The organism is Kitasatospora sp. NPDC057500 (genome assembly GCF_042802195.1).
Classification (GTDB): domain Bacteria; phylum Actinomycetota; class Actinomycetes; order Streptomycetales; family Streptomycetaceae; genus Kitasatospora.
Genome location: NZ_JBHVER010000020.1, coordinates 1 through 57,671, shown reverse-complemented (window position 1 = coordinate 57,671; position 57,671 = coordinate 1). Strand labels below are relative to the sequence as shown.

Here is a 57,671-nt window from a genome sequence, read left to right as displayed (position 1 = left end):
ATCGCGGCGCTGTGGGGCGAGGAGCCGCCGAGTGCGGCGATGACCACCGTGCGGACGTACGCGTGGCGGTGGCGCAAGGTGCTGGACGCGGTGGACTCCGTGGAGCCCGCGGAGAAGGCGCCGGGCAGTGTCCTGGTGTCGATGGGCGACGGCTACCGGCTGGTGCTGCCCAAGCTCGCGGTGGACGCGGCGCAGGCGGAGGCGCTGGCGGCCGAGGCGGAGCGGACCGCCGGGGCGGAGCCGCTGCGCGCCCGCGACCTGCTCAACCAGGCGCTGGAGCTGTGGCAGGGCGAGCCGCTGGCCGGAATACCCGGGCCGTTCGCGGAGCGGCACCGGCAGCGGCTGGAGGAGCTGCGGCTGACGCTGCTGGAGGAGCGGATCGGCCTGGACCTGGCGCTGGGCCGCTACTCGCGGTGCATCCCCGAGCTGACCGCGCTGACCACCGAGCACCCGCTGCACGAGCGGGCGTACGGGCTGCTGATGCGGGCGCTGTACCAGGCCGGTCGGCAGGCGGACGCGCTCGCGGTGTTCCGTGGCGTGCGGCAGCTGTTCCTGGCGGAGCTGGGGGTGGGGCCGGGCGCGGAGCTGGAGCAGTTGCACCGCCGGATCCTGGAGGGCGACCCGGCGCTGGCCGCGCCGCAGGCGCCGGGCGGTGCTGCGCCCGCGCCGGGCCCCGCCCCGGTCGCGGCCGAGGGTGCGGCCGGGGAGCGCGCGCCGGTGGCGGACGGCGCGAGCGGCAGGGACGGCAGGGACGACGCCGACGGGCCCCGGTCCGGACGGGCGGCCCGCCCGTCCGGCGCGCCGCCGCGGCCGGCCCAGCTGCCGCCGGACGCCGCCGACTTCACCGGCCGCACGGCGCCGGTGCGGGTGCTGTGCGAGGCGCTGGCCGCTCCCCCGGAGGACGGCGGGGCGCCGGAGCGCCCGCAGCAGGCGCTGGTGGTGGCGACCGTGGTCGGGATGGGCGGGGTCGGCAAGACGGCGCTGGCGCTGCACGTGGCGCACCGCGTCCGGGAGGCCTATCCGGACGGCCAGTTGTACGCGGACCTGCGCGGCTCGGACCCGGTTCCGGCCGATCCGGAGGCGGTGCTGAGCGGCTTCCTGGTGGCGCTCGGAGTGCCGGCGGACGCGGTGCCGGACGGCCTGGACGCGCGCTCGGCGCTGTTCCGGTCGGTGGTGGACGGCCGGCGGCTGCTGCTGGTGCTCGACAACGCCAAGGACGCGGCGCAGATCCGGCCGCTGCTGCCGGGGGCGGTCGGCTGCGCGGTGCTCACCACCGGCCGGACCAGACCGGCCGGGCTGCCCGCGACCGTGCAGGTCGACCTGGACGTCTTCCAGCCGGACGAGGCGCTGGACCTGCTCGGCCGCACGATCGGCGCGCAGCGGCTGGCCGCCGAGCCGGACGCCGCGCGCGAGCTGGTGGTGGCCTGCGGGCACCTGCCGCTGGCGGTGCGGATCGTGGCCGCCCGGCTGGCGGCGCGGCCGGGCTGGACGGTGGAGACGCTCAGCCGCCGGTTGCAGGTGGAGCGGCGGCGGATCGACGAGCTGCGGATCGGCGACCTCGCGGTGGCGGCGGCCTTCGAACTGAGCTACCGCCAGCTGACGGACGACCAGGCCCGGGCGTTCCGGCTGGTGGCCTCGGTGGACGGGCCGGACATCGGGCTGCCGGCGGCGGCCGCGCTGCTGGACCTCGACGAGTACGACGCCGAGGACCTGTTGGAGGCGCTGGTGGACGTGGCGATGGTGGAGTCGCCGTTCCCGGGGCGCTACCGCTACCACGACCTGCTGCGGGCGTTCGCGCGCCGGCGGCCGGCGCAGGGGTCGGACACCGGCGGGGGAACGGGCGGCGGGGCGGACGGGGGCGGGGAGGCGGTGGCGGCCCGGGACCGGCTGCTGGACCATCTGCTGGCCACCGCCTGCACCGCCTTCCAGCACGCCGTGCCGGGCGACCCGGCGGCGGGCGCGCTCGGCCCGGCGCGCTCCCCCGGTGTCCCGCTGTCCGGCCGGGACGCCGCGCGCGAGTGGGCGGGTGTCGAGGGGACGGGCGCGGTGGCGCTGGCGGCGCAGGTGGCCGCGGACACCGCCGCCGGGCGGGGGCCGGCGCTGCGGGCGGCGATCGACCTGCTGATCGCGCTCACCCCGTTCGTGCTCACCCCGCCGAGCCGTCAGCTCGCCGCGACGGCCGACGCGCTGGCCGAGGCCGCCGCCCGGGACGGCGACGTCCGGGCGGAGGGGCGGGCGCACTTCCTGCGCGGCAACGTCGCGCTGGCCGCGACCCGGCTGGACGCGGCCGAGGCGGCGTCCCGGCGGGCGGTGGAGGCGGCCCGCGCGGCCGGGGACTCGGTGGTGCTGCGGCAGGCGCTCAACGACCTCGGGCTGATCTGCCAGTTCCTGAGCCGCTACGACGAGGCGGTGGACCACTACGACGAGGCGCTGCTGCTGGCCAACCGGCTGGGGCACCGCTCCGGCGCGCTGGTGACGACGGTGAACGCGGCGCTGGCGCGGGTGCGCAGCGGCCGGGCGGACGAGGCGGTGACGATCTGCCACGAGGTGCTGGCCGAGCTGCGGACCCGGCAGGACGACGCGGGCCGGGCGTACACGCTGTACGTACTGGGGCTGGCGCTGCACGCGCTGGGGCGGCACGAGGAGGCGGTGACCTGGTTCGGCGAGTGCCTGGCGGTGTCGGTGGCGGCCGGGCTGCGGGACCGGGCCGCGCATGCGCGCTACCGGCTGGCGGACAGTCTGCGCGAGCTGGGCCGGGCGGACGAGGCGCTGGAGCACGCGGAGCAGGCGCTGGAGCTCTGCGTGGAGCTGGGGGCCGAGCGGGACCAGGCGCAGGCGCTGGTGGTGCTGGGCTGTGCGCTGGCGGACCTCGGGCGCGGGGCCGAGGCGGGGGCTCGGCTGCGGGAGGCGTACGGGATCTTCCGGCGGCTGGGGCTTCCGGAGGCCGCCGAGGTGGCGGGTCTGCTGGCGGAGCCGGCGTTCGCGCTGGTGGATCCGTGAGGTCGGTTCAAGCGGGGGGCAGAAACGGTTCTGCGCGGGGCCGTCGGTGCTGCCGGGGCTCAGGAGCCGGTGCTGTTCCAGTCCGAGTGGCCGCTGCCGTCGGTCGCGGTGGGGGTCGGGGTCGGCGTGGCGGTGGGGGCGGTGGTGCCGGTGCCCGTGCCGGTCGCCGCGCCGTCGGCCATCGCGGTGCCGGCCGCGCCGAGGGCGAGCAGGGCGCCGAGGCCGAGGCCCGCGACGGCCAGGCTGATCCGGGCGGTACCGATCGTCGAACGCTTCGCCATGACTGCTCCTAGGGTCGTCCTCCCCGGTGGGAGGGGGTCCTCCTGTTGACGTGATCAGCATGGCAAGGGGCGTTCAACGGCCGATCGACGCAAGAGCAGCGTGCGTCGATCGGCCGCGTCGATCGGGGCGTCGATCCCCGTCCGTGCAGGTCAGAGGGCCTCGCGGAGCTCCAGGGTGCAGCACTTCACGCTGCCGCCGCCCTTGAGCAGCTCGGACAGGTCCATCCCGATCGGGCGGAAGCCGTGCGCGCGCAGCCTGGCCGCGACCCCGGTGGCCGGCTCCGGGAGCACCACGTTCAGCCCGTCGCTGGCCGCGTTGAGCCCGAACGCCTCGGCGTCCTCCTCCCCCACCAGCACGGCGTCCGGGAACAGCCGGCGCAGCACCGCCCGGCTGCCGGCCGAGAAGGCGCCCGGGTAGTACATGACCAGGTCGCCGTCGAGCACGCTGAGCGCGGTGTCCAGGTGGTAGAAGCGCGGGTCGACGAGGTCGAGCCCGATCACCGGGCGGCCGAGGAACTCCTGCGCCTCGGCGTGCCCGGCGGAGACGCTGCGAAATCCCCGGCCGGCCAGCAGGTACCGGTCGGTGAGCAGCAGGTCGCCCTCGCCCTCGTTGACGTGCACCGGGTCGTGGGTGGTGAAGCCGCGGGCCCGGAACCACTCCAGGTACGCCGGGCCCTCGGCGGCCCGCTCGGCGTTGCGGAACCGGGCGCCGAGCACCCGGCCGTCGACGACGGTGGCGCCGTTCGCCGCGTACACCATGTCGGGCAGGCCGGGCAGCGGGTCGATCAGGTCGACGCGGTGGCCGAGGTCGACGTAGAGCTCGTACAGGCGCTCCCACTGGGCGACCGCGAGAGCGGTGTCGACGGGCTTGGCCGGGTCCATCCACGGGTTGATCGCGTAGCCGACCTCGAAGTGGGTCGGACGGCACATCAGGTAGCGGCGGGGGCGGGCGGTGCGGGTCATGGCGGGCTCCGGGGGTGAGGGTGGGTGGAGCTGGGGATCAGGGGCTGTCGGGGCGCTCGGGGAAGTCGCGCATGGCGCGCAGCGGGCTGCTCAGCAGGACGGCGCCGGCCGAGAGCAGCACGCTCGCCATGATCCAGATGGTGGTGCGGGCGCCGAGCACCTCGCCGAGCCAGCCGCCGAGCAGGGCGCCGACCGGGATGGCGCTGAAGTTGACGGTGGAGGCGCTGGCCCTGATCCGGCCGATCATCGCGGGCGGGCAGTAGGACTGGTAGAAGCTGCCGGCCAGGACGTTCCCGGCGACCACCCCGCAGACCGCGACCGACCAGGCGAGCGCGCTCACCGCGAGCGGCAGCCGGGTGCCGGCCATCGGCAGCAGCAGGATGAACGGGGCGGCGACCAGTTCGCAGAGCAGCAGCCCGCGGGCGGTGCCGAAGCGGCGGGCGATCCGCCCGGCGAGCGCGGCCCCGGCCAGGCCGCCGACCGAGACCACCGCGAAGACGGCGCCGATGCCGCCGGGCGAGACCCCGACGCTGCGGACCAGGAAGACCGTCTGCACGGCCTGGATGCCGTTGAGGCCGAGGTTGCCGACCGCGCCGAACAGGGCCAGGGTGCGCAGGTGGGGGTCGTCGGCCAGGAAGCGCACGCCCTCGCCGATCTCGCGCAGGATGCCGCGCCGTTCGGAGACCGGCGGCGGCGTCTCCTTCACCCTGATGGTGCCCACGCAGAGCGCCGACACCAGGTAGGTGACCGCGTCGGCGAGCAGTCCGCTGGCCGCGCCGAACACCTGGGAGAGCACGCCCGCCAGGCCGGGGCCGGCGATCTCCGCCGCCGAGTCCCCGGAGCGCAGCTTGACGTTGGCCTCCAGCAGGTCGTCCTTGGCGACCAGGGCGGGCAGCACCGCGCCGTACGCGGTGGAGAAGAACACCTTCACCGCGCCGGCCAGCAGGGCGACCGCGATCAGCTGGGCCATGGTCAGCGCGTCGAACCAGCCGGCCACCGGCACGCTGGCGAACAGCAGGAGCAGCAGCAGGTCGCAGACCAGCATGACCTTCAGCCGGGGCCAGCGGTCCACCCAGGCGCCGGCCAGCAGGCCGAGGAACAGCCACGGGACCCACGCGGAGGCGGTCAGCACGCCGACCATGAACGGCGAGGCGTCCAGGGTCACCACCGCCACCAGGGCGAGGGCGACGTTGCCGACGGCGGTGCCGAGGCCGCTGGTCGTCTCACCGACCCAGAGCTTGCGGAAGTTCGCCTGCCCCCACAGGCCCCAGCGTCCGCGGCGGGGGCCGTCGTCCAGCACGGGCGGCTCGACCGGGACGGTAGTGGTGGTCATCGCGGGTCACTCTCCAGCGTGTCGGCCAGCACGGCGGCGATCCGTGCGAGGGGCTCGGGTCGGGTCAGGGCTCCGTGTGCGCAGTCGATCCGGTGGGCGGTGACGGGGCCGGTCAGGTACGGGGCCCAGGCGGCCTCGTACGGCCAGTCGGCGGGCTTGTCGGCGGTGGCGCCGACGAAGACGGCCGGGCCCCGGTAGTGGCCGGGCACGTGCTCGGCCATCAGCTTGCGGTGGTGTTCGAAGACGTCCGGCAGGAGGGCGGCGGCCTCGCCGAGCAGGGCCGTCAGGTCGGCCTGGCCGCGGCCGTCGGCCGGGTCGTAGCCGAGTGAGGCGAGCAGTTCGGCGAGGGTCTCCACCGGGTCGTCGGAGGCCGGGTGCTCCTCGGCGACCGCACCGGCCGGGAGGCCGTCCAGCAGGGCGAGCAGGGCGACCTCCTGGCCCGCGGCCTGGAGCTGGACGGCCATCTCCTGGGCGACCACCGCGCCGAAGGACCAGCCGAGCAGGTGGTAGGGGCCCTGCGGGCGGACGGCGCGGATCTCCCGCACGTAGTCCGCGGCGATCTCGGTGACGGCGGCCGGTGAGCCGCCGCGCAGGCCGCGGGCCTGGAGGCCGTACACCGGGCGCTGCGGATCGAGGTGGCGCAGCAGGCCGGAGTAGACCCAGCTGATGCCGGCGGCCGGGTGGACGCAGAACAGCGGGGCCCCGGTGCCGTCGGCGCGCAGCGGGAGCAGGACCTCCAGGGCGTCCGGGCGCTCCCCTTCGGTGCGGTCGAGGCGGCGGGCGAGCCCGGCCGGGGTCGGGGCCTCGAAGACGTCCCGGATGCCGAGTTCGGCGCCGAGGACGGCACGGACGCGGCCGAGCAGCTTCATGGCGAGCAGCGAGTGGCCGCCGAGGTCGAAGAAGCCGTCGTCGACGGTGACCGCGGGGACGCCGAGGACGTCGGCGAAGAGCCGGCAGAGCACCTCCTCGCGCGGGGTGCGGGGTGCGCGGCCGACGGGCGAGGCGGTGAGGTCGGGCGCGGGCAGGGCGCGCCGGTCGACCTTGCCGCTGCCGGTCAGCGGGAAGGCGTCGAGCGGGACGACCGCCGCCGGGACCATGTAGCCGGGCAGCGACTCGGCCACGAAGGCACGCAGTTCGGCGGGGTCGGGCGCGGTGGTGCCGGCGTTGACCACGTAGGCGACCAGGCGGGGGCCGGCGGGGCCGTCCTCGCGGGCGGTCACGGTGGCGGCCAGGACGGCGGGGTGGCGGGTGAGCACGTGCTCGATCTCGCCGAGTTCGATGCGGAAGCCGCGGACCTTGACCTGGTGGTCGGTGCGGCCGAGGTAGTCGAGGCCGCCGTCGCGGGTGCGCCGGACCAGGTCGCCGGTGCGGTACATCCGGGCGCCCGGCGTGAACGGGTCGGCGACGAAGCGCTCGGCGGTGAGGGCGGCCCGGCCCAGGTAGCCGCGGGCCAGGCCCGCGCCGGACAGGTAGAGCTCGCCGGGGACGCCGGGCGGGACCGGGTTCAGGTACGCGTCGAGCACCTGGGCGCGGGTGCCGAGCACGGTACGGCCGAGGGACGGGCGGGCGGTGGCGGCGAAGGGGTGGGTGAGGGCGTCGACGGTGGACTCGGTGGGGCCGTAGAGGTTGCGCGCCGCGGTGTGCGGGGCGGCCTCGCGCAGCCTGGTCCACAGGGCCTGGCCGACCGCCTCGCCGCCGAGGAGCAGTACCCGCGGGGCGCCCCCGCCGTCCAGCAGGCCCTCGGCGACGAGCTGTTCGGCGTAGCTCGGGGTGATGCCGACGGCGCCGATCCGGGCGGTGCGGACGTAGCGGACCAGGGCGGTGGCATCGCGGCGCAGGTCGTCGCCGATCAGGTGCAGTTCGTGCCCGGCGACCATCCAGAGCAGGCTGTCCCAGGAGGCGTCGAAGCAGAGCGAGGCGGTGAGTGCGACGCGCAGCCGGCCGTGGGCGCGCTCGGCCGCGCCGAAGGTGTCGGCCCGGTGGTGGGCCAGCAGGGCGGCGATCGAACCGTGGGTCACCACCACGCCCTTGGGGCGGCCGGTGGAGCCGGAGGTGTAGATGACGTAGGCGGCGTCGGCCGGGTCGGGAGCGGCGGCCGGGGCCGGGACGGGGGCCGGGTCGACGGGATCGTCCGGGTGCACCGGCAGGGTGGGCAGCCCGGCGAGCAGTTCCGGCAGCGGCCAGCCGTCGCCGGTGACGACCAGGGCGGGCGCGGCGTCGGCGAGCATCGCCGCCGTCCGGTCGGCCGGGTACTCGGCGTCCAGCGGGAGCGAGGCGGCGCCGGCCTTGAGGACGGCGAGCAGGGCCACCACCGTCTCCGCCGAGCGCGGCAGGGCCAGGGCGACCACCGCGTCCGGTCCGGCGCCGGCCGCCCGCAGCCGGGCGGCGAGGTGCTCGGCGCGGGCGTCCAGTTCGGCGAAGCCGAGCCGGGTGTCGCCGAAGACCAGCGCGGTCGCCCCGGGGGTCGCCGCCACCTGCGCGGCGAAGGCGGCCGGGAGCAGCGGGGCCCCGGCGGGCACCTCCGGTGCGGCGGGGAGGAGTTCGGCGCGCTCACGGTCGTCGAGCAGGTCGATCCGGCCGATCGGCCGGTCCGGGTCCGCCACGACGGCGGTCAGCAGCCGGCCGAAGCGGGCGGCGATCGCCTCCACGGTCTCCCGGTCGAACAGGTCGGTGGCGTAGTCGATCGCGCACTCCAGACCGGCCGGGGCGCCGTCGGCGTCGTAGGACTCCCCCATGCCGACGGAGAGGTCGAACTTGGCGACGTGGCCGCCGACCGGTTCGACCGCGGCCGGCAGGCCGGCCAGGTCGAGCGGGGCGTCGCCGCCGGTGGCGCCCTGGCCGGCGCCCTCCAGCAGCAGCATGACCTGGAACAGCGGGTGGCGGGCCAGCGATCGGGCCGGGTTGAGCTCCTCGACCAGCCGCTCGAACGGCACGTCCTGGTTCGCGTGGGCGTCCAGCTGGGTCTCCCGGACCCGGCGCAGCAGTTCGGTGAAGGCCGGGTCGCCGGAACTGTCGGTGCGCAGCACGAGGGTGTTGACGAAGAAGCCGACCAGGTCGTCCAGCGCCTCGTCCGAGCGGCCGGCCACCACCGAGCCGATCGGCACGTCGGTGCCGGCGCCGAGGCGGGTGAGCAGCGCGGCGAGTCCGGCTTGCAGGGCCATGAACATCGTCACCCGGTGCTCGCGCGCCAACCGGACCAGGCCGCCGTGGAGTTCGGCGCCGAGCGGCAGGACGACGCGCTCGCCGCGGTGGGAGCTGTCGGCGCGCCGGGGGCGGTCGGCGGGCAGCGCGATCTCCTCCGGCAGGCCTGCCAGGGCCTCGCGCCAGTAGGCGAGTTGGCGGGCGGCGAGGCTCTGCGGGTCGGCCTCGTCGCCGAGCAGTCGGCGCTGCCACAGCGCGTAGTCGGCGTACTGGACGGGCAGCGGGCGCCGGTCGGGCGCGGTGCCGTCGCGGTGGGCGGCGTAGGCGGCGGCGAGGTCGTGCAGCAGCGGCTCCATCGACCGGCCGTCACCGGCGATGTGGTGCAGGACGAGGAGCAGCAGGTGGTCGCCGCTGCCGTCGCCCGCCGGGAGGAGCTGGGCGCGGATCGGCAGGTCGGCGGCGAGGTCGAAGGGCAGGTCCGCGTACCCGGCCAGCGCGGCGGCGGGGTCGGCGGGCGCGGTGGTGCGGTGCTCGAAGGGGACGCGGGCCTCCTCGGCGGGGACGATCCGCTGGTACGGCTCGCCGTCCTGCTCGGCGATCACCGTGCGCAGGCTCTCGTGCCGGGCGACCAGGTCGGCCAGCGCGGCGGCCAGCGCGGCGGGGTCGAGCGGGCCGCCGATCCGCAGGGCCAGCGGCAGGTTGTAGAGGGAGCTCGGGCCCTCCATCCGGTCGATCAGCCAGAGCCGGCGCTGGGCGAAGGAGAGCGGCAGCCGCTGCGGGCGCCCGCCCGCGGTGAGGGCGGGGCGGGCCTGCGCTCCGCCGTCCAGCCGCTGGGCGAGGCCGGCGACGGTCGGGGCCTCGAAGACGTCCCGGATGCCGAGTTCGGCGCCGAGGGTGGTCCGGACCCGGCCGGCCAGCTTCATGGCCAGCAGCGAGTGGCCGCCGAGGGCGAAGAAGTCGTCGTCGATCGTGACCCGGTCCGCTCCGAGGACTTCGCCGAACAGTCCGCAGAGCAGTTCCTCGCGGGTGGTGCGGGCCGCGCGGCCGCCGGCGGACAGGGTGAGGTCGGGGGCGGGCAGGGCGTTGCGGTCGATCTTGCCGCTGCCGGTCAGCGGGAGGGCGGCGAGCGGGACGACGGCGGCCGGGACCATGTAGGCGGGCAGCCAGTCGGCGGCGAACCGGCGGAGTTCCTGGGCGAGTTCGGGGCCGGACGCGGCGCCGGTGGCGCAGTGGGCGACCAGTCGGCGGTCCCCGTCGGCGCTCTCGTGGACGGTGACGACGGCCTGGCGGACGGTCTCGTGACGGGCCAGGGCCTGCTCGATCTCGCCGAGTTCGATGCGGAAGCCGCGGACCTTGACCTGGTGGTCGGTGCGGCCGAGGCAGTCGAGGCCGCCGTCGCGGGTGCGCCGGACCAGGTCGCCGGTGCGGTACATCCGGGTGCCGGGTGTGAAGGGGTCGGCGACGAAGCGCTCGGCGGTGAGGGCGGCCCGGCCGAGGTAGCCGCGGGCCAGGCTGTGGCCGGCCAGGTAGAGCTCACCGGGCACGCCGGCCGGGACGGGGGTCAGGTGCTCGTCGAGGACGTAGGCGCGGGTGCCGAGCACGGTGTGGCCCAGCGAGGGGCGCTCGGAGTCGGCGTAGGACTGGAGCAGGGTGTCGACGGTGGCCTCGGTGGGGCCGTAGAGGTTGTGGCCGGTGGTGTGCGGGGCGGCCTCGCGCAGCCTGGTCCACAGGGCCTGGCCGACCGCCTCGCCGCCGAGGAGCAGCACCCGCGGGGCGCCCCCGCCGTCCAGCAGGCCCTCGGCGACGAGCTGTTCGGCGTAGCTCGGGGTGACGTTGACGACGCCGATCCGGGCGGTGTGCAGGTGCTGGACGAGCGCGGCGGCGTCGCGGCGCAGGTCGTCGCCGATCAGGTGCAGTTCGTGCCCGGCGACCATCCAGAGCAGGCTGTCCCAGGAGGCGTCGAAGCAGAGCGAGGCGGTGAGTGCGACGCGCAGCCGGCCCTCGGCCCGCCCGTGGAAGGTCTCGGCCCGGTGCTGGGCCAGCAGCGCCGCGATCGAACCGTGCGTGACCAGCACGCCCTTGGGGCGGCCGGTGGAGCCGGAGGTGTAGATGACGTAGGCGGCGTCGGCCGGGTCGGTGCGGACGGCCGGGGCGCCGGCGGGCCGGTCGGCCCAGGCGGCGGCGTCGGCGGGCAGCACGGTCAGGCCGTCCAGTGCCTCGGGCAGCGGCCAGCCCTCGGTGCTGAGCACAACGGCCGGGCGGGCGTCGGCCAGCATGTGGGCGGTGCGCTCCAGCGGGTACTCGGCGTCCAGCGGCAGGAAGGCGGCGCCGGCCTTGAGCACGGCCAGTTGGGCGACCACGGTCTCCGCCGAGCGGGGCAGGGCGAGCGCGACCACGGACTCCGGGCCGATGCCGGCGGCCAGCAGGCCGTGCGCGAGCCGGTTGGCCCGGGCGTCCAACTCGGCGTAGTCGAGCCGGGTTCCGCCGAAGACCAGGGCGGTCGCCTCGGGTGTCGCCGCCGCCTGCGCGGCGAAGGCCTCCGGGACCAGCGGCACGTGCCCGGGCAACGGGCGGTGGCCGCCGAGGAGTTCCGCGCGCTCGCCGTCGGCGAGCAGGTCCGCCCGGCCGATCGGCTGCCCGGGGTCGGCCACGACGGCGGTCAGCAGCCGGCCGAAGCGGGCGGCGATCGCCTCCGCCGTCTCCCGGTCGAACAGGTCGGTCGCGTAGTCGATCGCGCAGTCCATGCCGGCGGGGGTGCCGTCGGGGCCGAAGAACTCCTCCAGGGTGACGTTCAGGTCGAACTTGGCGACGCCGGTGTCCGAGGGCAGCGCCTCGACGCTCAGGCCGGGCAGCTCCAACTCGCCCTCACCGGTGGACTGGAGGACCATCGCGACCTGGAACAGCGGGTGCCGGGCCAGCGAGCGGGCCGGGTTGAGCTCCTCGACCAGGCGCTCGAACGGCACGTCCTGGTGGGCGTAGGCGCCGAGGCCGGTCTCCCTCGCCCGGCCGAGGAGTTCGGTGAAGGAGGGGTCGCCCGAGGTGTCGGTGCGCAGGACCAGGGTGTTGACGAAGAAGCCGACCAGGTCGTCCAGCGCCTCGTCCGAGCGGCCGGCCACCACCGAGCCGATCGGCACGTCGGTGCCGGCGCCCAGGCGGGTGAGCAGCGCGGCCAGCGCGGCCTGGCAGGTCATGAAGAGGGTGACCCGGTGCTCGCGGGACAGCGCGACCAGGGAGCGGTGGAGCGCGGGGCCGATCGGCAGCGCGACCCGGCCGCCGCGGTGGTCGGCCCGGGTGCCGCGCGGGCGGTCGACGGGCAGCGCGATCTCCTCCGGCAGCCCTGCCAGGGTCTCGCGCCAGTAGGCGAGTTGGCGGGCGGCGAGGCTCTGCGGGTCGGCCTCGTCGCCGAGCAGTCGGCGCTGCCACAGCGCGTAGTCGGCGTACTGGACGGCCAGCGGGTCGCGCACCGGCGACTCTCCGCCCAGGCGCAGGGTGTAGGCCTCGGCGAGGTCGCGCAGCAGCGGGCCCATCGACCAGCCGTCGCCGACGATGTGGTGCAGGGCGACGACGAGCACGTGGTCGTGCTCGGCGATGCGCAGCAGGGTGACCCGGACGGGCGGTTCGGCGGCCAGGTCGAACGGGCGGCGGGCGGCGCGCTCGACCTCGGCCTCGACGGACTCCGGTGCGCAGTCGAGGAGTTCGACCGGCACGGCGGCGCCGGGGAGGATCCGCTGGTGGGGCTCGCCGTCGTGCTCGGCGATCACGGTGCGCAGGCTCTCGTGCCGGGCGGTCAGGTCGGCCAGCGCGGCGGTGAGCGCGGCGAGGTCGAGTTCGCCGGTCAGGCGCAGCGCGAGCGGCATGTTGTAGAGGGCGCCGGGGCCCTCCATCCGGTCGATCAGCCAGAGCCGCTGCTGGGCGAAGGAGAGCGGCAGGCGCTCCGGGCGCTCGCCGGCGGTGAGCGCGGGCCGGGCGTCGGCGCCGTCCAGGCGGTCGGCGAGGCCGGCGACGGTCGGGGCCTCGAAGACGTCCCGGATGCCGAGTTCGGCGCCGAGGGTGGCGCGGACGCGGCTGAGCAGCCTGGTGGCGAGCAGCGAGTGGCCGCCGAGGGCGAAGAAGTCGTCGTCGATCGAGACGGCGCCGGGCAGGCCGAGGACGTCGGCGAACAGGCCGCAGAGGATCTCCTCGCGGGCGTCGCGGGCGGCCCGGCCGCCGGCGGTCGCGGTGAAGTCGGGGGCGGGCAGGGCGGCCCGGTCGAGCTTGCCGTTGACGTTGAGCGGCAGCGCGTCCAGCGTCACGAAGGCGGCCGGGACCATGTAGTCGGGCAGGGCGGCGGCCGCGTGGGCGCGCACCTCGGCCGGGTCGGCGCCGGTGACCAGGTAGGCGACCAGCCGGGTGCCGGCCGTGCCGTCCCGGTGCGGGAGCACGGCGGCCTGCCGCACGTCCGGGTGGGCGGCCAGGACGGTCTCGATCTCGCCGGGCTCGATCCGGAAGCCGCGCACCTTCACCTGGTGGTCGGTGCGGCCGAGGAACTCCACCGTGCCGTCGGCGCGGCGGCGGGCGAGGTCGCCGGTGCGGTACATCCGGGCGCCGTCGTCGTACGGGTCGGCGACGAAGCGCTCGGCGGTCAGCGCCGGGCGGCCGAGGTAGCCGCGGGCCAGGCCCACGCCGCTCAGGTACAGCTCGCCGGGCACGCCGACCGGAACCGGACGCAGCCGCTCGTCGAGGAGGTGGGCGCGCAGGTTGGACAGCGCGCGGCCGATCACCGGCCGGGTCACGGTGGCGTCGAGGCGGTGGTGCAGGGCGTCGACGGTGCACTCGGTGGGTCCGTAGATGTTGAGCGCGAGGGTGTCGGGGGCGGCGGACAGGGTGGTCCACAGGTGCTGGCCGCAGGCTTCGCCGCCGAGCATCAGGACGGCCGGCGGGCAGCCGGTGAGCAGGCCTTCCTCGACCAGCCGTTCGGCCTGGCCGGGGGTGACGTCGAGGACGTCGGCGCCGGTGCGGGCGAGGTAGCGGACGATGGCGGCGGCGTCGCGGCGCAGGTCGTCGTCCAGCAGGTGCAGCTCCTGGCCGGCGACCAGCCAGAGCACCCCTTCGAGGAAGGTGTCGAAGGACGTCGAGGCGGTCGAGGCGAAGGTGAACCGCCGCCCGGGGTGGGCCTGTCGGGCGAGCCCGAGGGTTTCGTCGCGGTGGAATCCGTACAGGTTGGCGAGGCCGCCGTGGCGGACCACGACGCCCTTGGGGCGGCCGGTGGAGCCGGAGGTGTAGATGACGTAGGCGGCGTGCTCGGGGCCGACCCGCACGGGCGGGTCGCCGGCGGGCCGGTCCGCCCAGGCGGCGGCGTCGGCGGGCAGCACGGTCAGGCCGTCCAGCACCTCGGGCAGCGGCCAGCCCTCGGTGCTGAGCACGACGGCCGGGCGGGCGTCGGCCAGCATGTGGGCGAGCCGGTCGCGCGGGTAGTCGGAGTCCAGCGGCAGGTAGGCGGCGCCGGCCTTGAGCACGGCGAGCAGGGCGACGATCGACTCGGCCGAGCGGGGCACGGCGAGCGCGACCAGCGACTCGGGGCCGATGCCGGCGGCGGCCAGGCCGTGCGCGAGGCGGTTGGCGCGGTCGTTCAACTCGGCGTAGCTCAGGCTTAGTTCGCCGAAGACCAGGGCGGTCGCGGCCGGGGTGGCGGCGGCCTGGGCGGCGAAGGCGGCCGGGAGCAGCACCTCGCCGCCGGGTCGGGCGGTGTCGTGCCAGCGGGCGAGCGCCGCGTGCCCCGCCGCACCGAGCACGTCCAGGTCGGCGATCGGGCGGTGCGGGTGCTCGGCGGCCTGGGCGAGCAGGTGGACCAGCGCGGCGGCCAGCCGTTCGGCGGTGGCGCGGTCGAACAGGTCGACGGCGAACTCCAGGCCGCCGGCGATCCCGGCCGGGGCGCCGTCGGGGTGGTGGCGCTCCGAGAGGTTGAGGGTGAGGTCGAAGGGCGTGGTGGGCAGGCCGAGCGGCTCGTAGGCGGCGCGGGTGCCGGGGAAGGCGGGGCCGCCGCCGGCGGTGTTGTCGAAGGCGATCATCACCTGGAACAACGGGTGCCGGGCCAGCGTGCGGGCCGGGTTGAGCTCCTCGACCAGCCGCTCGAACGGCACGTCCTGGTGGGCGTAGGCGGCCAGTCCGGCCTCCCGGACCCGGCCCAGCAGCTCGGCGAAGGTGGGCGCGCCGCCGAGGTCGGTGCGCAGCACCAGGGTGTTGGCGAAGAAGCCGACCAGGTCGTCGAGCGCGGTGTCCAGCCGGCCGGCCAGCGGGGTGCCGATCGGCAGGTCGTCGCCGGCGCCGAAGCGGTGCAGCAGGGCGGCGTAGGCGGCCTGGAGAACCATGAACAGGGTGGCGCCGTGCTCGGCGGCCAGGGCGGTGAGCCGGGTGTGCAGGGCGGCGTCGAGTTCCAGTTCGACGACGTCGCCGCGGTGGGTGGGCACCGGCGGGCGCGGGCGGTCCAGCGGCAGCGGCAGCTCGTCGGGCAGGCCGGCCAGGGCCTCGCGCCAGTGGGCGAGCTGACCGCGGAGCAGTGACCCGGGGTCGTTTTCCGCGCCGAGCAGCCGGTACTGCCAGAGGGTGTAGTCGGCGTACTGGACGGGCAGCGGCGCCCACTCGGGCGCGGCACCGGCGCGGCGGGCGGAGTAGGCCTCGGCGAGGTCGCGGAACAGCGGGCGCAGCGACCAGCCGTCGCTGGCGATGTGGTGCATCACCAGGGTGAGGACGTGCTCCTCGGGGCCCTCGGGGCGCAGGTAGGCGTGCAGCGGGACGTCCGCGGCCAGGTCGAAGGTGTGGTGGACGAGGTCCTGCGCGGGGCGGTCGGTGACGGTGAGCAGCGGGGCGGGCGGCGCGGGCAGCACCCGCTGGTGCGGCACGCCGTCGCGTTCGGTGAAGACGGTGCGCAGGCTCTCGTGGCGGTCGGCGACGTCGCCGAGGGCGGCTTCGAGGGCGGCGGTGTCCAGCGGGCCGGTCAGCCGCAGGGCGAGGGTGACGTTGTAGGTGGCGGCGGGGCCCTCGGCCTTGCCGAGGAACCAGAGGCGGCGCTGGGCGAAGGAGACCGGCAGGTGCTCGGGGCGCGGCTCGGGGCGCAGCGCGGGGCGGGCCGGGGCGCCGGCGATGCGGGCGGCGAGGGCGGCGACGGTCGGGGCCCGGAAGAGGTCGCCGATGGCGAGTTCGGCGCCGAGTTCGGCGCGCACCCGGCCGACCAGGCGGGTGGCGAGCAGGGAGTGGCCGCCGAGGGCGAAGAAGTCGTCGTCGATGGTGACGTCGTCGAGGCCGAGGAGTTCGCCGAACAGCGCGCACAGGACCTGCTCGCGCTCGTCGCGCGGGGCGCGGCCGGTGCCGGCGGCGTCGGCGGTGAGGTCGGGGGCGGGCAGGGCGCGCCGGTCGACCTTGCCGTTGGCGTTCAGCGGCAGCGCGGGAAGCACCACGACGGCGGACGGGACCATGTAGCCGGGCAGCGTCTCGGCGGCGAACCGCTTGAGCGCGGCCGCGAGTTCGGCGCTGGCGGTGGCGGCGCTCTCGGTGGCGTCGCTCTCGGTGGCGGTGTCGAGGGCGGCGGCGCAGTAGCCGACCAGCCGGGTGTCGCCGGGGCGGTCCTCGCGGGCGACCACGACGACCTGGCGCACGGCGGGGTGGCGGGAGAGCGCGGCCTCGATCTCGCCGAGCTCGATCCGGAACCCGCGCAGCTTGACCTGGCCGTCGATCCGGCCGAGGAACTCGATGGCGCCGTCGGCCCGGCGGCGCACCAGGTCGCCGGTGCGGTACATCCGGCCGCCCTCGCCGTAGGGGTCGGCGACGAAGCGCTCGGCGGTCAGCGCGGCCCGGTGCCAGTAGCCGCGGGCCAGGCCCGCGCCGGCGATGTACAGCTCGCCGGGCACGCCGGGCGGCACCGGCCGGAGGCGGGCGTCCAGGACGTGGGCGCGCATGTTGTCCAGCGGCAGGCCGATCGGCGCCCGGGGGCCGTCCAGGTCGGCGGGCAGCAGGTGGTGGTGGGTGGCGAAGGTGGTGGCCTCGGTGGGCCCGTAGACGTGGGCGAGCAGCAGGTCCGGGCAGTGGTCGAGGACCCGGCGCATCAGGGTGCCGGACGCGGCCTCGCCGCCGGTGCAGACGGTGCGCAGCGCGCGGAAGGCCTCCGGGGCCTGCTCGGCGACCAGGTCGAACAGCGCCTTGGTGAGGAAGACGGCGGTGACGCCGTGCCGGACGGCGAGGGCGTGCAGGGCGGCGGCGTCCAGGGTGCCGGGCGGGGCGACGACGACCGTGCCGCCGTGCAGCAGCGGCGCCCACAGCTCGTAGGTGGCGGCGTCGAAGGCGTGCGGGGAGTGCAGCAGGATCCGCTCGTGCCGGCCGTCGCGCCAGCGGCGGTCGTCGGCGAGGTCGACGACGTCGCGGTGGCGGACGGCGACGCCCTTGGGGGTGCCGGTGGAGCCGGAGGTGAACATCACGTAGGCCAGCCGGTCCGGGTGGACGGGCAGCGCGAGGTCGTGGTCCGGCGCGTGCGCCTCGTCGCCGGGGCGGACCACGGTGGCGGTGTGCGCGAAGCCGGGCTCGGCACGGTCGGTGAGCAGGACGGGCGCCGCGGTGTCGGCGAGCAGCGCGGTCATCCGCTCGGGCGGCAGGCTCGCGTGCATCGGCACGTAGCAGCCGCCGGCCTTGAGCACGGCGAGGGTGGCGACCACCAGGTCCACCGAGCGCTCCATGAGCAGGGCGACCGGCGACTCCGGGCCGACGCCCGCCGCGACCAGGTGGTGGGCGAGGCGGTTGGCGCGGGCGTTGAGCTCGACGTACGTCACGGCGCCGCCGTCGTGGGCGAGGGCGACCGCGTCCGGGGTACGGGCGGCCCGGGCCTCGAACAGGGCGGGCAGCGAGCCGGTGCGGACGGGCGCGGCGGTGGCGTTCCAATCCTCGGCGAGGCGGGCGTGCTCCTCGGGGGCGAGGACGTCCAGGGTGCCGATCGGCGCCTGCGGGTCGGCAGCGGCGGCGGCGAGCAGCCGGCCGAAGCGCTCGAACAGGGCGGTGACGGTGGCCCGGTCGTACAGGTCGGCCGCGTACTCGACCGAGCCCTCCAGGCCGGCCGGGGCGCCGTCCGGGCCGTGCCGCTCGGTGACGCCGATGTTGAGGTCGAACTTGGCGACCCGCAGGCCGAGCGGCTCGGGCGCCGACTCTAGACCGGGCAGGCCGAGTTCGCCCTCCTCGTGGTTCTGGAGCACCAGCAGGGTCTGGAACAGCGGGTGGCGGCCGAGCGCGCGGGCGGGGTTGGCCTCCTCGACCAGCCGCTCGAACGGCACGTCCTGGTTCGCGAAGGCGTCCAGCTGGGACTCCCGCACGCGGCCGAGGAGTTCGGCGAAGGACGGGTCGCCGGAAGTGTCGGTGCGCAGGACCAGCGTGTTGACGAAGAAGCCGACCAGGTCGCTCAGCGCCTCGTCGGAGCGGCCGGCCACGCCGGTGCCGAGCGGGATGTCGGTACCGGCGCCGAGCCGGGTGAACAGCGCGGCCAGGCCCGCCTGGAGCACCGCGAACAGGGTGGCGCGGTGGCCGCGGGCGAGGTCGGCCAGCGCGGCGTGCAGGGCGGGCGGGAAGGCGAACGGCACGGCGTCGGCGGCGCCGGTCGGCACGGGCGGGCGGGGGCGGTCCGCCGGAAGCTCAAGCTCCTCCGGCAGGCCGGACAGGACTCCTCTCCAGTAGTCGAGTTGACGGCTCATCAGGCTGTGCGGGTCGGACTCCTCGCCGAGCAGCTCGCGCTGCCACAGGGCGTAGTCGGCGTACTGGACCGGCAGCGGCTCCCACTGCGGCTCGGCGGCCGTGAGGCGGGCGGAGTAGGCGGCGGCGAGGTCGCGCAGCAGCGGGCCGAGCGACCAGCCGTCGCCGGCGATGTGGTGCAGCACCACGAGCAGCACGTGCTCGGGGGTTCCCCCGTCGGTCGGGGTGAGCGAGAAGACCGTGACCCGGATGGGGAGTTCGGTTCTCAGGTCGAAGGTGTGGGCGGCTTCCGCGTCCCGCAGGGCCGGGTAGCCGGCCGATGCGCACTCCACCGTCGCGAAGGCGATCGACGCCTCCTCGGACGGCAGGATGTGCTGCACCGGCACGCCTTCGTCGTCCACCGGGAACACCGTGCGCAGGGCCTCGTGCCGGGCGACCACGTCCGCCGTCGCGGCGCGCAGCGCGGCGGTGTCGAGCGGGCCGCGCAGGCGGACCGCGAACGGCAGGTTGTAGAGCGCGGTCGGCCCTTCGATCTGGTCGATCAGCCACAGACGCTGTTGTGCGTACGAAACCGGGATCACGGTGCTTCCTCTGCTCACGTCACGGGCGGGTGGGGGGCGCCGTCACGCGGCGACGGCGGTGGTCGGCAGGACCGAGGGGCGGCAGTCGAGGACGTCGACCGGGCGGCCCATCGCGACGGCGATCTTCCGGTCGCCGCGGTACGGGTCGCGGCCGTGCGCGCAGAGCACGTTGTCGACCAGCATCACGTCGCCGACCTGCCAGGTCTCCCGGACGGTGGCCGCCTCGTAGGCGGCGTTCAGCGCGTCGGCGTCCTCGCGGGTGAGCGGCTCGCCGTCGCCGAAGCCCGTGTTGAACGGCAGGCCGTCCGGGCCGAACTCCTCGACCATGGCCTCCCGGATGTCCGGGTCCAGCGACCACTCGTTCCAGAAGGCCAGGTGGTTGAACCAGGCCTCCTCGCCGGTGTGCGGGTGGTGGATGGTGGCCGGGCGCAGCTGGCTGGTGCGCAGGGTTCCGTCCTCCAGCCACTCCCAGCTGATGCCGTTCTCCCGGCAGTAGCGCTCGACCTCGGCGGGGTCCTCGGTGGCGAAGGCGGTCCGCCAGGGCAGCGAGACGTACTCCGAGTAGCTGCGGCTGAGCGTCCAGCCGGAGGTCCGGCCGCGCTCCGCCAGGTGCGGCGGCAGGGCGGCGAGGACCTTGCGGACGTCCGCCGTCGGGGTGGCGCCGCCCTCCTCCGGGGCGATCAGGCAGGCGAACAGCAGCCGGCCGGGGAAGGTCAGCGTGTAGCTGTTCTCGTTGTGCATCCGGATCGGCAGGGCGGCCGCCAGGTCCGTCGACGAGAAGACGCCGTTGCCGAAGTCGCTGCGCGGGGTGGCCTTCTCCCGGTACGGGGTGGGCTCGGGGATCAGCACGTCGCGGACGGCGGCGACGTCCTCGGTGGCGGCGACCGGCAGGCCGCGCAGGAAGACCGTGCCGTGCTCGTGCAGCGCGGCGGTCAGCTCGTCCTCGTGGGCCCGCAGCCAGGCGCAGCCCTCGGCGAGGTCGGCGACGGCCGGCACGTGGGCGAGGGCCGGGCGGCCGGGGTTCAGCTCCCAGGTGACCATGGCGGCGCTCACCGGCGGTCGAGGCCGGCGACCAGCGAGGCCGGGCGGATGTCGGTCCAGTTGGCCTCGATCCAGTCCAGGCACTCCTGGCGGGGGGCCTCGCCGTGGACGGTGGTCCAGCCGGCCGGCACGTCGATCCAGACCGGCCAGAGCGAGTGCTGGTTCTCGTCGTTGACCAGGACGAGGTAGCCGGCGCTGTCGTCCTCGAACGGGTTGCTCACGGTGGTCTCCTCGGTGAGGTGGTGGTCGCGGGTGGTCGTGGTGCGGTGGTTCGAAGGTAGGGGCGGGCCCGGCCCGGAAGCGGCACGAGGCCCGGCAGGAGAGCGGCAGTTCCATGACTGCCGTCCTCCTGCGCGGGCCTCGGCGCGGGGCGGGTGTGCGCGGGATGGTGCCGTGCTGTGCTGTGCGGGATGGTGCCGTGCGGCGCTCAGCGGGGTGCGAGACGAACCGGGAAGCGGTCCAGGCCGAAGTTGATGATCGAGCGGTTGTACTCCACCGGACCGGCCGGCTCGATCGACGACGCCTTCTCCAGCGCCGCCGTGAACAGCGCGCTCAGCTCGGTCTTCGCCAGCGGCGCGCCGATGCAGTAGTGGGCGCCCAGGCCGAGCGCCAGGTGCTTGTTGGGCGAGCGGTCCAGGCGGATCTCCTCCGGTGCCTCGAAGGCCTCCGGGTCCCGGTTCGCCGACCACACCCAGACCGCCACCCGGTCGCCGCGCCGGATCTGCCGCCCGGCCAGCTCGATGTCCCTGGTGGCGGTGCGCAGCGTGTGCAGCCCGACCGAGGTCCAGCGCAGCAGCTCGTCCACGGCGGAGTCCATGGACACCTCGCCGCGCTGCAGCTTCCGCCACAGGTCGGGGCGGTTGACCAGGGTGTGCAGCCCCATCGCGGCGGTGTGGCGGACCGTCTGGACCCCGCCGACCACGATGTTGTCCAGGTTGAGCACGACGTCCTCGACCGGCAGCAGCCGGCCGTTCACCTTGTAGGTGGCCATCATCGAGATGAGGTCGTCGCGCGGATCGCTGCGCCGCAGCATCACCTGGTGCAGCAGGTAGGGGATCAACTGCTGGTGCCCGGCCCGGCGTTCCTCCGGGGTGGCGCCGAGGAACGCCACGTCGCAGACCCGGACCATCATGTCGCGGTCCTGCTCCGGGACGTCCAGCAGGTCGCACATGACGGCCAGCGGCAGCGCGGAGACCACGTCGACGAGGTCCGCCTCGCCCTGCTCCACGGCCCGGTCGAACAGTTCGGCGGCCCGGTCGGCGATCGAGCGGGAGGCGCCGCGCACCCCGCCCTTGGAGAAGAACGGGTTGGCGGGGGCCCGCAGTTCACGGTGCCGGGGCGGGTCGGTGAGGGCCATCATCCGGCCCGAGCCGACCGGGACGTTGCCGACGCCGGCGCCCAGCAGCGAGCCGGACTCCGAGCTGAACACGGCCGCGTTGCGCAGCACGTCGGCCGACTCCCGGTAGGTCATCACCGACCAGATCGGCCCGTCGTCGACGGTGTCGGTGCGGTGCACGGGCGCCTCGGCCCGGAGTTCGGCGACCAGCTCCGGGGTGTCGGGGCGCGCCCACAGGGCGGGGTCGGTGAGGTCGACGGAGGTGGTGGTCACCATGGCTGCTGCTCCTCGGTGCTGGTCGGGAGGGGGTTCAGGAGGGTGCTCAGGAGGTCGACCGGGCCGGGCCGGTCGACGGTGGCGAGCAGGTGCCCGCCGGGCAGGACGCGGTGGCCGAAGGCGCCCCGGGTGTGGGCGGCCCAGCCGGTGAGGTCGGTGGTGGCGAGCATCGGGTCGTCGGCGCCGGCCAGCGCGTAGAGCGCGGAGCCGATCGGCGCGTGCGGGCGGTGGCGGTAGGTGGCGCTCACGGCGAGGTCGGTGCGGATGCCGCCGAGGGCGAGCTCGACCAGCTCCGGATCGGCCCGGACCAGCTCCTCCAGGCCCGTCAGGCGCAGGAGTTCACCCGCGTCGAGGTCCTTGGACTCGCGCTCGGTCCACTCGGCCGGGCACGGCGCCCCGGCCACCACCACCAGCTCGGGCCGTCGGTCGGCGGGCAGCGCCCGGGCCACCTCGTAGGCGAGCAGGGCGCCGAAGCTCTGCCCGTAGAAGGCGACCCGGCGGCCGGCCCCGAGGTGCGGGGCGAGGGCTTGGGCAGCGGCCTCGACCAGGGCCGCGAAGTCGGCGGGCATCGGGTCCCGGCTGCGGCCGCCCCGGGCCGGCGGCCGCAGCGCCCACACCTCGGCGGCGGGCGCGATGGCCCGGGCGAGCGGCGTGAAGGCGGTGGCGTCGCCCCCGGCGTGCGGGAAGCAGAACAGCCGTACGGGCGCGGCGGGTTGGGGGGCCGGGAGGAGGAACCAGTCCCCCTCGGCCCGGGGGCGCGCGGCGGGCACGGCCCGGACGGGCGGCGGCACCGGCGCCGGTGGCGGAGCTGCTACCGGCCTCGGGCGGACGCCGGTCGGCGGACGGTGCGGGAGGGCGCCTGCGGCGGGGCGCGGCCGGGCGGTGATCGGCGGACGGGAGGAGGCGGAGGGCCGAGCCTCCGCCGCGCCCCCTCTCGCCGGTCCGGGCGCGCCCGGCTCCGAGGCACGCCCCGGGCCCGGGCGGGATGCTGTCGGCGGACCGTCGGAGGAGCCGCCGGCCACGGAGACAGGCGGCCCGGAGGAGACCTCTGCATGCCCCGGGCCCGGGAGGTCCGCGGCGGGGCCGATCGGCAGGCCGCCAGAGGTCCTGCCCGCCGCCGTGGCGGCCGGGAACCGGGTCGGCACCCCGGCCCGTCGCGGGTCGGCGGCGGCAGTCGACGCGACGGCCGAACCGACGGCCGGGGCGCCGCGCACACCGTCGGCCGGAGCGTGCCCCGACCACGGACGGGCCACGGTCGGCGGACGGCCGGCCACCGCAGCGGCCGGGGCGATCGGCCGGCCGTCCGACAGCCCCGCCGCCACGGGCACGGGCGGCCCCGGAAGCACGATCCGCGCCGAGCCCGGGGTGATCACCGGACCGGCCGCGACCGAGACCACCGAACGCCGGGCCGACACACCGGCCGGAGCAGCAGCCAGGTCTGCGGCCGAGGCCACCGGCGGGCCGTCAGCCGAAACCGCGACCGGGACCTGCGGCGCGTCCGCCGCAGCGGGCGGCCCGACCGACGGACCGTTCGACAGGCCGGCCGGCACAGGAGCCGCAACCGAGGGCCCGTCAGCCGAGACCACCGAGCATGCACCGGCCCCGCGCGGATCCACCGTGGGCGACCAACCACCGGCTGCCGCCACGGCGGTCGCCGGGTGGGTGGCAGGAACCACGACCGACACCCTGGCTGAACACCCCCCACCAGACACCACCCCATCGACCGAGCCCGCATCCGCGGGCACCAGCGGGTGGGTGACAGGAACCGCGGGACGGTCGGCAGAAGGTGCGGTCGCGGGGCCGGCGAGCGGAGCAGGGGCCGTGGGGCAGGCGGCGGCCGACGTCGGGGCAGCGCCGGAAGCAGGTGCCGGCGAGTTCGCGGGACGGGCGGCCGGAGCGGAGGCCGTCGGGTCGACGGCGGAGGCCGAGATCAGCGGGCGGGCGGCGAACGCTGTGGGCCCGAAGCGGGTGGCGGTTGTCATCGGACCACCGGCGGGAGGCGATGCCGGCGGGTGCTCGGGGCCAGTCATCGGACGGCCGGGCGGCGGGCGGTGAGGGTGGGGCGGGCGGGGGCCGGGCCGGTGGTGGCGGCGTGTCGGACGGTGGTGGTGAAGGCGGCCAGGTCGGGGGCGTCGAGCAGGTGGCGCAGCTGGAGTTCGACGTTGAGCTTGCGGCGCAGCAGGTGGACGACGCGCAGGGCGGCGAGGGAGTGGCCGCCGAGGGTGAGGAAGTCGTCGGCGGGCAGCACCTCGGGGACGCCGAGCACGGTGCGCCACACCTCGGCGACCTGCTCCGCCACTCCCCCGCCCCCGTCCGACGGCGCCGCCGCCGGGACCGCCGGGGCGGGCAGGGCGCGGTGGTCGACCTTGCCGTTCGGGGTGAGCGGCAGGGCGTCCAGGACGGTCACCGTGGAGGGAACCAGGTGGCCGGGGAGGGTGTGGCGCAGGGCGGCGAGAAGCGCGGCGGGGTCGGCCGAGGGGCCGGTGACGTAGGCGGCGAGCCGGGTGTCCCCGGGCGCCGGCTCGTGGACGGTGACCGCGGCGGCGGTGACCCCGTCCAGGGCGGCCACCGCGTGCTCGACCTCGCCGAGTTCGATCCGGAAGCCGCGCACCTTGACCTGGCGGTCGACCCGCCCGACGTATTCCAGCAGTCCGTCCGCCGAACGCCGGGCCTGGTCGCCGGTGCGGTACATCCGCTCGCCGGGCGCGGTCGGGTCCGCGACGAACCGCCCGGCGGTCAGCCCCGGCCGCCCGGCGTAGCCGTGCGCCAGGCCGGGCCCGCCCAGGTACAGTTCGCCGACCGCGCCGGGCGCGGTGACCGGGGCCAGCCGCTCGTCCAGCAGGTGCACGCGGACGCCGGGCAGCGGCGTGCCCAGGTGCGGGCCGGGGCCGGTGATCCGGGCGGCGATCGCGTCGACGGTGCACTCGGTGGGCCCGTACAGGTTGAACGCCTCGATGCCGCCGTCGGCCAGTTCGCGCCAGGTGCGCTCGGGGACGGGCTCGCCGCCCATGAACAGGCGCGGGACGCTCGCGCCGCCGCCGAGCAGCGGTTCGCGGAGCAGCTGCCAGTGGGACGGGGTCAGGTCGAGGTCGGTGACGGCGTGCTCGGCGAGCAGTGCGACCAGCCGGGCCGGGTCGGCGCGCCGGGCGTCGTCGACGACCACGAGGGTGTCGCCCCGGCAGATCCGGATCCACTGCTGGACGGAGGCGTCGAAGGAGACGCTGGCGTTCCAGGCGACGACGGACGGCCCGGGACGGTAGGCGCCGATGTCCTCCAGGCCCGCGGCGAGGTCGGCGACGGCGCCGTGCGGCACCTCGACGCCCTTGGGGCGGCCGGTGGAGCCGGAGGTGTGGATGACGTAGGCGGGGTCCAGCGGGTGCGGGTCGGCGTCCTGGAGCGGCCCGGGCCCGGCGGCGTCCGGGCGCAGCACCACGACGCCGGCCGGGACGGGCGGCGCCGCCTCCGCGCTCACCACCGCGGTCAGGCCGGCGTCGGCGGCCGTGAAGGCGATCCGCTCGGCGGGGTAGGCCGGGTCGAGCGGCACGTACGCGGCGCCGGCCCGCCAGACGGCGAGCAGGGCGACGGGCAGGTCGAGGGTGCGGGCGAGGTGGACGCCGACCCGGTCGCCGCGCCGGACGCCGGCGGCGCGCAGGGCGGCGGCCAGGGCGGCGGTGCGGCGGTCCAGGGCGGCGAAGTCGAGGCTGCCGTCGGCGGCGTGCACGGCGGGCCGGCCGGGGTGGGCGGCGACGGCGGCGCGCAGCCGGGCCAGCAGGCCGGAGGCCGTGGCGGCGGTGGCAGGGGCGGGGGCGGGGGCGATGACGGCCGGCTCCGCGAAGGTGGTCATGGCGGGGGTACTCCTCCGTGCGAGGTGGGGTGGGAAGGGCGGTGCTCGAAGTCGGGGGCCGTCAGACGCCCGAGGCCAGGCGGGCCAGGGCCGCCGCGTAGGCGTCGATGAACTCCTCCGCCGTGGCGTCGTCGACGAGCGCCCGCTGGTGGTCCACGGCCAGCAGCACCCGCTGGGTGACCGGGTCCTGGATCAGCGAGGCGCCGAAGGTGAAGCTGTTCGGCTCGTGCCGGTAGGTGGGTTCGGTGCCGATCCGGCCGTCCTCGATGCGGGCCGCGCTGAGCCGGCCGAGGGCGTGGAAGCGCAGGTAGCCGAACTGGCTGTCGAGCGCGGTGTCGGCCATCATCCGGGCCAGCCGGGCGAACGGCACCCGGCGGTGCGGCATCATGTCGAGTTCCTCGCGGTGGACGTGGCGCACCAGCGCCGCGAGGTCCTCGCCCGGTTCGGCGACCAGCGGGACGGTGTTGAGGAAGAGCCCGTAGACCTCGGTGCCGCCGAGCCGTTCCAGCCGGCCGTTCATCGCCAGCCCGGTGGTGACCCGGGGCCGCCCGGTGATGCGGGCGAGGGCGTGCAGGTGGGCGGCGAGCGCGACGGACTTGACCGGGACGGCGAGCGCGTCGGCGACGGCGCGCAGCTGGCCGGGGGCCTCCGGCAGCACCCGTTCGACGGTGCGCGGCAGCTCGTGGACGTGCTCGCTGCCCGGCCAGAGCTGGCCGGTGGCACCGTCCAGCCGCCGGTGCCAGTAGGCGAGCGAGTCCGGGTCGGCGGCGGCGGCGCGTTCGACGGCCACGAAGTCGCGGAAGGCGGTGCGCGGCGGCGGGGTGGGCGCGGAGACCGGGTCGGCGGCGAGCGCCGCGTGCCGTTCGAGGATCTCGGTGAGCAGCGAGGTGAAGCTCCAGCCGTCGAGGATCGCGTGGTGCTCGGAGACGGTCAGCTGGAAGGCGTCGGCGGCCAGGCGCTGCACGGTGATCCGGAACAGCGGGGGCGCGGTGAGGTCGAACGGGCGGTCGCGGTGGTGTGCGAAGACGGCCCGGATCGCGGCGTCCTGCTCCTGCTCGCCGCGCCCGCGCAGGTCGGCGAACTCGACGGGGGCGGGCAGCGTGCCGTGCACCAGTTGCAGCGGTTCGCCGTAGCCGGAGAGGTCGAGGCCGGTGCGCAGGACGGCGTGCCGGGCCATCGCCTCGTTGACGGAGCGGCGCAGCGCGGTCTCGTCGAGTTCGCCGGCGAGGCGGTAGGAGTTGACGTTGTGGTAGCTGTCGGTGCCGCCGGCGACCTCCATGTGGAAGACCATCGACAGCTGCATGGAGACCATCGGGTAGGCGTCGACGATGCCCGGCGGCAGTTCGGCGCGGTCGTCCTCGTCGATCAGGGCGAACGGCCGGTCGGCGCCGGGGTCGGCCTGGACGGGCCGGGCCAGCGGCAGCAGGGCGGCGACGGTGGGCGCGTTGAAGACGTCCCGCAGGGAGAGCTGCCAGCCGCGGTCGTGCAGGGCGCCGGCGAGCTGGACGGCGCGGATGGAGTCGCCGCCGAGGTGGAAGAAGTCGTCGTGGACGCCGATCCCGCCCACCCCGAGCACCTCGGTCCAGACGGCGGCGAACAGTTCCTCCTCCGGGGTGCGCGGCTCGACGTGCCGGCCGGCCCGTTCGGGGGCGGCGCGGCCGGGGGCGGGCAGCGCGGCCCGGTCGACCTTGCCGTTGACGGTGAGCGGCAGCGCGTCCAGCACGGTGACGCTCGCCGGGACCATGTAGGCGGGCAGCGAGCGGCCGAGGAAGCCGCGCAGGTCGTCGGGGGCGCGGCCGGTGACGTAGGCGGCGAGCCGGTCGTCGTGCACGGTGACCACGCAGGCGTCGACGTCGGGATGGGCGGCGAGGGCGTTCTCGATCTCGCCGAGCTCGATCCGGAAGCCGCGCAGTTTGACCTGGAAGTCGGCGCGCCCGACGTACTCCAGGCCGCCGTCCGGCAGCCGTTTGGCGACGTCGCCGGTGCGGTAGAGGCGGGCGCCGGGCGGTCCTGCGGGGTCGGCGACGAAGCGTCCGGCGGTGAGGCCGGGGCGGCCCCAGTAGCCGTGGGCGAGGCTGCCGCCGCCGATGTAGAGCTCGCCGGGGACGCCGGGCGGGCAGGGGCGCAGCCAGTCGTCCAGGACGGCGGCGGTGAGGTGCGGCATGGGTTCGCCGATGAGGCTGCGCTCGAAGCCGGCGCCGCCCTCGGCGACGTCGTGGACCGTGACGTGGACGGTGGTCTCGGTGATGCCGTAGAGGTTGCAGAGCCGGGCGGGCGGCAGCGGGTCGAGGTCGTGCCAGCGCTGGACGACGCCGGGGTCCAGGGCCTCGCCGCCGAGCATGATCCAGCGCAGCGCGGGCAGGGCGCGGGGGCGGCGGCGCAGGGCCGGTTCGAGCTGGCGCAGTGCGGACGGGGTGAGGCAGAGGTGGGTGACCCGCTGGTCGTCGAGGAGTTCGGCGAACTCCTCGGGCGAGCGGCTGGTCAGGTAGGGGACGACGAGCAGGCGGGCGCCGTGCAGCAGCGCGCCCCACAGTTCCCAGACGGTCCAGTCGAAGGCGTAGCTGTGGAAGAGCGTCCAGGCGGTGTCGGGGCCGAAGCCGAAGTGGTCGCGGCCGGAGTCGAGCAGCCGGCTGACGTGCTCGTGGGCGACGGCGACGCCCTTGGGGCGGCCGGTGGAGCCGGAGGTGAAGATCAGGTAGGCGAGGTCGCCGGGGCGGCCGGCGGCGGACGGGCGGGTGTCGGGCCGGGCGGCGATCTCGGCGGCCCTGGCGGTGAGGTCGAGGGTCTGCCAGGGGCCGGCGGGGGCGCGGTCGGGGCGGTCGGTGAGGACGGCGGTGACCGCGGTGTCGCCGAAGACCAGGGCGGCCCGGTCGGCGGGGGCGGCGAGGTCGACGGGCACGTAGGCGGCGCCGGTCTTGAGGACGGCGAGGATCGCGACCGGGACGGCGACGGTGCGTTCCAGCAGCAGGCCGACCCGGTCGCCGGGGCGTACTCCGGCGGCGCGCAGGGTGTGCGCCAACCGGTTGGCGCGGCGGTCGAGTTCGGCGTAGTCGAGGCTCTCCCGCCCGTCGGCGACGGCCGGGCGATCGCCGTACGCGTCGACGGCGCGCTCGAAGAGGTGGTGCAGGCAGTGGCCCTCGTCGAGCCGGGCGGGCCGGGGGCGCTGTCCGGCCGCGGGGGCGGCGGTGAGCCGGAGCACGGTGGCGTCCGGGTCGGCGAGGGCGGCGTCCAGCAGGGCCGCGTAGTCGGCGGCGAGGCGCCGGACGGTGGCGGGGTCGAAGAGGTCGGTGCTGTACTCGGCCTCGCCGCGCAGTTCACCGCCGGCGTCCTCGGCGGGTTCGAAGACGGACCAGGTCAGGTCGAACTTGCTGGTGCCGTTGGATCGGACGGTGCGCCGGCCGGTGGCCGCGCCGAGGGCGAGCGGCGTGCGGTCCTCGCCGTGGGCGCCGAACACCACCTGGACCAGCGGCGGGTGCTGCGGGGTGCGGGCGGTGCCGAGGTGGTCGACCAGCTGGTCGAAGGGCAGGTCGAGGTAGCCGAAGGCGTCGAAGGCGCCGTCCTGGATGTCGGCGACCAGGGCGCGGAAGGTCGCGTCCGGGGCGAGCCGGATGCGCAGCGGCAGCAGGTTGACGAAGTAGCCGAGCAGGTCGGCGAGTTCGGGGCGGCCCCGGGTGGTGACCGGGGTGCCGACGAGCAGGTCGTCGGCGCCGGTCCAGCGGTTCAGCAGCAGGGCGAAGGCGGCGAGCTGGACGGTGAACGGGGTGGCGCCCTCCTGTTCGGCGAGGGCCCGGACGCGGGCGGCGCTGCCGGGGGCGAGTGCGAAGTGCTCGGTGGCGCCGTGCTCGCCGCGCTCGGCGGGGCGCGGGCGGTCGCCGGGCAGGTCGAGCAGGGCGGGGGCGCCGTCGAGGCGGTCCTTCCAGTGGGCGAGGTGCTCCTCGTAGGAGGTGTGCCGCTCCTCCTCGGCCCAGTCGGCGTACCGGGTGGTGAGGGCCGGCAGGTCCGGCGTCCGCCGGTCGGCGAGCGCCCGGTAGGACTCGGCGAGTTCGCGTTCGAAGAGCTCGGCCGACCAGCCGTCCCAGATGATGTGGTGGACGACGAACAGCAGGGTGGTGCGCTCGTCGGCGAGCCGGATCGCCTCGGCGCGCAGCAGCGGGCCGGCGGCGAGGTCGAACGGCTCGGCGGCGCGTTCGGCGATCAACTCCTCGGCGCGGCCGTCCCGTTCATCCTCGGGGAGGGTGCGCAGGTCGGTGACGGCGAGCGGGACCGTCAGGCCGGGGTGGACGTGCTGGCGGGGGCCGTCGGGGTGCAGGGCGAACGTGGTGCGCAGGGCCTCCTGCCGGGCGGCGACGGCGTCCAGGGCGCGGGCCAGCAGGCCGAGGTCGAGCGGGCCGGTGACGTCGTACGTCCAGGGGGTGGTGTAGGTGACGCTGCTCGGGTCCAGTCGGTCGAGGAACCAGAGGCCGCGCTGGAGGCCGGAGACGGGTGCGGTGCGGGCGGGTTCGGCTGCCGGGCTCACGGTGTCGTTCCTTCCTGTCCGGCTGGTGTCGGGGCGGGCGGTCGTCACGAGGCCAGCCGTTCGGCGATGGCGCCCACGGTGCGGCCGCGGAACACCACGTGCGGCGGGACGCGCGTGCCGGTCTGCTGCGAGAGCTTCATCGCGACCCGCACGGCCGCCAGCGAGTTGCCGCCGATCCGGAAGAAGTTGGTGTCCGGACCGAGGTCCTCGGGCAGGTCGAGGACGGAGCGCACGGCGTCGGCGACCAGCCGCTGGTGCGGGGTGAGCGCGTCGGCCGGATCGGCGGCGCGGCGCCCGGCGGGGGCGGGCAGGGCCTTGCGGTCGACCTTGCCGTTGGGGTTGAGCGGCAGCGCCTCCAGCACGTCGACGCTCGCGGGCACCATGTGCTCGGGCAGCAGGGCGGCCAGGTGGTCCAGCAGCACCTCCGGGGCGGGGGCGCCCGTGCCCGCGTCGAGGGTGACGTAGGCGGCGAGCCGGTGGTCGCCGGGGGCGGGCGTGTGGACGGTGACGGCGGCCTCGCGGACGGCGGGGTGGCGGGTCAGCGCGTCCTCGATCTCGCCGGGCTCGACCCGGAAGCCGCGGACCTTGACCTGGTCGTCGATCCGGCCGGTGATCTCCAGCAGGCCGTCCGGGCGCCGGTGGCCGAGGTCGCCGGTACGGTAGAGCCGCTCGCCGGGGGCGCCGAAGGGGGCGGCGACGAAGCGTTCGGCGGTCAGCGCGGGCCGGCCGACGTAGCCGTGGGCGAGGCCGCCGCCGGACGCGTACAGCTCGCCGGTGGCACCGTCGGGGACGGGCCGCAGCAGTTCGTCGAGGACGTGGACGGCCTTGCCGTGCAGCGGGCGGCCGATCGGGATGGCGGCGCCGGCGGCGTCCTCGGGGGTGGCGCGGTGGCAGGTGGTGAGGCCGAGGCTCTCCACCGGGCCGTAGCCGTTGGCGACGACCAGGTCCGGGTACTGGCCGAGCGCCTTGCCGACATGGGTGACGGAGGCCCGCTCGCCGGCCGTGAAGGCGACCTTGAGGTCGTCGTAGGTCTCCGGGAACTCCTCCAGCAGGAAGTTGAACAGGCTGGCGGAGAGCTGGAGCTGGGTGACGCCGTGGCGCCGGGTCAGCTCGGCGACGGCCTGCGGGTCGGGCCGCTGGCCGGGCTGGAGCACGCAGACCCCGCCGAAGGCCAGCGCGCCGTACAGCTCCAGGGCGAAGGCGTCCCAGGAGACCGGGGAGCACTGCAGCCAGACCTCGTCGGGGCCGAAGCGGGCGTAGTCCTGGCCGAGGTAGGTGGTGGTGAGCGCGCGGTGCGGGACGGCGACGCCCTTGGGTCGGCCGGTGGAGCCGGAGGTGAACATCACGCAGGCGAGGTCGTCGCCGGTGACCGGCACGCCCGGGTCGTGGCCGGGGCGCGCGGCGATCGCGGCGGCCTGGGCGTCCAGGTCGAGGTGGTCCCCGACGGGGAACGGCGGGCTCGCGTGCCGGTGGGTGACCAGCAGGGCGGCGCCGCTGTCGGCGACCGCGCCGGCCAGCCGCTCGGCCGGGAAGTCCGGGTCCAGCAGGGTGTAGGCGGCGCCGGTCTTGAGTGCGCCGAGCAGGGCGGTGACCAGGTCGGGGCCGCGCTCGACCAGCACGGCGACGGTGTCGCCGCGGCCGATCCCGGCCTCCGCCAGGTGGTGCGCGAGCCGGTTCGCCCGGGTGTTCAACTCGCCGTAGGAGAGCCGCTGTTCGCCGGACACCAGGGCGAGCGCGGCGGGGGCGGCGGCGGCCCGGGCCTCGACCAGGGCGTGCACGGGCGCCTCGACGGCGGTGGCGAGGGTGCCCAGCCAGGCGTCGCACAGCTCGGCCATGGTGGCGGCGTCGAACAGGTCGGAGTCGTACTCGAAGCGGCCGGTGAAGTCGGTGCCCCGGTCGTCGACCGAGATCGACAGGTCGAAGCGGGAGACCGGGTTGGAGTACAGCTCGCGGGTCACCTCGACGCCGCCGACGGTCAGCGGGCGGGTGTCCAGCGGGTGCAGTTCCAGCAGCACCTGGCAGAGCGGGTTGCGGTTGTCGGCGCGCTCGTCGTCCGGGCGGCCCTCCAGGACGCTCGCCGCGATGTCGTCGAACGGCGCCTCCTGGTGGCGGTAGCCGGCGATCGCCACCTCGCGGACGTGCCGGACCAGTTCGCGGAAGTCCGCGGTCTCGCCGATCCGCACCCGCAGCGGCAGCAGGTTGACGAAGTAGCCGACCAGCGCGTCGAGTTCGGCCCGGCCCCGGACGCTCACCGGGGAGCCGAGCACCAGGTCGCGCTGCCCGGTGCGGCGGTGCAGGGTGAGCGCCAGGCCGGCCAGCAGCACCATGAACGGGGTGGCGTCCTCGCTGCGGGCCAGCGCGCGGACCGCCTCGGCGACCGGGCGCGGCATCGCGAAGCGGTGGAAGTCGCCGCGGAAGCGCTGGACGTCGGGCCTGGGGTGGTCGGTGGGCAGCACGGGTTCGGTCGGCGCGTCGGCCAGGTGCTCGCGCCAGTGGGCGAGTTGGCGCTCGGCGTGGTCCGGGTCCCGGTAGCGCCAGGCGCTGTAGTCGGCGTACTGGACGGCGGGCTCGGGCAGCGCGGCCGGGCGGTCGGCGGCCAGTGCCTCGTACAGGGTGGCGAGTTCGCCCTCCAGGACGGGCAGCGAGCCCTCGTCCCAGACGATGTGGTGGCAGAGCAGCAGCAGGGTGGCGGTGTCGCCGGTGCGGTAGAGGTGGGCGCGCAGCAGCGGGCCGGCCTCCAGGTCGAAGGGGACCAGCGCAGCCTCGGCGACCAGTGCGTCCACCCGCCCGGCCTCGGTGTCCGTCACGGCGAACGGCACCTCCGCGGCGGGGTGGACCAGCTGGCGGGGCCCGTCCTCGGTGAACGCGAAGGTGGTGCGCAGCGCCTCGTGCCGGGCCACCACGCCCTCCAGCGCCCGCCGCAGCAGCTCCGGGTCGACCGGGCCGGCGAAGCGGAACACCCACGGCACGATGTAGGTGGGCGCGCCCGGGTTCCACTGGTCGAGGAACCACAGCCCGCGCTGGTACGGGGAGAGCGGTGCCGAGGCGGCCCCGGCCCGGGTCAGCGGCGGGCGCTCGCCCCCGGAGGCGGCGGTGACTGCGGCGGCGAACCCGGCGAGGGTCGGGGCGTCGAAGATGGTGTACGGGGAGATCATGCCGAAGACGTCGAAGACCCGGCCGACCACCCGTACGGCGGTCAGCGAATCGCCGCCCAGGTGGAAGAAGTTGTCCTCGGCGCCGACCTCGGGCACGCCCAGCACGTCCGCCCAGACGGCGGCGATCAGCTGCTCCGCGGGGGTGCGCAGCGGGCGGCCCGCCGGGGCGGCGGCGGGCGCGCTCTGCGGCTCGGGCAGGGCGGCCCGGTCGACCTTGCCGCCGGCGGTCAGCGGGAAGGCGTCCAGCACGGTGACGGTGGCCGGGACCATGTGCTCGGGCAGCCGCTCGGCCAGGTGGGCGCGGAGCGCGGCGGGGTCGGGGGCGTCGCCGGTGACGTAGCCGGCGAGCCGGCCCTCGTGGGCCACGACGACGGCGGCGGCGACGCCGGGGCGCGCGGCGAGCAGCTGCTCGATCTCGCCGGGCTCGACCCGGAAGCCGCGGATCTTCACCTGGTGGTCGGTGCGGCCGACGAACTCCAGCGGGGCGTCCGGGCCCTCACGGCGCACGAGGTCGCCGGTGCGGTACATCCGGGCGCCCGGCTCGGGCGCGAACGGGTCCGCCACGAACCGGCCCGCCGTCAGGCCCGGGCGGCCGTGGTAGCCGGCGGCGAGCAACGGCCCGCCGAGGTACAGCTCCCCGGCCTTGCCGGGTGCGGTGACCGGCCGCAGCCGGTCGTCCAGCAGGTAGGCGCGGCGCTCGCCGAGCGGGGTGCCGATCGGGACCGCGTCCGCCTCGGCGGGGCCGGACAGCTCGTGGACGGTGGCGGTGATCACGGTCTCGGTGGGCCCGTAGGCGTTGAGCAGCGGCACCCCGGTGGCGGCCCACCAGCCGGCGGCGGTGTCCGGGTGGAGCCGGTCGCTTCCGGAGACCATCAGGCGCAGGGTGCGCGGGGCGCGGCCGCGGGCGCGCAGCGCCGTCACCAGCTCCTGGAAGTAGCCGGCGGCGAGGTTGGCCACGGTGACGCCCTCGGCGTCCAGCAGGTCCAGCAGGGCGTCCGGGGCGAGCAGTTGCTGCTCGGGGACGAGCAGGCAGGCGCCGGCGGACAGGGCGGTGAGCGCCTGCTCCACGGCGACGTCGACGGTGGGGCGGGCGAGGTGCAGCACGACGTCGTCGGCGGTGAGGCCGAAGCGGTCGACGGCGGCGGCGAGGTGGCCGGTCAGCGCGGCGAGCGGGACGTGCACGCCCTTGGGACGGCCGGTGGTGCCGGAGGTGTAGATGAGGTAGCCGGGGGCGGCGGCGGCCCCTTCGGACGGCGCGGGCCCGGTGAGGTCGAGGGTGGCGCCGGCGTCCTCGCGGATCCAGCGGTTGCGCTCCTCGGGGGCCTCCCGGTCCAGCGGCAGGTAGACGGCCCCGGCGCGCAGGGCGGCGAGCAGGCCGACCAGGTGGTCCAGCCGGTCGCGGCCGGTGACGGCCACCGTGCGCCCGGGGGCGATCCGGGCGGCGAGGGCGCCGCTCAGCTCGTCCAGCTCCCGGTAGCTGACGACCCGGGCGCCGAGCCGTACGGCCGGCCGGTCCGGGAACCGGCGCGCGACGGACATGAAGGGGAAACCGCTAGATTCCATCATCCAACCCCGATGAATTGACGACGCTGCGGGCAGTGGTCTCGACGATAGGGCGGCTTTCCGGGGCCGATCGGCAGAACTCCCGGAAGACCATCGGCAGTTTCAACTGCCGCTTGAACGAGGGGGGTTGACGGAACGCCGAGAGCCCGCCGGGGCGCACGCTGGCGCCTCGGCGGGCTCGGGGGAATGCTTTTCTAGGGGAATTCCGGGGACCACACGTCGGCCCGCTCCAGGGCGGCCGGCGCGTATTTCCCGAGGGCGCTGATCAGCAGCCTCAGTTCGAGTGCGAGGCAGTCGGTGAACCGGATCAGCCCCGCCTCCGGGTCCTCGGCGGCGGCCAGCAGGGCCGCCCGGCCCAGGCCCACCGCGCGGGCGCCCAGCGCCAGGCTCTTGACCGCCCGGCCGCCCTCCCAGATCCGCCCGGAGACCAGCAGGCAGGGCGGCGGCCCGGCGGCCGCCAGCCGCCGCAGGCACTCCGCCAACGGCAGCCCGACCTGCGCCGGGAAGACGCCCGGCGCCCAGCCGGTGCCGCCCTCGGCGCCGTCCACGGTGACGGCGTCCGCGCCCGCCTCGGCGGCCACCCGGGCGGCCTCGGCGACGTCCCGGCCCGGGTGCAGCTTCACCCAGACCCGGGCGCGCGGGAAGTTGTTGCGCATCAGCCGGATCTGCTGGCGCAGGATCTCCGCCGTGAAGGTGCCGGGCGTACTGGCGCGCAGCACCCGGCCGTCGTCCTCGCCGAAGACCGGGTCGAGGCCGTAGCGGTCGCCGAGCCTGGCGGCGGCCTCGGCGTCCAGCACGGTCATCCCGCCGAGCCCCGGCTTCGCCCCCTGCCCGACCTTCAACTCGAAGGCCAGGCGCCCCGATTCGAGCAGCGGCAGGGCCGCCGGGTCGCTGTAGACCAGGTTCCACACCTCGGCGTCGGCGTCCTCGGTGGACTGCTGGACGGCCACCCCGCCCAGCCCGTCGGGCAGTTGCCCGGTGTAGGCGCGCAGCCGCCCGAGCAGGGCGCGGTCGGCGGCCTCGCCGAGCCGGCCGTAGCCGTTCACCGGGACGACGTTCTCGCCGATCACCATCGGCAGGCCGAGCGCGCCCGCCTGCCGGCCGAGCGCCAGACCGAGGTCCCCGCCGGCCGCCCTGGTGGAGCCGGTCGCGGACACGTACACCGGCAGGGCGGAGGTGAATCCGCCGATGACGGTGGTGAGTTCGACGTCCCGGTGGTCGGGTTCGCGGCCCAGGTCGATCAGCTTGGCCAGCCGCTGCGGCATGAAGACCGGCGGTACGATCCGCAGCGCTTCCAGGGCGTCCGGCGCACCCCCGTGCGCGGGCCCGGCGGCCCCGAACAGCACCTGCCCGTACGCGCCGGGCGGCGGGAAGGCCGCCGCCGCCCCGGCCCGGGCCCGCTGCCGGACCTCCTCCTCCGGGAAGCCGGGTGCGCTGAGATCGCTCACGGCGTCACCACCCCGGCGATCTTCGGGAAGGCGCTGGCCTGCCAGACGGCGTCCAGGCCGGCGACGTAGCGGGTCAGCCGCTCGACGCCGATGCCGAAGCCGGCGCTGCCGGGCACGCCCTCGCGGACCAGGTCCAGGTACCAGCGGTACTTCTGCGGGTTCTCCCCGGTCTCGCGCATCCGGGTGACGATCTCGGCGTAGTCGTTGGTGCGCTGGCTGCCGCTGCACAGCTCGCCGTAGCCCTCGGCCGCGATGAGGTCGAAGTTCCGCAGCAGGCCCGGGTCCTCGGGGTTCTCGCGGTCGTAGAAGCCGCGCGAGCCCTTGGGGTAGTCGGTGACGAAGAACGGCCGGTCCCGCTGCGCGGAGAGCAGCGCCTCGCCGGCCCAGTCGAGTTCGGCGTCCGGGCTCTGCGGGTGGCCCAGGCCCCGGAGTTCGGTGACCGCCTCGGCGTGCCGCATCCGGCCGAAGGAGCCCTTCAGCAGTACGGCGAACGCGTCGGTGTCGCGGCCGAGTTCGGCGAACTCCTTGGGCAGCTCGCGCACCACGCTGCCGACCATGTGCACCACCAGCTCCTCGACCAGCCGCACGGCGTCGTCCCGGCTCGCCCCGGCCACCTCGACGTCGAGCTGGTGGAACTCGGCCAGGTGGCGGCTGGTCCCGGCGGTCTCCAGCGGCTCCAGCCGGACGTTCGGCGCGATGCAGAAGATCTTGTCGAAGGCCAGCAGCGAGGCCTGCTTGTAGAGGATCGCGCTGGTCATCAGCTTGTAGCGGTGGCCGTAGAAGTCGACGTCGACCTGCTTGGAGCCGCGCGAACCGGGGTCGGTGACCGGGCCGATGATCGGCGGGAGCAGCTCGGTGAAGCCCTGGCCGCGCAGGTGCTCGCGGGCGGCGGAGAGCAGGTGGTGCTGGATCCGCAGCGCGGCGCGGGTGGTCGGGGAGGTCAGGTGGCGGCCGGGGTCCGGGAGCGTCGCGGCGGCCGTCGCGGGGGTGGGCCCGTCGGTGGTCATGGCGTGGTGAGTCCCAACTCTCGTGGTGCGGCGGGTGTTCGGTCGAGGTCGAGTGCCGAGGTGTCGAGTTCCGCGGTGTCGAGCTCCGGGGTGTCGAGCTCCGGGGCGGCGTCGGCGGCGCGGCTGTCGTAGCTCCACTGGACGTGGGAGAGCGCGCCGAGCAGGTCGGCGGAGCCGAGGATCGGCGGGCGCGGGCCGCCGGACAGGCCGGCGATCGGCATCGAGCCGACGTCCGACCAGTGCAGCCGCCCGTCCGGCCCGAGCGAGCTGCGGGCCCGGCCGGCGTTGTCGGGGTGCAGGCAGTACGGCACGTCCAGGTAGCCGGCCGCGAAGGCGCGGACCAGGGCGCGGCCGATGTCGGCGTCCAGCTCCAGCACGGCGCCGATCAGCGCCCGCGCCTCCGCCTCGATGCCGGTGTCCGGCACCGCGAGCGGCGGGCGGAGGTGCTCGGCGCCCGCGGCCGCGGCGGCCCTCTCCAGCGCCCGGACGTTCTCGGCGACGGTCGGGATGCGGTGCGCCTCGGCCGTCGTCTTCACGATCAGCCGGGCCGCCCCGGTGCGCACCGCCAGCCGGGCGGCGTCCTCCAGCAGCAGCCGGGCGCCGCCGGGCGTACGCGGGAAGACGCCCATGTAGGCGTAGAGCACGAGGTGGTGGTCGACGTCGGGCAGCAGTTCGCCGGCCAGCCGGCCGAGCACGGTGAGCGCCTCCTCGTCCTGCCGCGGGTCGGGCTGCTGGGCGTAGCTGAGCGAGACGCTGCGCAGCCCGTGCTGCCGGAAGAAGAGCGCCTCCAGCACGCTCACCGCGATCAGCAGGCTCGGCGGGCAGAGCTGGCCCATCAGACAGCCGCCGAACGTCTCCAGGTGCGGCTCGGCGCCGAACTCACGGATGGAGGCCAGCAGTTCGCAGCTTCGCCGCCAGCTCTCCACCGCCTCGCGCAGCGGGGTGCGGCTGTAGGGCAGGCAGTAGGAGACCGGGCCGCCCTCGGTGGCGTCCAGGCCGACCGCGAGCAGCGCGCGGACGATGTGCCCGGGCAGCGCCGAGCCGTGCCGGACCTGCACCGGGAAGCCCTCGCCGGCGACGCCGCGCAGCACCGCCCGGGTGACGTCCACCGGGTGGCCGGCGATCGGGTAGCCGTTCAGCCCCACCCCGTCGGCCAGGGCGCGGCGGGCGGCGGCGAGGTCGCCGGTGCGGGTGTAGCTGTCCAGGGTGATGGTGCCGACGGTGACGGCGTCGGCGTCCCGGGTGGCGAGCAGGCCGTCGCGCATCCGCAGCGGGTCGGCCATGCCCATCCGGGGCTGGACCACCAGGACGCCGGCGGCCCGGGCGCGGGCGACGAAGGCGCCGAAGCCGGCTCTGGCCGGGCGTGACCCGCGCGCCGCGGCGGCGAGGGCGCTCATCGCAGCACCCGGGAGGCGCCGGTCAGCGCCGGCCGGGCGGTCACGGCCGGCAGCGAGCCCACGAAGGCGCGGAAGTCGGCCACCGAGCGGCCCTCCTCGAAGACCCCGTCGAACCCGGCGGCGAGCAGTGAGCGCTGCCGCTCCGGATCACCCGGCCCGGCGATGGTGAGCTTGCCGCCGATCACCGCGGGCGTGCGGGCGAGTTCGGGGCAGGCGCGCAGTCGGCGGATCACCCGCAGGCCGTCGTGGTGGCCGTGCCCGTTGACGCTGCTCAGCACGATCAGGTCCGGCCGGATCCGGCGGCACTCGGAGACCAGCAGCTCGTCCGGCACGCAGGCGCCCAGGTTGACGACCCGGTGGCCGAGCTCCTCCAGCAGCAGTTGCAGGAAGACCAGGTTCCAGGTGTGCGAATCCGAGGCCATGGTCGTCACCACGACCTCCAGTCCGGCCGGTTCGGCCGCTGCGCGCTGCTGCTCCAACTGGTCCACGGCGCAAACCCTCTGTGTCGGTGAGTGATGGACAGAACGCTAGGGAGGATCCGGCGGGCGGACCGGCAGCTCGTCCGGCAAGTGACGGGCAGTATCCGCGGCGGGGCGCGGGGTCGGCTCGCGGTCAGCTCGCGGTCAGCTCGCGGTGGCCAGCACCGGGTACGCCCCGGCGGCGCCGAACAGCCGGCGGCAGAGGTTCAGCACGGTGAACCGGACGCCGTCGCGGGCGGGGACGCTGCGGATCAGCCCGCTCGCCAGCAGTTCGTGCACGGCGGCCAGCGACTCCTGCGGCGGCCGGCCGCTCAGTACGACGGCGTCCTCGCCCGACCAGTCCCCCGGTTCGGCGGCCAGCCGGGCCAGCAGGTCGCGCTGGCCGAGCGTCAGCCGGTCCAGTGCCGCGTCCAGGGCCTCGCCGACCCCGCCGCGCCCGCCGAACCCGGCGGGGGGCGGCGCCAGTTGGAACGGCCCCTCGGCCAGCCGGGCCGCCAGCTGACGCGGCGAGAGCACCGTCGACCAGCCCGCGGCCAGTTCCAGCGCGCCGGGCAGGCCGTCGAGCAGCCGGCAGAGCGCGGCCACCGCCGGCGCCTCCTCGGGCTCCAGCCGGTAGCCGGGGCGCAGCCGGCGCAGGTGGGAGAGCAGCAGCCGGACGGCGCCGACCTCGGCGAGCGCGACCGGGTCGTGGTCGAGTTCCGGTCCGGGGGTGGGCAGCGGGGCGAGCGGGATCACCTGGCCGCCGGGCAGCGGCTGGGCGACCCGGGCGGTGATCAGCACCCGCAGGCCGGGGCAGCGCTGGAACAGCTCGTCCAGCAGGGCGGGCTCCACTCCGCTGTCGGCGCCGTCCAGGACCAGCAGGGTCGGACGGGAGCCGATCGCCAGGACCAGCTCGGCCCGGCGTTCGGGGCCCATGCCGGGCTGCCGGGCCCAGTCCGTCCAGCGCACCGACCAGCGGGCCGTCAGGTGCAGTCGGCGGGCGGCCTCCAGCACCAGCCGGGTCTTGCCGACACCGCCGAGGCCGGTCACGGTGACCAGCCGGTCGCCGTGCACGGCGAGGGCCTCGGTCAGCATGTCGACCTCCGGTTCCCGGCCGACGATCGCGCCGCGGGCCACCGGCGGGGCGGCCGGCTCCTCGCGCGGCTCCTCGGCGGGCGCCTGGCGGCGCGCGGCCGCCTCGAACACCGAGCGGCTGCGGCCCTCCAGCCGCAGCGCGTCGGCCAGCAGCCGGACCGTCTCCTGCCGGGGGCGCTGCACCCGTCCGCTCTCCATGTCGCGGATCGCCCGGACGCTCAGGGTCGCGTGATCGGCGAGCACCTGCTGGGTCAGGCCGATGCGCTCGCGCCGGATCCTGAGCAGCTCTCCGAAGCCCGCCGTCGTCTGCGGGGTGTGAACGCCGTCCATGCTCCGTCCGCCTTCCGTGGGTTGGCCAACTACCGGGGACCAGGGGCTCGGGCCCGCCGTACGGCGTACCGACGGCGGCACCGGGCGGTGGTGACCGCCGGACCGGGTTCCCCTGGGCAGATGCTCCACGGCCGTGCTCTACGGCCGATCAACGGCCGATCACCGCAGGTTCACGACACCTCCGCATCGTCCACGAACCCTCCAGGCGGCCGGACACCCGCGACGCCCCCTTGTCGGACCCGTGTGCGACGGTGGGGCCACCCGGACTCGACCGGGACCGCCAGGGAGGTGCACGAATGACGCTGGACGACGGCTGGGCCGGCATGGGGTGGGACTGGACGGACGTCGAGGAGGTCCGCCGCCGGCTCGACGCGGGCGCCGACCCGGACCGGTGGAACGGCGGGCGCCCCCTGCACCGGGCCGCGGTGTACGGCTCGCCCGAGGTCGTCGCGGAGCTCGCCCGGCGGGTCGACGACGTGGACGCGCCGGAGAACGGGGTGACCGCCCTGTGGGAGGCCGTCGTGGCCCGGCGGGCGGACACCGCGCGGATCCTCGCCGACGCCGGGGCCGACCCCTGGCGGCGCTCGCTCGGCGGCTGGTCACCGGGGCGGCTGAGCCTGGCCGGGCCGACACCGGACCTCTGCCCCGCTCCGGCGGGCGAGCACCTGACCGAGGCCGAACACGCGGCGGCCGAGGAGGCCCGGCGGCTGCTCGCGGCCCTCGGCCGCTACGTCGAGGAGGGCAGCGGCCTGGCCTGCGTGGCGGGTGTCGACGCGGAGGAAGCGGTCCGGCGGCTGGCGGCCGTGCCGGTGCCGGAGGAGGAGATCGAGGAGATCCTGGAGGACGTGCTCGCCTTCGAGCCTGAGGAGATCGAGGCGATCGTCGGGGTGACGTCCGTCCCCGGCGGCTGCGTGGTGACCCAGCCGTGGTGGTTCACGCCGATGACCGACGAGGTGGTGGTCCCGCTCTCCGTGGGCACGGTCTGCTACGGCCTGTACGCCAATCCGAAGAGCGGCAACCAGGGCGCCATCGCCAAGGACGGCGAGCTCCTCGCCTGGGACCTGCACCCGGGCGGCGGGCCGCACGAGGGAGGCACCTCGGCGGAGGTGCTCACCGGCTACCTCTACCACCTCGCACCGGTGGCCTACGCCTACGCGGTCGCCGGGCTGCGCCCCACCGACAAGCGGGCGGTCGACGGACCCCCCGACCACTGGGTCCGACTGCCCGAGCGGTGACGGGCCGCCCGGCCGCACCGCATCGGCGAGCGGTACGGCCGGGCCACGGGACGGCAAGCCGTCAGGCCCGCTGCATGCCCGGGTTGTAGGCCTCGCTGACGAAGGAGGCGGCGGTGCTGACGGTGCCGCCCGGGCGGGTGATGTGCGAGACCACCCGGTAGTCGGCCCGCGCGTGCTCCTCGTTGAGGGTGATCGCGGTGTAGCCGCGCCGCCCGTCGTAGAACTTCATGTGCGGGTTGGCGGCCGTCAGGGTGGCCCAGTTGGCCGGGTGCTCCGCGCCGTCGCCGTCGCTGGCGATCGAGGTGCCGACGATCTCGACGCCCACGGTCCGCGAGTCCGGGTCGTCGAAGTCGCGCTTGACGTCCATCGCGTAGGCGACGTGCACATCACCGGTGAGGACGACCAGGTTCTCCACCCCGATGTCCTCGACCCCGGCCAGCAGCCGCTCCCGGGCGGCCGGGTAGCCGTCCCAGGCGTCCATGGAGAGCCGGGACTTCGCCTCGGTGGTGTTCTTGCGCCGGGAGAAGACCACCTGCTGCGGGACGACGTTCCACACCGCCTTGGACTTGCGGAAGCCGTCCAGCAGCCAGCGCTCCTGGGTGGCGCCCATCAGCGTGCGCTTCGGGTCGTCCGACTCCGGGGTGGGGAACTGCCAGCCGTCGCCGTTGGCCTGGTCGGAGCGGTACTGGCGGGTGTCGAGGATGTCGAACTGCGCCAGCCTGCCGTAGTGGTGGCGGCGGTACAGCTTGAGGTCGGTGGCGTCCGGCCGGGGCATGCGCAGCGGCATGTTCTCCCAGTAGGCGCGGGTGGCGGCGGCGCGGCGGGCGACGAAGGCCTCGACCGACTGGTTCTTCTCGGGGATGCCGGCCGCGTAGTTGTTCTCGACCTCGTGGTCGTCCCAGGTGACGTACCAGGCGTGCGCGGCGTGCGCGGCCTGGAGGTCGGGGTCGCTCTTGTAGAGGGCGTACCGCAGGCGGTAGTCCTCCAGGGTGGTGGTCTCGTGGTTGAACAGCGACGGCAGGGTGCGGTCGGTGTACTTGCGGTCGCCGCCGATGGCGTTGATCGCGTACTCGTAGATGTAGTCGCCGACGTGGAAGACGGCGTCGAGGTCCTCATCGGCGAGGTGCTTGTAGGCGGTGAAGTAGCCGTCCTCGTACGCCTGGCAGGAGACCAGGCCGAAGCGGACCTCGTCGATGTGCCGGCCGCGCGCCGGGGAGGTGCGGGTCCGGCCGACCGGGCTGGTCCAGCCGCCGACCTTGAAGCGGTACCAGTAGACGCGGTCCGCGTCGAGGCCCTCGGCGTCCACGTGCACCGTGTAGTTGAACTCGGCGTGGGCCTTGGCGCTGCCGCGCCGGGCGACCTTGCGGAACGCCTCGTCGCGGGCGATCTCCCAGTCGACCTTGACCACGCCGACGGGCGGCAGGCCGTTGCCGGGCTCCAGCGGGCGGGGGGCGAGGCGGGTCCAGAGCACGACGGCGTCGCTGAGCGCGTCGCCGGAGGCGACACCGAGGGTGAACGGGTTCTCGGTCAGCGTGCGGGGGGCGATCTCGGCGTCCGCGGCGTGGGCGCCCGGCAGGTTGGTGGTGAACGCCAGCGCGGCGGCGGCCGAGGTGACGGTCAGGAAGCGGCGGCGGCCGATCCCGAGCCGGGTCGCGGCCTCCCGGAACTGCTGGTCGTGCGGGGCCTGGTCGTCTGTGCGGGCCATGGGTCTGGACTGCCTTCCGTACGCTGGGCTGGACCGGCAGGGGGCACCGGCTGTGTACGGAGGGATTGGACTGGACCTCGCCGTACGGGGGGCGTCGCGGCCCCGGCGGGCAAGTGATCATCAGGTGATGACACCGGCCGAATCGGGCAATCGACCGATACCGGACCGCCCGGACGTCACCGCGAGAAGGCCGCCAGGCTCAGCAACAGGTGCGCCGACTCCGGGTGTTGGAAGTCCGAGTGCGCGCCCGCCGGCGCCAGTCGGCGCGCCGCCGCGCTCCCCCGGAACACCCGGCCCGCGTCGACGTTGACGATCGGGTGGTCCAGCGCCCGCTTCTGGTACGGCGTGTCCGTCGCCAGCAGCGCCGTGGAGAACTGACGGACCGGCGCCGTCCCCACCCCCGAGTGCCCGATCCCCGGCAGGCCCTCGGCCCGCAGGTGCCAGAACCCGGTCGCCCGGTCCCAGCGCGAGTGCGTCAGCACCAGCGGGCCCCGCAGCGGCGCCCCCGGCCGCCCGGGCTCCGGGAACAGTCGCGGGAACAACCGGTCGAAGGCGTCGCGCGGCGCGGCCATCTGGAACACCAGCGCGCTGTCCACCGTGAACGGCCGCGCCGGGTCCGCCGGACCGCTCCAGCCCAGCACCCGCGGCCCGGCCGCCGGCCGCTCCGCCGCCCACTGCACCGCCTCGCACAGGAACCGGCCGCCGAAGGAGTGCCCCAGCAGGTGCAGGTACTGGCCCGACCGGTTCGCCAGCACCTCCGGGCCGCCCGGCCGACCGCGCGCCGCGTCCAGGTAGCCGAGCAGGTGCCCGATCACGAACGCCGCCTGCCCCCGGCCCGGCCCGCTCATCGCGTGCGCCCGGTCGCGGATCCGCCGGTAGCCGCCCGGCGAGGGCAGGCTCGACGACGGCCAGCGCACCACCACGCACCACGGCCGGTACCCGCGCGCCGCCAGCCCCGGGTACGCGACCGGCGCCGTCCGGGCGAGCTCGACGGCCCGCCCGATCAGGGCGTCCGCCGCCCGCCCGGCCGCCTGCGCGCCGGTCTGCCAGCCGTGCACGTAGACGTACAGGTCGGTGGCCCGCTCCGGCACCCGCAGGTGGCGCGCCAGGTGCTCGGCCACCCGGGCCTCCGGCACCGGGGTCCGGGTGCCCGGCACGAGCAGCCGGCCGTCCTCGTCGAGGTCCACCACGGCGTGGGTCATGGCGTCAGCTCCAGCATGCTGTCGATCCCGCAGTGCAGCGAGTAGGTGAGGGCGAGCGGATTGCGGTAGTCGTCGGCGAACAGGCGGGCCAGCCGCCAGGTGATCTCCCCCGCCGTGAACTCCCCCGTCAGGTACTGGTCGAGGAAGGCGAAGGCGTACTCGGCCCCGAACACCTGCGGGATCTCGATCTGCGGCCCGAGCACGCCGCAGGCGCCGAGTTCCACCAGGGCCCGGCCGAGGTGCTCCAGTTCGGCCTCCGCCGACTGGCCCGCGTGGCAGGCGTTCAGCAGCACGAAGGGCTGGAACAGCGCGTCCGGCACGTCCTGGTGCGCCCGGCGCAGCCGGCGGACCAGGTCCGCGTCGATGTCCCGCGGATCGGAGAGCCGGACGCTCAGCTGGGCGTAGAGGGTGCCGTTCGCGACGAACTGGCCGTGGCACCAGAAGTACATCAGGTCCTCGTCGAACACCGCCCCGGCAAGGGCCTCCAGGAAGCGCGCCGACTCGGTGCGGACGGTCAGCTCCGTCCGCTCCTCCAGCAGCTTCCGCACCTCCGGCGCCCGGCCGACCGACTCCAGGGCGCTGTCCGTGTTGAGGCTGGTCACCGCCTTGGTCCGGGGCGGGGACGGTGCCTGGACCCTGGGGTAGGCGGCTCCGGTCTGCTCGATCTGGTGCCGGTAGCCGAGGAAGTCCTGCCACGGCTCGCCGCGGCCGTCCGTCACGGCCATCATCGGCCAGGGCAGGTGGAGGTCGGAGTCGAAGCTGACCCGCAGCGGCCCCTCCTCGGTGAGCGTCCCGGTGAGGAACGCCCGCAGCTCGGCGAGGTCGCGGCCGGGACCGGCGAGCATCTCGTCGAGGACGTACCGCCCCTCCTCCAGGAGTTCGGCCGTGCGGTTCCGGGCCAGCGCCGTCCACTCGGACAGGTCGACGGCGGACGCGAACGGGTAGCCCAGCGGCATCCCGTCGGCGTCCAGCACCGGGTAGTTGACCAGCTGCTGCTTCCAGGCCCAGCGCAGCCGGCCGGCCAGTTGGAGCAGCCGGGCCGCGGAGACGTGCAGGAAGGCGTGGTGGCCGCGGGTCAGCGGCTCCCGGACGCCCGCCCGGTCGACCGCCAGGTGCAGCAGGTCGGCGGTGCCGTGGCGGCGCAGCGAGACCTTGAGGTCCAGTGGCGCCGGCCCCCGCGCACCGGCCCGGTCGCCGGGCCCGCCCTGGCGCGGCAGCAACGTGTAGTCGGCGGAGGGGTTCTGCCGTATCTCGACGACGAGGTCCCGGGGCACGTGGCTACTCCTGCTCCTGTCCGTGTTCCTCGGCGGCGGCCGCCGGAGCGACGTCGATATCGGTCACCAAGTCCTGCAGCGCGACCCCGAACCCCCGGTCGAAGAGGGTGAACCGGACCCGGTGCCTTCCCGGGACGGCCGGGGTCAGGGCGAACCCGGCCGGCTCGCCGGTGGACACCCAGTCGGCGACCGGCGGCTCGATCACCGCGTCGGAGAGCGGCGCGGCGACCAGGCGCAGCTCCGGCAGCGCGGCCGGATCGGCCCCGGCCCGGTCGCCGTCCGCCTCCAGCCGCAGGCACAGCCGGGCCGGGGCTCCCGCCTCGGGCTCGTCGAGCAGGGTGATCCGGGGCCGCCACACCACGGGGGCGGCGGGCACGGCGGGCCGGCCGGGCCGGGGGCGCTCGGTGAGCTCCGCACCGGAGGGCGCCTCGGGCGCGGCCGGTCCGACGGGCGCAGCCGGTCCGACGGGCGCGGCCGGTTCGGCCGACAGCGCCGGGGCGGCGGGCCGCGGCGGCAGCCCGGCGGCCAGTTCCCCGGCCTCCAGGCGCGCCAGCGCCGTCCGGGCCTCGACCGCGAGCGGGTGGTCGGGCGCCATCAGGGCGTCGCGTCCCGCGCGGACGGCGAGCAGCAGCTCCCGTGCCTCCGCGGTGCGCCCGCCGGCCGCCAGTGCCCGGGCGAAGCCGACGGCCAGGGTGGGGAACGTTCCGACGCCACCGGTCCGGCGGCAGCCGGCCGCCACGGTCGGCTCGTCGGTCGCGCGGTGTCCCGCTGCGAACAGCGCGGCGGCGCCGCCCGGGGAGGGCGACTCCGGCCACAGCCCGTGGTCCGCGAGCACGGCCTCGTACGTCCGCACCGCCCCGCCGTGGTCGCCGGCCGACAGCCGGGCGAACGCCAGGGTCTGGTGGAAACCGAGGGTGAGCGCGTGCCGCGGGCCGCGGCTCTCGACGCACTCCTCGACGAGCACCCCCAGCAGCACCACCGCGCGGAACGGCCGGTCGCCGAAGGTCTGGAGCAGCGCGTGCGCCGCCCGGGTCTCGACCGTCTCGGTGTGCGCGGCGCCCAGCGCCCGCGTCGCCCGGTCGGCCAGCGAGGCCAGCAGGGTCACGGCGGCCTCGGTGTCGCCCGCCAGCCGGGAGGCGTGGGCGAGCCGGCGCCCGGCGCGGAAGACCCCGGGGTGGCCGGGGCCCAGCGCCCGTGCCAGGTCGGCCAGCAGCGCGGAGAGTTCGTCCGCCGCCGCGCCGTGCTCCCCCGCCTCGCGCAGGACGAGGCCGAGGTCCGCCCGGGCGCCCAGCGCGAGCGGGTGGTCAGGGCCGAGGGCGTCCGTCGCCGCGGCGACCAGCTCCCGGTAGCGGGCCTGCGCCTCCGGGTACCGCCCGGCCTCGCGCAGGTTGAGCGCGATGCTGTCCAGGGCGTCCAGGGTGTCCTGGTGGCCGGCCTCGCGCAGCCGGGCGAGGTCGGCCCGGACGGCCTCGTAGGCCTCGGCGGCCGCCCCGTGGTCCCAGCCCCAGCGCAGGGCGTGCGCCAGGCTGGCCCGCTCGGCGAGGGTGTCCGGGTGGTCCGGCCCGGACAGCCGGGTGGTGTCGTCCAGCAGCAGCTCGCGCTCGCGCACCGCGCGGCGGTAGCGGCCCGCCGCCCGGTGGGCGAAGGCCCGGTGCCGGCGTTCGGCGAGGGTGTCCGGGTGGTCCTGGCCCTGGATCCGGACCCGGTCGGCGATCAGGGCCTCGTACTGCTCGGCGGCCGCGCGGTGGTCACCGCTGTTGCGGCGCAGCGCCGCCGCCCACGACCGCGCGGCCAGGGTGTCCGGGTGGTCCGGCCCCTGGACCCGCGTCCGGTCCTCGGCCAGCGCCTCCCGCGCGGCCAGCGCCTCGCGGAGCCGGCCGACGTGTTCGAGGGCGTACGCCACGGCGCCCCGGGCCGCCAGGGTGTCGGGGTGGTCCGGTCCCAGGACGCGGAGCCGGTCGCGCAGCAACGCCTCGCGGGCCGCCAACGCCTCCGGGTGGCGACCCGCCTCGCCCAGTGCCCAGGCCTGCTGCGCCCGCTCGTGGAACGCCTCGGCGTGGTCGGCGCCGTGGGTCCGGATCCGGTCCGCCACCAGCGTCCGGTACCCCGCGACGGCTTCGCGGTGGCGGCCGGCGAGGACCAGCGCGTGCAGCAGCGCCGAGCGGTCGTCCAGGGTCAGCGGATGGTCCGGCCCGAGGATCCGGATCCGGTCCCGCAGGAGGTCCTCGTGCAGCGCGGCCGCCCGGTGCGGCTCGCCGGCGTCCTGGTGGGCCCACGCCAGGCCGTACCTCGCGACCAGGGTCGCGGGCGCGTCGGCGCCGGTCACCCGGGTCCGGTCCGCGACCACGGCCCGGTAGAGCCCCAGCGCCCGGCCGTGCTCGCCGGCCCTGCGGCACGCCAGGGCGAGCCACAGCCGGGTGTCCAGGGTCTCCTCGTGGTCGGCTCCCCAGTCGCGTTCCCAGTCCGCCGCCAGCTCCTCCAGGTGGGCAGCCGCCCGGCGGTGCTCGCCCGCGTCCGCGCAGGCCTGGGCGAGGGCCCGGCGGTTCTGGAACGTGCGGGGGTGCTCCGTCGGCCACACCCGGGCGCCGTCCGCGAGCACCCGCTCGTGCAGTTCGACGGCGCGACGGTGGTCGCCCCGCTCGCGGGCCGCGTGGGCCTGTTCCGAGCGGGTGATCAGGGTCGCCGGGTTGTCGGCGCCCTGCACCCGCTCGCGGTCCGCCACCAGCCGGTCGTACACCTCGGCCGCCCGGCCGTGCTCGCCGGTCCGGCGGCAGGCCCACGCGAGCCACGACCTGGCGTTCAGCGTGGACGGGTGGTCCGCCCCCTGGAGCCTGGTCCGATCGGCGACGAAGGCCTCGAAGAGTCCGACCGCCCGCCGGTCGCCCGCCGTCCCGCAGGCCGAGGCCAGGCCGAACCGGGCGCTCAGCGCCGCCGGGTGGTCGGGGCCGCGCAGCCGGGTCTGATCGGCGCTCAGTGCCTCGTAGTACGCGATCGCCTCGTCGTACCGGCCGGCGTTCTGGAGGGCGTGTCCGAGGTCCCAGCGCGCGCTGAGGACCTCGGGGTGGTCCGGCCCCTGCAGCCGGGTCCGGTGCTCGACGAGGGCCCGGTGGCCCGCCACCGCGCGCCCGTGGTCGCCGACGCGCGAGAGCGCCACCGCCACGTCGGCCCGGGCGTCCAGCGTCCCGGGGTGGTCCGGGCCGTGCGCGCGCTCCCGGTCGGCCAGCAGGGCTTCGTAGAGTTCGAGGGCCCGTCTGTGCTCGCCCGCGTCGCTGTGGGCCCAGGCGAGTCCGTTCCGGGCGGAGAGGGTTTCCGGGTGGTACGCCCCGGAGACCCGCCACCGGTCGGCGCAGAGGGACTCGTAGAGGGCGGTCGCGCGGCGGTGCTCGCCGGCGCACCGGCACGCCCAGGCCAGCCACCAGCGCGCTTCCAGGGATTCGTGGTGGTCGGCGCCGTGCAGCCGGGTGCGGTCGGCGGCCAGGGCCTCGAAGAGGGCCGTCGCCCGGTCGTGCCGCCCGGCGGTGGCGCAGAGCCAGGCCAGCGTCCAGCGCGCGTCCAGGGTGTCGGGGTGGTCCGGCCCCTGGTCCCTCGTCCGGTCGGCGACCAGCACCTCGGTCAGGGCGATCGCCCGGTCGTCCTGACCGGCCCGCTGGCAGGCGCGGACCAGGCGTTGCCGCTCCGCCAGGGTGTCCGGGTGGTGCGGTCCCTGGACGCGCAGCCGGTCCGCCACCAGCCGCTCTCGGTCGGCCAGTTCCTGCTCGGGCGCGCCGGCGGCGAGCCGGGCCTGCGCCAGGTCCGAACGCTCCTCCAGGGTGTCCAGGTGGTCCGGCCCCTGGACCCGCGTCCGGTCCTGGACCACGGCCTCGTAGAGGGCCACGGCGCGGCGGTGCTTCCCGGCCGTCCGGTAGGCCCAGGCGAGTCCGGAGCGGGCGTCGAGGGTCTCCGGGTGGTCCGGGCCGAGCACCCGGCCGTAGTCGGCCAGCAGCGCCGCCACCTCGGCCACCAGGTCCGTCAGGTCGCCCGCGTCGACCCGTGCCGTGATCAGCCCGGCCCGGGCGTCCAGGGTCTGCACGTGGTCCGCGCCCTGGGCCCGCGTGCGGTCGCGGACGACCTCCGCGTACTCGGCGACCGCCGCCGGGTGGTCGCCGCCCTCGGCGTGGGCGGCGGCCAGCCAGCCCCGGCTGGTGAGGGTGTCGGGGTGGTCGGCGCCGAGCACCCTGGTCCGGTCCGCGACGGCCCGCGCGTAGAGCTCCAGGGCGAGCCGGTGCTCGCCCGCGCTGAGGTGGGCGTACGCGAGGCTGTTGCGGTTGGCCAGGGTGTCCTCGTGGTCCTCGCCCAGCTCCCGCGCCAGGCAGGCGTGCAGCTGCTCGAACTCGCGGACGGCTTCGCGGTGGTGGCCGGCGAGCTGGAGCGCGTAGCCCAGACCGCCGCGCGCGGCCAGGGTGTCCCGGTGCGCGGCGCCGAGCACCCTGGTCCGCTCCGCCACCACCGTCCGGAACTCCTCGACCGCGCGCCGGTGGTCGCCGGCCTTGCGGCGGGCGTGGGCCAGCGAGAAGCGGTCGGCGAGGACGGCGGGGTGTTCCGGCCCCTGCACCCGGGAGCGGTCGGCCACCACCGCCTCGCACAGCTCCACGGCCCTGACCGGGTCGCCCACCCGGGCGTGGAGTTCGGCGAGCCGGCCCCGGGAGTCGAGGGTGTCGGGGTGGTCGGGGCCGAGCAGCCGGCGCTGTCCCTCGACGACCGCGGTGACCAGCGGGATCACGAAGACCCGCTGCTCCGGCGCGGCCAGTTCCGCCGCGGCCAGCCGGTACAGCCCGACGGTCTCCGGGGTGGGGTCGGGCGAGGAGTGCCCGGGCGCCGTCAGCTCCCGGACGTGCGGCAGCAGCGCCCGGCGGACGGCCTGGTCGGCCTGCGGCCACAGCCGTGCCACCGCTCCGGCGAGGTTGCGTTCCGCCCGCGCCCACACCCTGCCGTCCTGGTCGCCGGCCCGCAGGGTGCTGCGCAGCAGCCGGTGGACGGCCACCGTGTGCGGGCCGAGGGTGACCAGGCTGTAGTCCGCGAGCACCTTCAGGGCGGTGTCCACCTCGTCCGGGCGCCGGGCGCCGAACGGCAGCAGCGCCTCGCGCGGCAGCGCCTCCGGGGCGTACCAGGCCAGCGTGCGCAGCAGCTCGACGGCGAACGGGGCGGTCTCCTGGACGGTGCGCAGCGTCGTCCGCCAGAGCCGGGCCACCGTGTCGAGGGCGCTCGGCATGGCGCCGGACCTCGACGGCGCCACGGTGCGCAGCAGTTCCCGGAAGGCCCGGAAGGTGGTGTCGGTCTGCCGGACGTGGGCACCGGCCTGGGCGAGGGCGATCGGCAGGTGGCCGAGTTCGTCGGCCAGGGCCCGGGCCTCGCCGCGCTCGGCCTCGTCGACGTCCTCGCCCCGCCCGGCGGCCCGGAGCAGCAGGCGTTCGGCGAGCGGGCCGTCGAGCACGTCGACGCGGATCGGCGCGATGCCCTCGTGCCAGCCGTCGGCGCGGCGGCTGGTGACCAGTTGGTGTCCGCGCCCGAGCAGCCGGCCCAGGTAGGGCGTCAGATGGACCGGGTCCTCGACGTTGTCGAAGACCAGCAGCCAGCGGTCGTGGGCGCGGAGCCAGGCCAGCGCCCATTCGACCTGCCGGCTCGGCGTCTGGACCAGCGCCCAGTCCCGGTGCAGGTGGACGGCGAGGTCGGCGAAGGCCTCGGCGAGCTGCTCGGGCGACTCGGCGGTGATCCACCAGGCCAGGTCGTACTCGTGCAGGTGCGCGTAGGCGTAGTGCAGGGCGAGGGCGGTCTTGCCGACGCCGCCGAGCCCGTGCAGGGTGGTCGCCTGGGTGACCAGGCCGCCGCCGCCGGCCAGTGCGGCCCCGAGTGCGGCCAACGCCTCGGTGCGGCCGACCAGTTCGGCGGTCGGGCTGGGCGGGAGGTGGTGCGAGCCGGACGGCGCCGCGGTGGCCCGGGCGGCCGCCTCGGCCTCGGCGGTGAGCACGACGGTCCGCTGCTCGGTGTGCGGGTTGCCCCCGCCGACCACCGGCGAGGCCTTCTGGGGGCGCTGCGCGAAGGGTTCCTGCTCCGGCATCCCCGGGTCGGGTCGGGCGTTCACCGTCATGGACATACTCATGGCGATGCCCTCCCCCCAGGTCGTCCGGCTGTCCGACCGACCGTAGCCGTCCGGCCGTGTGTTGTCCTCGTCTTCACCCGATTGCGGGCAGCGGTGTCACAACGGTGACCTTCCGTCAGCCCGGCCGCGCCGCGGGCCCACCGGGCGGGCCGATCCGCCGTAGGCGGGGGAGGACTCACCGAAGTGGGGCGGCCGGCGCGGACCCGCCCGCCCCACTCGGCCCGCTGGCCATGCCCGCTCGCAGGCGGGCGGGCGCCGACCATCGGGCGGCAGCCAATCACGCCGCCCCGTCCGCCCGCAAACCCGCCGCTCCGGCAGCCGACGATCCGTCAGACACCGTGCGTGCCACGGGGATTAGGGCCGCGGCTACTTTCCCGACAAACGGTCGGTATCGTTCCGTTTATTAAAAACGACTTCATACTGCCGCAACAGCACGCGCTTTCTTCGGGGCCGACCGGATGCTAGCCTCACTTCAATCTCAAGCCGCTTGAACCGTCCTTTACCCGGGCGGGCGATTCACCGCCGGAAAATCCCGGACCGCCATGCACGCCACCCCGTTTCGGTAATCCTGAAAGGGTTCAGCATGTCCGCTCCCACGAACACCGCCGCCCCGTCCACCGGCCCCGGCCTGCTCGCGCCCCGACCGATCGTCGGACTGCTCACCGACTTCGGCCTCGTCGACGACGCCGTCGGCATCTGCAAGGGCATGGTCCTCAGCATCGCCCCGCACGCCAACATCGTCGACGTCACGCACGACGTCACACCGTTCGACATCTACGAGGCCGGCCTCTACATCCGCGACTCGTTCCGCTACTTCCCGGCCGACGCGGTCTTCGCCTGCGTCACCTTCCCGCACACCGGCGTCCAGGACAACGCGATCGGGCTGCGCACGCCCCAGGGGCACACCTACTTCGCCCCGAACAACGGCCTGCTCACCCGGATCGTCAAGGAGGCGGGCGTCGCCGAGGTCCGCCGGATCACCGCCGATAAGGTCCGCCGGCCCGTCATCGACCCGACGTTCTACGGGCGCGACATCGTCATTTCGGCCGCCGCCCACATCGCCAACGGAGTTCCTTTCAGCGAAATCGGCGAGGAAATCGAGGCCTCCGAAATAACCCTTCTGGAGGTCGCCGAACCGGTCGTCGAGGGCGACTGGATAATCGGCGAGGTGGCGATCCTCGACAAGAACTACGGGAACGTCTGGACGAGCATCACCCGGGAATTCCTGGACGCCCGGGGGATCGCCTTCGACGCCGAACTGGAGATCGAGATCGGCGACACCCGGATCATCACCCCGCTGCGCCGCACCTTCGGCGAGACCGGCGAGGGCGAGCCGCTCGCCTACATCGCCAGCCGCGACCAGCTCGGACTCGCCCTCAACCAGGGCGACTTCGCGGCCCGGTACGGTGTCGAGCGCGGGCACGCGGTCCGCGTGAAGGCGCACTGAGTCCACCATGCGCACGCAGGGGTACGTGTTCGCGCTGCTGACCGCCGCCTTCTTCGGCGCCGGCGCCGTGCTGGCCAACCGGGTCACCCGCGAGATCGACCCGCTGCTGACCACCGAGATCAACCTGTCGATCGGCGCCGTGCTGCTGGCCGTCCAGCTCGCGGTACGGCGCCGGCCGCTGGTCCCGCGCGGACTCACCGGGCGGGACTGGCTGCGGCTGGGCTTCGTCTCGGTGGTCGGCACCGGGCTCTCGCTGGCCCTGGTGATCAGCGGGCTGAGCCGGACCAGCCCGGTCAACGGCGGCTTCCTGATCCAACTCCAGGGACCGGCGGCCGTCCTGGCCTCCGTGCTGCTGCTCGGCGACCGGCTGCGGGCGCGGCAGTCGGCCGGGCTCGCGGTGACCCTGGCCGGCGGGGTGCTGGTGGTGCTGCGCGACCCCGGTGCGGGCTTCACCGGGGTCGGCACCGGCGACGCGCTGGTGCTGGCCGGCGCGGTGCTGGCCGGCCTCGCCTTCCTGCCCGCCAAGTCCCTGATGGCCAAGGTCCCGGCGCTGCAACTGGGCCTGTGGCGGCTGGTCCCGGCGGCGGTCGTGCTGCTGCCGGTCCTGCTGCTCACGCCCGGCCCGCTGCGCTGGCACCCGACGGCCGGCACGATCGGCCTCCAACTCCTGCTCGCCGTCACCAACTTCTGCCTCGCCTACGTCACCCTGCACCTGGCGTTGGAGCGGCTGCGGCCGTGGGAGACGGCGAGCGTGCTCCAACTGGAGCCGGCGTTCACGGTGCTCGTCGCCCTGCTGGCGCTCGGCCTCGCGCCGACGCCGCTGCAACTGCTGGGCGGGGCGCTGATGATCGGCGGCGGCCTGGTCGCCAACCGGCCCGCACCGGCGCCCGACGCCGCACCCGCACCCGCACCCGCACCCGAGCCGGCACCGACGCCGGTCCACGACCCGGGCTCCGGCGACCCGCCGCCGCCCGTTCCCTCCACCCGACCCGCCTACCAGAACAGCCGAGGTACCACCCCATGAAGGCGATCCGCGTCCACGCCCCCGGCGGCCCCGAGCAGCTCCAGGTCGACGACGTGCCGGTGACCGAGCCCGCCGCCGGCGAGATCCGCATCCGCACCGAGGTCATCGGCGTCAACTACGTCGACGTCTACCACCGCCAGGGCGTCTTCCCCGTCGCCCTGCCGTTCGTCCCCGGCATGGACGCCGTCGGCACGGTCGCCGCGGTCGGCCCCGGCGTCACCGAACTGTCCGTCGGCGACCGCGTCGCCTACGGCGAACTTCCCGGCGCCTACGCCGAGTTCGTCACCGTCCCGGTCCGGCTGGCGACCACCGTGCCGGACGGCCTGGACTCCGGCACGGCCGCCGCCGCGATGCTCCAGGGGCTCACCGCGCACTACCTGGCGCACGACGCGCACCCGATCGCCAAGGGCCAGGTGGTCGTGGTGCACGCCGCCGCCGGCGGGGTCGGGCAGTTCCTGGTCCAGTTCGCCAAGCGGGCCGGCGCGAACGTCATCGGCACCGTCTCCAGCGACGAGAAGGCCGCACTGGTCAGCGAGTTGGGCGCCGACCACGTGGTGCGCTACGACCGGGAGAACTTCCGCGAGGCGGTCCGCCGGATCACCGACGGCGCGGGCGTCGACGCGGTCTACGACTCGGTCGGCAAGGACACCTTCCTCGACAGCCTCGACTCGCTGCGCCCGCGCGGCACCCTGGTCGCCTACGGCCGGGCCAGCGGCAAGCCCGACCCGATCGACCCGTTCGCGCTGGTCCAGAAGGGCTCGCTGAAGCTCACCTGGCCCAGCCTCACCCACCACGTGCTCACCCGCGAGGAGTTCACCGCCCGCACCGACGACCTCTTCGCGGGGCTGCTCGACGGCACCCTGCGGGCGAGGATCGACCGCACCTACGACTTCGCCGACGCCCCCGCCGCACACGCCCGCCTGGAGGGCCGCGAGAGCCTCGGCAAGATCCTGCTGCGCCACCCGTAGCACCCGCCGCACCCGCCACCGCGCAACCCCCTCCGACCGACGCCCCGCCGGATTCCGCCTTCGTCCGGCGGGGCGTCACCCCAGACCGGTCCGAACGGCCCTCAGCACGGGAGGACATCACCCCATGGCTCCCCACTCCCCCGGCCCGACCGCCCGCCACCGCCGGATCGCCGTGGTCGGCGCCGGCCCGCGCGGCCTGTCCGTCCTCGAACGCCTGCTGGCCAACGAGCGCTCCCGCCCGTCGGCCGCCGCCCTCACCGTCCACCTCGTCGACCCCTACCCGCCCGGCGCCGGCCGGGTCTGGCGCACCAACCAGTCCCGGCTGCTGCTGATGAACACGGTGGCCTCCCAGGTCACCGTCTACACCGACCCGAGCGTCACCATCGACGGCCCCGTCGAGGAGGGCCCCAGCCTCTACGAATGGGCCAAGTCCGCCGTCCCGCAGGGCGGTCCGGGCGAGTACGACGAGCAGGTGCGGGCCGAGGCCCGCGCGCTCACCCCCGACACCTACCCGACCCGCGCCTTCTACGGCCGCTACCTGCGCGACGTCCACCGCCGGGTGCGCGCCACCGCCCCGGCGCACTGCCGGATCGTCGAGCACCGCACCCGCGCCGTCCGGCTGACCGACGCCGACCCGCTGCCCGGCGCCGCCCAGGTACTCGTCCTCGCCAACGGCCGCCGGATCGCCGACCTGGACGCGGTGGTGCTCGCACTCGGCCACCTGGCGACCGGACCGACCAGCGCCGAACGCACCCTGACCCGGGCCGCCACCGCGCACGGCCTGGTCCACCTGCCGCCCGCCAACCCCGCCGACCTCGACCTCGCCGCCCTGCTTCCCGGCCGCCCGGTGCTGGTCCGCGGCCTCGGCCTCAACTTCTTCGACCACCTCGCCCTGCTCACCCGGGGCCGCGGCGGGCGCTTCGCCAACCAGGGCGGCAGGCTCGTCTACCACCCCTCCGGCGAGGAGCCGCTGATCCTGGCCGGCTCCCGGCGCGGCGTCCCGTACCACGCGCGCGGCGAGAACGAGAAGGGCGCGCACGGCCGCTACCACCCCCGGCTGCTCACTGAGGAGTACACCGCCCGGCTGCGCCGGCAGGCCGCCGCCGGCGAACCGGTGCGCTTCACCCGCGACCTGTGGCCGCTGGTCTCCCGCGAGGTGGAGGCCGTCTACTACCGCACCCTGCTGGCCGCCGCCGGCCGCCCGGAGGAGGGCGAGGAGCTCGCCGAGGAGTACCTGACCGCCGCCCCCGGCCGCACGACGGGCATCCTCGACCGCTTCGGCGTCCGCGCCGAGCAGCGCTGGGACTGGCACACCCTCGCCCACCCCTACACCGGCCGGCGCTTCGCCTCCCGCGCCGAGCACCGCGCCTGGATCGTCGAGCGCCTGGAACGCGACGCGCACGACGCCCGGGCGGGCAACCTCAGCGGCCCGCTCAAGGCCGCCCTGGACGTGCTGCGCGACCTGCGCAACGAGATCCGGCTGGCGGTCGACCACGGCGGCATCGAGGGCTCCTCCTACCGCGACGACCTGGAGTCCTGGTACACCCCGCTGAACGCCTTCCTGTCCATCGGCCCGCCCGCCTCCCGGATCGACGAACTGCGCGCCCTGATCGAGGCCGGGGTGGTCGACCTGCTCGGCCCGGACGTCCGGATCGACCTCGACCCGCGCGGCACCCGGCCCGCCTTCACCGCCCACTCGCCCGCGATCGACGCACCGCCGCTGCGCGCCGGAGTCCTGGTCGAGGCCCGACTGCCCGAGCCCGACCTGCGGCGCACCGGCGACCGGCTGCTGCGCGGCCTGCTGGACGACGGCCAGGCCGGCGCCTACCGGATTCCCGACACCGCCGGGCGCGGGTACGAGACGGGCGGACTGGCCGTCACCGAGCGCCCGTACCGGCTGCTGGACGCCTCGGGGCAGGCGCACCCGCGCCGCTTCGCCTACGGCGTCCCCACCGAGGCGGTGCACTGGGTCACCGCGGCCGGCATCCGCCCGGGCGTCAACTCGGTGACCCTGGGCGACTCCGACGCCATCGCCCGCGCCGTCCTCGCCCTGCGCCCGCTGCGCCCGGCCGTCGCCGTGGTCCCGGCCCAGCGCCGCACCCCCGACCGGACCCCGGTCCGCCCCGGCTGACCCCGGCCGGCCCCGGCTGACCCCGGGCACCACCCGGCGACCCCGGCCCCGGCCTCCCCCGTCCCACCGGACGGAGGAGGCC

26 protein-coding genes (1 of these 26 running past the window's edge) are annotated in these 57,671 nt (G+C 76.0%); 6 read left to right on the top strand and 20 right to left on the bottom strand.

Going from position 1 to position 57,671, the window contains the following annotated elements; genetic code table 11:
- A protein-coding gene (locus ACFU74_RS07005) for a BTAD domain-containing putative transcriptional regulator (protein ID WP_380752974.1) crosses the window boundary here: on the top strand, positions 1-3,000 show its 3' portion. The gene continues 111 nt to the left of window position 1, outside the view; 3,000 of the gene's 3,111 nt are visible here — the last part of the coding sequence; its start codon lies off the left edge, out of view; its stop codon occupies positions 2,998-3,000.
- Positions 3,001-3,059: 59 nt separating this feature from the next.
- Here the strand turns inward: ACFU74_RS07005 and ACFU74_RS07000 are convergent, their stop codons facing one another.
- The 16 genes from ACFU74_RS07000 to ACFU74_RS06925 all read right to left on the bottom strand — a co-directional run bounded on the left by ACFU74_RS07000 (position 3,060) and on the right by ACFU74_RS06925 (position 40,467).
- A complete protein-coding gene (locus ACFU74_RS07000; protein WP_380752971.1) occupies positions 3,060-3,281 on the bottom strand; it encodes a hypothetical protein in 222 nt (73 codons plus the stop codon).
- Positions 3,282-3,431: 150 nt separating this feature from the next.
- Entirely contained in the window at positions 3,432-4,244 is an 813-nt protein-coding gene (gene ddaH / locus ACFU74_RS06995) for a dimethylargininase (protein WP_380752969.1), read from the bottom strand.
- A gap of 37 nt (positions 4,245-4,281) precedes the next feature.
- A complete protein-coding gene (locus ACFU74_RS06990) occupies positions 4,282-5,577 on the bottom strand; it encodes an MFS transporter (RefSeq protein WP_380752966.1) in 1,296 nt (431 codons plus the stop codon).
- Positions 5,574-19,001 carry an amino acid adenylation domain-containing protein gene (locus ACFU74_RS06985; RefSeq protein ID WP_380752964.1) on the bottom strand — a complete coding sequence of 4,476 codons (13,428 nt, stop codon included), beginning with the start codon at positions 18,999-19,001 and terminating at the stop codon, positions 5,574-5,576. Before ACFU74_RS06985 ends, ACFU74_RS06990 begins: the two co-directional genes overlap by 4 nt.
- Before the next feature lie 42 nt (positions 19,002-19,043).
- Positions 19,044-20,042 carry a TauD/TfdA family dioxygenase gene (locus ACFU74_RS06980; protein WP_380753019.1) on the bottom strand — a complete coding sequence of 333 codons (999 nt, stop codon included), beginning with the start codon at positions 20,040-20,042 and terminating at the stop codon, positions 19,044-19,046.
- Positions 20,043-20,050: 8 nt separating this feature from the next.
- Positions 20,051-20,263, bottom strand: a complete 213-nt coding sequence (locus tag ACFU74_RS06975) for an MbtH family protein (RefSeq protein WP_380622803.1) — start codon at positions 20,261-20,263, stop codon at positions 20,051-20,053.
- 206 nt (positions 20,264-20,469) lie between these two features.
- Positions 20,470-21,654 carry a cytochrome P450 gene (locus ACFU74_RS06970; protein WP_380752961.1) on the bottom strand — a complete coding sequence of 395 codons (1,185 nt, stop codon included), beginning with the start codon at positions 21,652-21,654 and terminating at the stop codon, positions 20,470-20,472.
- A complete protein-coding gene (locus ACFU74_RS06965) occupies positions 21,648-22,424 on the bottom strand; it encodes a thioesterase II family protein (protein WP_380752959.1) in 777 nt (258 codons plus the stop codon). Before ACFU74_RS06965 ends, ACFU74_RS06970 begins: the two co-directional genes overlap by 7 nt.
- A 1,256-nt stretch (positions 22,425-23,680) precedes the next feature.
- Positions 23,681-25,498: a non-ribosomal peptide synthetase gene (locus ACFU74_RS06960; RefSeq protein WP_380752957.1), complete on the bottom strand. Its 1,818-nt coding sequence runs from the start codon at positions 25,496-25,498 to the stop codon at positions 23,681-23,683.
- 61 nt (positions 25,499-25,559) lie between these two features.
- The gene (locus tag ACFU74_RS06955; RefSeq protein ID WP_380752955.1) at positions 25,560-30,014 is read right to left on the bottom strand and encodes an amino acid adenylation domain-containing protein; all 4,455 of its coding nucleotides are present in this window, start codon (positions 30,012-30,014) and stop codon (positions 25,560-25,562) included.
- 44 nt (positions 30,015-30,058) lie between these two features.
- Positions 30,059-34,708, bottom strand: a complete 4,650-nt coding sequence (locus ACFU74_RS06950; RefSeq protein WP_380752952.1) for an amino acid adenylation domain-containing protein — start codon at positions 34,706-34,708, stop codon at positions 30,059-30,061.
- 218 nt (positions 34,709-34,926) lie between these two features.
- Positions 34,927-36,180: a glutamate synthase-related protein gene (locus ACFU74_RS06945; RefSeq protein ID WP_380752949.1), complete on the bottom strand. Its 1,254-nt coding sequence runs from the start codon at positions 36,178-36,180 to the stop codon at positions 34,927-34,929.
- Entirely contained in the window at positions 36,177-37,187 is a 1,011-nt protein-coding gene (locus ACFU74_RS06940) for an asparagine synthetase A (protein WP_380752946.1), read from the bottom strand. The genes ACFU74_RS06945 and ACFU74_RS06940 overlap by 4 nt, the downstream gene beginning before the upstream one ends.
- Positions 37,184-38,584: a methylaspartate mutase gene (locus ACFU74_RS06935; protein ID WP_380752943.1), complete on the bottom strand. Its 1,401-nt coding sequence runs from the start codon at positions 38,582-38,584 to the stop codon at positions 37,184-37,186. Before ACFU74_RS06935 ends, ACFU74_RS06940 begins: the two co-directional genes overlap by 4 nt.
- Positions 38,581-39,072: a cobalamin B12-binding domain-containing protein gene (locus ACFU74_RS06930; protein ID WP_380752940.1), complete on the bottom strand. Its 492-nt coding sequence runs from the start codon at positions 39,070-39,072 to the stop codon at positions 38,581-38,583. Before ACFU74_RS06930 ends, ACFU74_RS06935 begins: the two co-directional genes overlap by 4 nt.
- 135 nt (positions 39,073-39,207) lie before the next feature.
- The gene (locus ACFU74_RS06925) at positions 39,208-40,467 is read right to left on the bottom strand and encodes a helix-turn-helix domain-containing protein (RefSeq protein ID WP_380752937.1); all 1,260 of its coding nucleotides are present in this window, start codon (positions 40,465-40,467) and stop codon (positions 39,208-39,210) included.
- Between the two features lie 296 nt (positions 40,468-40,763).
- Here ACFU74_RS06925 and ACFU74_RS06920 point away from each other — a divergent pair, with 296 nt between their 5' ends.
- On the top strand, positions 40,764-41,702 hold the full coding sequence (locus tag ACFU74_RS06920) for an ankyrin repeat domain-containing protein (RefSeq protein WP_380752934.1): 939 nt from the start codon (positions 40,764-40,766) through the stop codon (positions 41,700-41,702).
- A 61-nt stretch (positions 41,703-41,763) separates the two neighbouring features.
- Here ACFU74_RS06920 and ACFU74_RS06915 read toward each other — a convergent pair whose 3' ends face one another.
- The 4 genes from ACFU74_RS06915 to ACFU74_RS06900 all read right to left on the bottom strand — a co-directional run bounded on the left by ACFU74_RS06915 (position 41,764) and on the right by ACFU74_RS06900 (position 52,019).
- The gene (locus ACFU74_RS06915) at positions 41,764-43,407 is read right to left on the bottom strand and encodes an alkaline phosphatase D family protein (protein ID WP_380752931.1); all 1,644 of its coding nucleotides are present in this window, start codon (positions 43,405-43,407) and stop codon (positions 41,764-41,766) included.
- A 176-nt stretch (positions 43,408-43,583) separates the two neighbouring features.
- Positions 43,584-44,609 carry a hypothetical protein gene (locus tag ACFU74_RS06910; protein WP_380752929.1) on the bottom strand — a complete coding sequence of 342 codons (1,026 nt, stop codon included), beginning with the start codon at positions 44,607-44,609 and terminating at the stop codon, positions 43,584-43,586.
- Positions 44,606-45,883, bottom strand: a complete 1,278-nt coding sequence (locus tag ACFU74_RS06905) for a CHAT domain-containing protein (RefSeq protein ID WP_380752926.1) — start codon at positions 45,881-45,883, stop codon at positions 44,606-44,608. The genes ACFU74_RS06910 and ACFU74_RS06905 overlap by 4 nt, the downstream gene beginning before the upstream one ends.
- A 4-nt stretch (positions 45,884-45,887) precedes the next feature.
- Entirely contained in the window at positions 45,888-52,019 is a 6,132-nt protein-coding gene (locus ACFU74_RS06900; RefSeq protein WP_380752924.1) for a tetratricopeptide repeat protein, read from the bottom strand.
- Between the two features lie 583 nt (positions 52,020-52,602).
- On the opposite strand from ACFU74_RS06900, the gene ACFU74_RS06895 reads away from it, so the two are divergent.
- The 4 genes from ACFU74_RS06895 to ACFU74_RS06880 all read left to right on the top strand — a co-directional run bounded on the left by ACFU74_RS06895 (position 52,603) and on the right by ACFU74_RS06880 (position 57,589).
- Positions 52,603-53,466, top strand: coding sequence for an S-adenosyl-l-methionine hydroxide adenosyltransferase family protein (locus tag ACFU74_RS06895; protein WP_380752921.1), 864 nt, complete (start codon positions 52,603-52,605; stop codon positions 53,464-53,466).
- Positions 53,467-53,473: 7 nt separating this feature from the next.
- A complete protein-coding gene (locus ACFU74_RS06890; RefSeq protein WP_380752919.1) occupies positions 53,474-54,490 on the top strand; it encodes a DMT family transporter in 1,017 nt (338 codons plus the stop codon).
- Complete coding sequence (locus ACFU74_RS06885) at positions 54,487-55,458, top strand: quinone oxidoreductase family protein (RefSeq protein ID WP_380752916.1); 972 nt, start codon at positions 54,487-54,489, stop codon at positions 55,456-55,458. Before ACFU74_RS06890 ends, ACFU74_RS06885 begins: the two co-directional genes overlap by 4 nt.
- A 124-nt stretch (positions 55,459-55,582) precedes the next feature.
- Positions 55,583-57,589, top strand: a complete 2,007-nt coding sequence (locus ACFU74_RS06880) for an FAD/NAD(P)-binding protein (protein WP_380752914.1) — start codon at positions 55,583-55,585, stop codon at positions 57,587-57,589.
- Positions 57,590-57,671 lie beyond the last annotated feature (82 nt).

Bases quoted from the DNA above. Each gene is read 5' to 3' on its own strand.
- ACFU74_RS07000 (WP_380752971.1), bottom strand. From the start codon at position 3,281: ATGGCGAAGCGTTCGACGATCGGTACCGCCCGGATCAGCCTGGCCGTC.
- ddaH (WP_380752969.1), bottom strand. From the start codon at position 4,244: ATGACCCGCACCGCCCGCCCCCGCCGCTACCTGATGTGCCGTCCGACC.
- ACFU74_RS06990 (WP_380752966.1), bottom strand. From the start codon at position 5,577: ATGACCACCACTACCGTCCCGGTCGAGCCGCCCGTGCTGGACGACGGC.
- ACFU74_RS06980 (WP_380753019.1), bottom strand. From the start codon at position 20,042: ATGGTCACCTGGGAGCTGAACCCCGGCCGCCCGGCCCTCGCCCACGTG.
- ACFU74_RS06970 (WP_380752961.1), bottom strand. From the start codon at position 21,654: ATGGTGACCACCACCTCCGTCGACCTCACCGACCCCGCCCTGTGGGCG.
- ACFU74_RS06960 (WP_380752957.1), bottom strand. From the start codon at position 25,498: ATGACCACCTTCGCGGAGCCGGCCGTCATCGCCCCCGCCCCCGCCCCT.
- ACFU74_RS06950 (WP_380752952.1), bottom strand. From the start codon at position 34,708: ATGTCCGTCGCGCGCCGGTTCCCGGACCGGCCGGCCGTACGGCTCGGC.
- ACFU74_RS06940 (WP_380752946.1), bottom strand. From the start codon at position 37,187: ATGACCACCGACGGGCCCACCCCCGCGACGGCCGCCGCGACGCTCCCG.
- ACFU74_RS06935 (WP_380752943.1), bottom strand. From the start codon at position 38,584: ATGAGCGCCCTCGCCGCCGCGGCGCGCGGGTCACGCCCGGCCAGAGCC.
- ACFU74_RS06925 (WP_380752937.1), bottom strand. From the start codon at position 40,467: ATGGACGGCGTTCACACCCCGCAGACGACGGCGGGCTTCGGAGAGCTG.
- ACFU74_RS06920 (WP_380752934.1), top strand. From the start codon at position 40,764: ATGACGCTGGACGACGGCTGGGCCGGCATGGGGTGGGACTGGACGGAC.
- ACFU74_RS06915 (WP_380752931.1), bottom strand. From the start codon at position 43,407: ATGGCCCGCACAGACGACCAGGCCCCGCACGACCAGCAGTTCCGGGAG.
- ACFU74_RS06910 (WP_380752929.1), bottom strand. From the start codon at position 44,609: ATGACCCACGCCGTGGTGGACCTCGACGAGGACGGCCGGCTGCTCGTG.
- ACFU74_RS06900 (WP_380752924.1), bottom strand. From the start codon at position 52,019: ATGAGTATGTCCATGACGGTGAACGCCCGACCCGACCCGGGGATGCCG.
- ACFU74_RS06895 (WP_380752921.1), top strand. From the start codon at position 52,603: ATGTCCGCTCCCACGAACACCGCCGCCCCGTCCACCGGCCCCGGCCTG.
- ACFU74_RS06890 (WP_380752919.1), top strand. From the start codon at position 53,474: ATGCGCACGCAGGGGTACGTGTTCGCGCTGCTGACCGCCGCCTTCTTC.
- ACFU74_RS06885 (WP_380752916.1), top strand. From the start codon at position 54,487: ATGAAGGCGATCCGCGTCCACGCCCCCGGCGGCCCCGAGCAGCTCCAG.
- ACFU74_RS06880 (WP_380752914.1), top strand. From the start codon at position 55,583: ATGGCTCCCCACTCCCCCGGCCCGACCGCCCGCCACCGCCGGATCGCC.